At 69.7% G+C, this 55,105-nt stretch carries 58 protein-coding genes, 2 tRNA genes and 1 pseudogene (2 of these 61 cut by a window edge); 43 read left to right on the forward strand and 18 right to left on the reverse strand.

Going from position 1 to position 55,105, the window contains the following annotated elements; all coding sequences use genetic code 11:
* A protein-coding gene (locus tag CJ226_RS10780; protein WP_025103338.1) for a sugar-binding transcriptional regulator crosses the window boundary here: on the forward strand, positions 1 to 133 show its end. It extends 839 nt beyond the left edge of the window; only the last 133 of its 972 coding nucleotides appear in the window; its start codon lies beyond the left edge, outside the window; its stop codon occupies positions 131 to 133.
* A 12-nt stretch (positions 134 to 145) separates the two neighbouring features.
* On the opposite strand, the gene CJ226_RS10785 is transcribed toward CJ226_RS10780, so the two are convergent.
* Positions 146 to 1,297, reverse strand: coding sequence for a glutamate--cysteine ligase (locus CJ226_RS10785; RefSeq protein WP_102209173.1), 1,152 nt, complete (start codon positions 1,295 to 1,297; stop codon positions 146 to 148).
* Positions 1,298 to 1,505: 208 nt separating this feature from the next.
* Here CJ226_RS10785 and rpsP point away from each other — a divergent pair, with 208 nt between their 5' ends.
* From rpsP to CJ226_RS10815, 6 genes are read left to right on the forward strand one after another with little or no spacing between them, the layout of a single operon-like run.
* A complete protein-coding gene (gene rpsP / locus CJ226_RS10790) occupies positions 1,506 to 1,943 on the forward strand; it encodes a 30S ribosomal protein S16 (protein ID WP_025103340.1) in 438 nt (145 codons plus the stop codon).
* A gap of 6 nt (positions 1,944 to 1,949) precedes the next feature.
* Positions 1,950 to 2,180, forward strand: coding sequence for an RNA-binding protein (locus CJ226_RS10795; protein ID WP_025103341.1), 231 nt, complete (start codon positions 1,950 to 1,952; stop codon positions 2,178 to 2,180).
* A 1-nt stretch (position 2,181) separates the two neighbouring features.
* The gene (rimM, locus tag CJ226_RS10800; RefSeq protein ID WP_082802873.1) at positions 2,182 to 2,778 is read left to right on the forward strand and encodes a ribosome maturation factor RimM; all 597 of its coding nucleotides are present in this window, start codon (positions 2,182 to 2,184) and stop codon (positions 2,776 to 2,778) included.
* A gap of 19 nt (positions 2,779 to 2,797) precedes the next feature.
* A complete protein-coding gene (gene trmD, locus CJ226_RS10805) occupies positions 2,798 to 3,502 on the forward strand; it encodes a tRNA (guanosine(37)-N1)-methyltransferase TrmD (RefSeq protein WP_062634713.1) in 705 nt (234 codons plus the stop codon).
* A gap of 46 nt (positions 3,503 to 3,548) precedes the next feature.
* Positions 3,549 to 4,283 (forward strand): class I SAM-dependent methyltransferase, encoded by a 735-nt coding sequence (locus CJ226_RS10810; RefSeq protein WP_102209174.1) that lies wholly within the window; start codon positions 3,549 to 3,551, stop codon positions 4,281 to 4,283.
* Entirely contained in the window at positions 4,280 to 4,762 is a 483-nt protein-coding gene (locus CJ226_RS10815; RefSeq protein WP_062634709.1) for a pyrimidine dimer DNA glycosylase/endonuclease V, read from the forward strand. The genes CJ226_RS10810 and CJ226_RS10815 overlap by 4 nt, the downstream gene beginning before the upstream one ends.
* Here the strand turns inward: CJ226_RS10815 and map are convergent.
* Positions 4,725 to 5,507, reverse strand: a complete 783-nt coding sequence (gene map / locus CJ226_RS10820; RefSeq protein ID WP_102209175.1) for a type I methionyl aminopeptidase — start codon at positions 5,505 to 5,507, stop codon at positions 4,725 to 4,727. The two genes, CJ226_RS10815 and map, sit on opposite strands and share 38 nt — an antisense overlap.
* A 109-nt stretch (positions 5,508 to 5,616) precedes the next feature.
* Here map and CJ226_RS10825 point away from each other — a divergent pair, with 109 nt between their 5' ends.
* The 9 genes from CJ226_RS10825 (at position 5,617) to CJ226_RS10865 (ending at position 12,701) form a co-directional block, all read left to right on the forward strand.
* On the forward strand, positions 5,617 to 6,105 hold the full coding sequence (locus CJ226_RS10825) for a hypothetical protein (RefSeq protein WP_025103347.1): 489 nt from the start codon (positions 5,617 to 5,619) through the stop codon (positions 6,103 to 6,105).
* Positions 6,106 to 6,274: 169 nt separating this feature from the next.
* A complete protein-coding gene (gene rplS / locus CJ226_RS10830) occupies positions 6,275 to 6,625 on the forward strand; it encodes a 50S ribosomal protein L19 (RefSeq protein WP_025103348.1) in 351 nt (116 codons plus the stop codon).
* Positions 6,626 to 6,744: 119 nt separating this feature from the next.
* Positions 6,745 to 7,470: a signal peptidase I gene (gene lepB, locus CJ226_RS10835; RefSeq protein ID WP_025103349.1), complete on the forward strand. Its 726-nt coding sequence runs from the start codon at positions 6,745 to 6,747 to the stop codon at positions 7,468 to 7,470.
* Positions 7,467 to 8,126 carry a ribonuclease HII gene (locus CJ226_RS10840; protein WP_102209176.1) on the forward strand — a complete coding sequence of 220 codons (660 nt, stop codon included), beginning with the start codon at positions 7,467 to 7,469 and terminating at the stop codon, positions 8,124 to 8,126. Before lepB ends, CJ226_RS10840 begins: the two co-directional genes overlap by 4 nt.
* A gap of 56 nt (positions 8,127 to 8,182) precedes the next feature.
* Positions 8,183 to 8,509, forward strand: coding sequence for a DUF2469 family protein (locus CJ226_RS10845; RefSeq protein WP_017204525.1), 327 nt, complete (start codon positions 8,183 to 8,185; stop codon positions 8,507 to 8,509).
* A gap of 111 nt (positions 8,510 to 8,620) precedes the next feature.
* A complete protein-coding gene (locus tag CJ226_RS10850) occupies positions 8,621 to 8,983 on the forward strand; it encodes a YraN family protein (RefSeq protein WP_102209177.1) in 363 nt (120 codons plus the stop codon).
* The gene (locus CJ226_RS10855; RefSeq protein WP_062634700.1) at positions 8,980 to 10,509 is read left to right on the forward strand and encodes a YifB family Mg chelatase-like AAA ATPase; all 1,530 of its coding nucleotides are present in this window, start codon (positions 8,980 to 8,982) and stop codon (positions 10,507 to 10,509) included. Before CJ226_RS10850 ends, CJ226_RS10855 begins: the two co-directional genes overlap by 4 nt.
* Positions 10,506 to 11,690, forward strand: a complete 1,185-nt coding sequence (gene dprA, locus CJ226_RS10860) for a DNA-processing protein DprA (protein WP_062634698.1) — start codon at positions 10,506 to 10,508, stop codon at positions 11,688 to 11,690. The genes CJ226_RS10855 and dprA overlap by 4 nt, the downstream gene beginning before the upstream one ends.
* 108 nt (positions 11,691 to 11,798) lie before the next feature.
* Positions 11,799 to 12,701 carry a tyrosine-type recombinase/integrase gene (locus CJ226_RS10865; RefSeq protein ID WP_062634696.1) on the forward strand — a complete coding sequence of 301 codons (903 nt, stop codon included), beginning with the start codon at positions 11,799 to 11,801 and terminating at the stop codon, positions 12,699 to 12,701.
* A gap of 21 nt (positions 12,702 to 12,722) precedes the next feature.
* Here the strand turns inward: CJ226_RS10865 and CJ226_RS10870 are convergent, their stop codons facing one another.
* Positions 12,723 to 13,325 (reverse strand): murein hydrolase activator EnvC, encoded by a 603-nt coding sequence (locus CJ226_RS10870; RefSeq protein ID WP_102209178.1) that lies wholly within the window; start codon positions 13,323 to 13,325, stop codon positions 12,723 to 12,725.
* 306 nt (positions 13,326 to 13,631) lie between these two features.
* On the opposite strand from CJ226_RS10870, the gene rpsB reads away from it, so the two are divergent.
* From rpsB to CJ226_RS10915, 9 genes are all read left to right on the forward strand, one after another.
* Positions 13,632 to 14,573 (forward strand): 30S ribosomal protein S2, encoded by a 942-nt coding sequence (gene rpsB / locus CJ226_RS10875; RefSeq protein WP_062634694.1) that lies wholly within the window; start codon positions 13,632 to 13,634, stop codon positions 14,571 to 14,573.
* A 41-nt stretch (positions 14,574 to 14,614) separates the two neighbouring features.
* Positions 14,615 to 15,442, forward strand: coding sequence for a translation elongation factor Ts (gene tsf / locus CJ226_RS10880; RefSeq protein ID WP_025103357.1), 828 nt, complete (start codon positions 14,615 to 14,617; stop codon positions 15,440 to 15,442).
* An 89-nt stretch (positions 15,443 to 15,531) separates the two neighbouring features.
* A complete protein-coding gene (gene pyrH, locus CJ226_RS10885; protein ID WP_062634692.1) occupies positions 15,532 to 16,248 on the forward strand; it encodes a UMP kinase in 717 nt (238 codons plus the stop codon).
* Positions 16,249 to 16,315: 67 nt separating this feature from the next.
* Positions 16,316 to 16,870, forward strand: a complete 555-nt coding sequence (frr, locus tag CJ226_RS10890) for a ribosome recycling factor (protein WP_062634691.1) — start codon at positions 16,316 to 16,318, stop codon at positions 16,868 to 16,870.
* A gap of 194 nt (positions 16,871 to 17,064) precedes the next feature.
* Positions 17,065 to 18,021 carry a phosphatidate cytidylyltransferase gene (locus tag CJ226_RS10895; protein ID WP_308409687.1) on the forward strand — a complete coding sequence of 319 codons (957 nt, stop codon included), beginning with the start codon at positions 17,065 to 17,067 and terminating at the stop codon, positions 18,019 to 18,021.
* Between the two features lie 20 nt (positions 18,022 to 18,041).
* The gene (locus tag CJ226_RS10900) at positions 18,042 to 18,623 is read left to right on the forward strand and encodes a DivIVA domain-containing protein (protein WP_062635209.1); all 582 of its coding nucleotides are present in this window, start codon (positions 18,042 to 18,044) and stop codon (positions 18,621 to 18,623) included.
* A gap of 208 nt (positions 18,624 to 18,831) precedes the next feature.
* Positions 18,832 to 19,380, forward strand: coding sequence for a transglycosylase SLT domain-containing protein (locus tag CJ226_RS10905; RefSeq protein WP_062634687.1), 549 nt, complete (start codon positions 18,832 to 18,834; stop codon positions 19,378 to 19,380).
* A 9-nt stretch (positions 19,381 to 19,389) separates the two neighbouring features.
* Positions 19,390 to 19,677: a hypothetical protein gene (locus CJ226_RS10910; protein ID WP_102209179.1), complete on the forward strand. Its 288-nt coding sequence runs from the start codon at positions 19,390 to 19,392 to the stop codon at positions 19,675 to 19,677.
* A gap of 2 nt (positions 19,678 to 19,679) precedes the next feature.
* Complete coding sequence (locus tag CJ226_RS10915; RefSeq protein WP_102209180.1) at positions 19,680 to 20,396, forward strand: alpha/beta hydrolase; 717 nt, start codon at positions 19,680 to 19,682, stop codon at positions 20,394 to 20,396.
* 18 nt (positions 20,397 to 20,414) lie between these two features.
* Here the strand turns inward: CJ226_RS10915 and CJ226_RS10920 are convergent, their stop codons facing one another.
* Positions 20,415 to 21,476: an AI-2E family transporter gene (locus CJ226_RS10920; protein ID WP_062634682.1), complete on the reverse strand. Its 1,062-nt coding sequence runs from the start codon at positions 21,474 to 21,476 to the stop codon at positions 20,415 to 20,417.
* A gap of 178 nt (positions 21,477 to 21,654) precedes the next feature.
* Between CJ226_RS10920 and CJ226_RS10925 the strand changes: the two genes are divergently transcribed.
* Entirely contained in the window at positions 21,655 to 23,598 is a 1,944-nt protein-coding gene (locus CJ226_RS10925; protein WP_062634680.1) for a hypothetical protein, read from the forward strand.
* The gene (locus CJ226_RS10930) at positions 23,595 to 24,533 is read left to right on the forward strand and encodes a tetratricopeptide repeat protein (protein ID WP_062634678.1); all 939 of its coding nucleotides are present in this window, start codon (positions 23,595 to 23,597) and stop codon (positions 24,531 to 24,533) included. The genes CJ226_RS10925 and CJ226_RS10930 overlap by 4 nt, the downstream gene beginning before the upstream one ends.
* Positions 24,534 to 24,573: 40 nt before the next feature.
* Here the strand turns inward: CJ226_RS10930 and glgB are convergent, their stop codons facing one another.
* The 3 genes from glgB to glgX form a co-directional block, all read right to left on the reverse strand.
* Positions 24,574 to 26,775: a 1,4-alpha-glucan branching protein GlgB gene (gene glgB, locus CJ226_RS10935; RefSeq protein WP_082802870.1), complete on the reverse strand. Its 2,202-nt coding sequence runs from the start codon at positions 26,773 to 26,775 to the stop codon at positions 24,574 to 24,576.
* Positions 26,772 to 28,841: an alpha-1,4-glucan--maltose-1-phosphate maltosyltransferase gene (locus tag CJ226_RS10940; protein WP_102209181.1), complete on the reverse strand. Its 2,070-nt coding sequence runs from the start codon at positions 28,839 to 28,841 to the stop codon at positions 26,772 to 26,774. The genes glgB and CJ226_RS10940 overlap by 4 nt, the downstream gene beginning before the upstream one ends.
* Before the next feature lie 64 nt (positions 28,842 to 28,905).
* Positions 28,906 to 30,978, reverse strand: a complete 2,073-nt coding sequence (gene glgX / locus CJ226_RS10945; RefSeq protein ID WP_102209182.1) for a glycogen debranching protein GlgX — start codon at positions 30,976 to 30,978, stop codon at positions 28,906 to 28,908.
* Between the two features lie 101 nt (positions 30,979 to 31,079).
* Between glgX and CJ226_RS10950 the strand changes: the two genes are divergently transcribed.
* From CJ226_RS10950 to ligA, 3 genes are read left to right on the forward strand one after another with little or no spacing between them, the layout of a single operon-like run.
* Positions 31,080 to 32,255 carry a cysteine desulfurase family protein gene (locus tag CJ226_RS10950; RefSeq protein WP_102209183.1) on the forward strand — a complete coding sequence of 392 codons (1,176 nt, stop codon included), beginning with the start codon at positions 31,080 to 31,082 and terminating at the stop codon, positions 32,253 to 32,255.
* Positions 32,256 to 32,264: 9 nt separating this feature from the next.
* Positions 32,265 to 33,362 (forward strand): tRNA 2-thiouridine(34) synthase MnmA, encoded by a 1,098-nt coding sequence (gene mnmA / locus CJ226_RS10955; RefSeq protein ID WP_102209184.1) that lies wholly within the window; start codon positions 32,265 to 32,267, stop codon positions 33,360 to 33,362.
* Between the two features lie 38 nt (positions 33,363 to 33,400).
* Positions 33,401 to 35,716 carry an NAD-dependent DNA ligase LigA gene (gene ligA, locus CJ226_RS10960; protein WP_102209185.1) on the forward strand — a complete coding sequence of 772 codons (2,316 nt, stop codon included), beginning with the start codon at positions 33,401 to 33,403 and terminating at the stop codon, positions 35,714 to 35,716.
* A gap of 3 nt (positions 35,717 to 35,719) precedes the next feature.
* Here ligA and CJ226_RS10965 read toward each other — a convergent pair whose 3' ends face one another.
* Genes CJ226_RS10965 through CJ226_RS10975 form a run of 3 tightly spaced genes read right to left on the reverse strand, consistent with a single transcriptional unit; the run spans position 35,720 to position 39,805 of the window.
* Positions 35,720 to 36,199 carry a GNAT family N-acetyltransferase gene (locus CJ226_RS10965; RefSeq protein WP_102209186.1) on the reverse strand — a complete coding sequence of 160 codons (480 nt, stop codon included), beginning with the start codon at positions 36,197 to 36,199 and terminating at the stop codon, positions 35,720 to 35,722.
* An 11-nt stretch (positions 36,200 to 36,210) separates the two neighbouring features.
* Positions 36,211 to 38,058 carry a DEAD/DEAH box helicase gene (locus CJ226_RS10970; protein WP_374754532.1) on the reverse strand — a complete coding sequence of 616 codons (1,848 nt, stop codon included), beginning with the start codon at positions 38,056 to 38,058 and terminating at the stop codon, positions 36,211 to 36,213.
* Between the two features lie 46 nt (positions 38,059 to 38,104).
* Entirely contained in the window at positions 38,105 to 39,805 is a 1,701-nt protein-coding gene (locus CJ226_RS10975) for a long-chain-fatty-acid--CoA ligase (protein WP_102209188.1), read from the reverse strand.
* 64 nt (positions 39,806 to 39,869) lie between these two features.
* Here CJ226_RS10975 and gatC point away from each other — a divergent pair, with 64 nt between their 5' ends.
* The 6 genes from gatC to CJ226_RS11005 are packed head-to-tail and all read left to right on the forward strand — an operon-like array spanning position 39,870 to position 45,422.
* Positions 39,870 to 40,169, forward strand: coding sequence for an Asp-tRNA(Asn)/Glu-tRNA(Gln) amidotransferase subunit GatC (gene gatC, locus CJ226_RS10980; protein WP_025103377.1), 300 nt, complete (start codon positions 39,870 to 39,872; stop codon positions 40,167 to 40,169).
* Positions 40,166 to 41,683 carry an Asp-tRNA(Asn)/Glu-tRNA(Gln) amidotransferase subunit GatA gene (gene gatA, locus CJ226_RS10985; RefSeq protein WP_025103378.1) on the forward strand — a complete coding sequence of 506 codons (1,518 nt, stop codon included), beginning with the start codon at positions 40,166 to 40,168 and terminating at the stop codon, positions 41,681 to 41,683. The genes gatC and gatA overlap by 4 nt, the downstream gene beginning before the upstream one ends.
* Positions 41,683 to 43,197 carry an Asp-tRNA(Asn)/Glu-tRNA(Gln) amidotransferase subunit GatB gene (gene gatB / locus CJ226_RS10990; RefSeq protein WP_102209189.1) on the forward strand — a complete coding sequence of 505 codons (1,515 nt, stop codon included), beginning with the start codon at positions 41,683 to 41,685 and terminating at the stop codon, positions 43,195 to 43,197. The genes gatA and gatB overlap by 1 nt, the downstream gene beginning before the upstream one ends.
* A gap of 48 nt (positions 43,198 to 43,245) precedes the next feature.
* Entirely contained in the window at positions 43,246 to 44,502 is a 1,257-nt protein-coding gene (locus CJ226_RS10995) for a DNA polymerase IV (RefSeq protein WP_102209190.1), read from the forward strand.
* A 37-nt stretch (positions 44,503 to 44,539) separates the two neighbouring features.
* Positions 44,540 to 44,857, forward strand: coding sequence for a hypothetical protein (locus CJ226_RS11000; RefSeq protein WP_062634659.1), 318 nt, complete (start codon positions 44,540 to 44,542; stop codon positions 44,855 to 44,857).
* Entirely contained in the window at positions 44,841 to 45,422 is a 582-nt protein-coding gene (locus CJ226_RS11005; protein WP_062634657.1) for an aminobenzoate synthetase, read from the forward strand. Before CJ226_RS11000 ends, CJ226_RS11005 begins: the two co-directional genes overlap by 17 nt.
* 6 nt (positions 45,423 to 45,428) lie before the next feature.
* Here CJ226_RS11005 and CJ226_RS11010 read toward each other — a convergent pair whose 3' ends face one another.
* The 6 genes from CJ226_RS11010 to orn all read right to left on the reverse strand — a co-directional run bounded on the left by CJ226_RS11010 (position 45,429) and on the right by orn (position 48,029).
* On the reverse strand, positions 45,429 to 45,926 hold the full coding sequence (locus CJ226_RS11010) for a DUF2017 family protein (RefSeq protein ID WP_102209191.1): 498 nt from the start codon (positions 45,924 to 45,926) through the stop codon (positions 45,429 to 45,431).
* Positions 45,923 to 46,210 carry an ATP-dependent Clp protease adapter ClpS gene (clpS, locus tag CJ226_RS11015; RefSeq protein WP_062635203.1) on the reverse strand — a complete coding sequence of 96 codons (288 nt, stop codon included), beginning with the start codon at positions 46,208 to 46,210 and terminating at the stop codon, positions 45,923 to 45,925. The genes CJ226_RS11010 and clpS overlap by 4 nt, the downstream gene beginning before the upstream one ends.
* Before the next feature lie 2 nt (positions 46,211 to 46,212).
* Positions 46,213 to 46,560 (reverse strand): metallopeptidase family protein, encoded by a 348-nt coding sequence (locus CJ226_RS11020; protein ID WP_062634653.1) that lies wholly within the window; start codon positions 46,558 to 46,560, stop codon positions 46,213 to 46,215.
* 33 nt (positions 46,561 to 46,593) lie between these two features.
* Positions 46,594 to 47,223 carry a LysE family transporter gene (locus CJ226_RS11025; protein WP_102209326.1) on the reverse strand — a complete coding sequence of 210 codons (630 nt, stop codon included), beginning with the start codon at positions 47,221 to 47,223 and terminating at the stop codon, positions 46,594 to 46,596.
* Between the two features lie 67 nt (positions 47,224 to 47,290).
* Positions 47,291 to 47,366, reverse strand: a tRNA-His gene (locus CJ226_RS11030).
* A 36-nt stretch (positions 47,367 to 47,402) separates the two neighbouring features.
* A complete protein-coding gene (orn, locus tag CJ226_RS11035; protein WP_062634652.1) occupies positions 47,403 to 48,029 on the reverse strand; it encodes an oligoribonuclease in 627 nt (208 codons plus the stop codon).
* 61 nt (positions 48,030 to 48,090) lie between these two features.
* On the opposite strand from orn, the gene CJ226_RS11040 reads away from it, so the two are divergent.
* A tRNA-Arg gene (locus CJ226_RS11040) sits at positions 48,091 to 48,166 on the forward strand.
* Between the two features lie 26 nt (positions 48,167 to 48,192).
* Here CJ226_RS11040 and CJ226_RS11045 read toward each other — a convergent pair.
* The gene (locus tag CJ226_RS11045; protein WP_102209192.1) at positions 48,193 to 48,465 is read right to left on the reverse strand and encodes a hypothetical protein; all 273 of its coding nucleotides are present in this window, start codon (positions 48,463 to 48,465) and stop codon (positions 48,193 to 48,195) included.
* Between the two features lie 206 nt (positions 48,466 to 48,671).
* On the opposite strand from CJ226_RS11045, the gene CJ226_RS11050 reads away from it, so the two are divergent.
* The 6 genes and pseudogenes from CJ226_RS11050 to CJ226_RS11070 all read left to right on the forward strand — a co-directional run bounded on the left by CJ226_RS11050 (position 48,672) and on the right by CJ226_RS11070 (position 54,344).
* Positions 48,672 to 49,127: a single-stranded DNA-binding protein gene (locus CJ226_RS11050; protein ID WP_062634648.1), complete on the forward strand. Its 456-nt coding sequence runs from the start codon at positions 48,672 to 48,674 to the stop codon at positions 49,125 to 49,127.
* A 9-nt stretch (positions 49,128 to 49,136) separates the two neighbouring features.
* Positions 49,137 to 49,622, forward strand: coding sequence for a hypothetical protein (locus CJ226_RS11055; protein ID WP_257996620.1), 486 nt, complete (start codon positions 49,137 to 49,139; stop codon positions 49,620 to 49,622).
* 80 nt (positions 49,623 to 49,702) lie between these two features.
* Entirely contained in the window at positions 49,703 to 51,382 is a 1,680-nt protein-coding gene (gene ettA / locus CJ226_RS11060) for an energy-dependent translational throttle protein EttA (protein ID WP_025103391.1), read from the forward strand.
* 7 nt (positions 51,383 to 51,389) lie between these two features.
* Complete coding sequence (locus tag CJ226_RS11065; protein WP_025103392.1) at positions 51,390 to 51,878, forward strand: thioesterase family protein; 489 nt, start codon at positions 51,390 to 51,392, stop codon at positions 51,876 to 51,878.
* Positions 51,879 to 51,980: 102 nt separating this feature from the next.
* Positions 51,981 to 52,070, forward strand: a pseudogene (locus CJ226_RS18480) (DUF2510 domain-containing protein); the annotation flags it as partial.
* Between the two features lie 60 nt (positions 52,071 to 52,130).
* Positions 52,131 to 54,344, forward strand: a complete 2,214-nt coding sequence (locus CJ226_RS11070; RefSeq protein ID WP_062634646.1) for a transglutaminase domain-containing protein — start codon at positions 52,131 to 52,133, stop codon at positions 54,342 to 54,344.
* A 67-nt stretch (positions 54,345 to 54,411) separates the two neighbouring features.
* Here the strand turns inward: CJ226_RS11070 and CJ226_RS11075 are convergent, their stop codons facing one another.
* A protein-coding gene (locus tag CJ226_RS11075) for an acyl-CoA thioesterase II (RefSeq protein ID WP_062634644.1) crosses the window boundary here: on the reverse strand, positions 54,412 to 55,105 show its 3' portion. It continues 194 nt past the right edge of the window; 694 of the gene's 888 nt are visible here — the last part of the coding sequence; its start codon lies beyond the right edge, outside the window; the stop codon is at positions 54,412 to 54,414.

Genomic DNA, 55,105 nt, shown 5'->3' on the forward strand with positions numbered 1-55,105 from the left:
GCGCGTGCCGAGGCGGGTCTGCGTCGTCTCCGGCGTGCCCAAGCTCGCGAGCCTGCGCGCGGCGATCGCCGCGGAGCTCATCACCGACGTGGTCCTGGACGAGGGACTCGCGCGCCGGCTCGTCGAGGACTGAGCGGCGTTCGCGTCACTCGCCTTCGATCGAGGACTGCGGTCCGGTCCGGAACTCCCGGATGAGGTGATGGACCACGGCGCGGAGGTCGCCGTCCGTGGCGTCGGCGACCGCGAGCTGACGGGCGTAGCTCGCTCCGCCGTCGAGGATCGTCGCGATGCTGCCGAACTCGCGCACGCACCCGAGCTCGACGGCGACCGGGGCCAGTTCCTCGATCTTCTCGGTCAGGTGCTCGCGCACGGGGCGCTGGGTGCCGATCGTGTCGACGATGACCCGGGCGTCCAGGCCGTATCGGGCCGCGCGCCACTTGTTCTCGCGGTGGAACCACGCGGGGAGGTCGGGCAGGGCGGCCCCTTCATCCAGGAGCCGGGAGAAGTGCTCGACGAGGACCTGCACGAGCGCGGCCACCGCGGCCATCTCGGAGAGCGTGGACAGGCCGTCGCACGCACGGACCTCGATCGTTCCCCAGCGCGGGGCGGGACGGATGTCCCAGCGCACTTCCGTGGCATCGGCCATGACACCGGTGCGGACCATGTCGTCCAGGTAGCGCTCGAACTCCGACCAGTCGCGCAGCGGCCAGGGAAGGCCCGCCGTGGGCAGCTGCTGGAAGACGAGGGCGCGATTGGAGGCGTACCCCGTGCGTTCCCCGGCCCAGAAGGGGCTGGACGCCGACAGCGCCTGCAGGTGGGGGAGGTAGGCCGACAGCGCGTTGATGATGGGGAAGACCTTGCGCTGCTCGTCCACGCCCACGTGCACGTGGATGCCCCAGATCATCATGTTGCGCCCCCACCACTGGGTGCGCTCGATGAGGCTGTGGTAGCGGGTCTTGTCGGTCACCGACTGGTCGTACCACTGGGCGAACGGGTGGCTTCCGGCGGAGAGCAGCTCGATCCCTGCCGGGTCGGTGGCCGACCGCACCGCCGCGATCGCGTTTGCGATGTCGTCGACGGCGTGGGCCACGGAGTCGCCGATCCCGCTGGTCACCTCGATGGTGTTGGTGAGGAGCTCGCCGGTGACGGTGTGGCGTTCGTCCTCGCTCTCCGCCTCCAGCGCGGCGAGGAGCTCCGGTGCGCGACCGACGAGATCACCGGTCTCGGGATCGGCGAGCATGATCTCCCACTCGAGACCGACGGTGGAGCGGGCCGAAGCGGCGAAGTCGAGCTGCACGGGGACAGTCTGACACGGGGCCGGGCCTGCTCCGCAACGCCGTGTCGCCGGGTTTCGCACCCGGCGCACGCATCTGGCAGAATAGAGGGTCGGACGACGTGCTCGACCCTCTATCCAGCGCTCGTCCTCCTCATTTGAGCTTCCGCCGGGTGTGCACCCCACGCTCCAGGCGACCGGTTCGTTTCCTTCCACACCATTCAGGAGAATCGTGGCTGTCAAGATTCGTCTCAAGCGCATGGGCAAGATCCGCGCGCCGTACTACCGCATCGTCGTCGCCGACTCGCGCACCAAGCGCGACGGTCGTGTGATCGAGGAGATCGGCAAGTACCACCCCACTGAGGAGCCCTCGTTCATCGAGGTCGACTCCGAGCGTGCGCAGTACTGGCTCTCCGTCGGCGCGCAGCCGACCGAGCAGGTCACCGCCATCCTCAAGATCACCGGCGACTGGGGCACCTTCAAGGGCGACAAGGACGCGAAGTCCACCCTCAAGGTCGCCGGCGAGAAGGCCGCGTTCGAGGCCGATGCCTCGAAGAAGTCGGTCATCAAGCCCAAGGCGGAGAAGAAGGAGGAGGCCCCCGCTGCGGAGGCCCCCGCCGCTGACGCCGACGCGGAGGCCGCTGAGGCTCCCGCCGCCGACGCCGAGTAATCCATCGTGCTCGCCGCCGCGCTCGAACACATCGTCAAGGGGATCGTCGATCACCCCGAAGATGTGCGCATCCACGAATCCTCGTCGCCCCGTGGCGACCTGCTCGAGGTGCGTGTGCACCCCGACGACCGTGGACGCGTGATCGGGCGCGGCGGCCGCACGGCCAAGGCCCTGCGCACTCTCGTGAGCGCCCTCGCCGACGGGCGCCGCGTCCGCGTCGACGTCGCGGACGACTGACGTGGTGTCGCAGGACCGCATCCAGGGCCGTAACCAGCTGCGCGTCGGGCGCCTGGTCAAGGCTCACGGGCTCAAGGGCGCCCTGAAGCTCGAGCTCTACACCGACAACCCGGAGCGGCGCTTCGTCCCCGGGGCCGCGTTCACGTTGCAGGTGCCCGAGGCATCTCCGTGGCACGGCAAGGAGATCGTCGTCCGCGAATACCGGGTGATGAACGGCAACCCCGTCGTCTTCTTCGAGGACGTGGACGACCGCAACGCGGCCGAGAGCCTCGTCCGCGCCATCCTCTGGATGGACCAGGACGAGGACGAGACCGAGGACAACGCCTGGTTCGACCACCAGCTCGTCGGTCTGGACGTGGTCCGCGACGAGACCGTCGTCGGCCGTGTGGTGCGCGTCGAGCACCTGCCGGCGCAGGACCTCCTGATCGTGAAGCCGTCGACCGGCGGCGCGGACGAGGTGATGGTCCCCTTCGTCGAGGCCATCGTCCCCACCGTCGACGTGGCGGCCGGCCGCGTCATCGTGACCCCGCCGGCCGGGCTCTTCGAGGAGCTTCCCGAGTCGGAGGACGGGACCGCCGCCTCCGACGGCGCCGAGTGACCGCTGATACGGTTCCCCCGTGCGCATCGACGTCGTCTCCATCTTCCCCTCGTACTTCGACGGACTGACGCTCTCCCTGCTCGGCAAGGCGCGAGGCTCGGGTCTGCTCGACCTCCAGGTGCACGATCTGCGCGACTGGACCCACGACCGCCACCGCACCGTCGACGACACCCCGTACGGCGGGGGAGCCGGCATGGTCATGAAGCCGGAGCCCTGGGGCCTCGCCCTCGATGAGCTCACGGCGGACGTCACCCCTGCGCCGACCATCATCTTCCCGTCGCCGGCCGGGGAGGTCTTCACCCAGGCGACCGCGCGGGACCTCGCGGGACGCGAGCACCTCGTGTTCGGTTGCGGGCGCTACGAGGGCATCGACGAACGCGTCTTCGAGTACGCCGCCGAGCGTGGCGAGGTGCGGCTGCTGAGCCTCGGAGACTACGTGCTCAACGGCGGCGAGGTGGCGACGATGGCGATGATCGAGGCCATCGGTCGGCTGATCCCGGGTGTCGTCGGCAATCCGGAGAGCCTGGTGGAGGAGTCGCACGAGGACGGCCTCCTCGAGTACCCGTCCTACACGAAGCCGTCGGTGTGGCGCGAGCGCGCCGTCCCCGACGTGCTCCTCAGCGGCAACCACGGCGCGATCGCGGCATGGCGCCGCGAGCAGCAGCTGGTCCGCACCCGCCTGCGACGCCCTGACCTGCTCCCGGACGCGCCGACCGACGGCTGACCCGTCCGCGGCCATCCGCCGCGACGACTGCTGTTAGCGTCGAGTCATGGTGGATGTGACACGCGCGCGATCGTTCGAGAGCATCGGCGAGGAGTACGACCGCTACCGGCCGGGGTTCCCGGAGCGCGCGGCCGACATCATCGTTCCGGACCGCGTGGCGACGGCGCTCGACCTCGGCGCCGGCACCGGGAAGTTCACGGGCCTGCTCGTCGCGCGGGCGACGCGGGTGATCGCGATCGAGCCGTCCGCGCCGATGCTCGCCGTGCTCGCGCGGACGCTCCCGACGGTCGACGCGCTGCTGGGGACCGCGGAGAGCATCCCCGTGCCGGACGGCTCCGTCGATGCCGTCAGCGTCGCGCAGGCGTTCCACTGGTTCGATCGGGACACGGCGGCGGCTCAGATCGCCCGCACGCTCGTCCCTCACGGCACGCTCGGGCTGCTGTGGAATCGCGCCGACCCCGCCTGTGCGTGGGATCTCGCGTGCCACCGGGTGGCGCATCCTGCGGTCGGCGCGGACGACGACACCTCCGCGTCGGCGACGGACCTTCCCGGTTTCGTCCTGGAGATCCACGAGGAGGTGCGCTGGACCGAGCGGATCACCCGCGAGGACTACCTCCGACGGTGGGGCACGGTGAGCAGCTTCCTCGTGGCGGACGAGGCACAGCGCACGGCGATGGTGGCGGCCCTGGAAGCGGTGCTGGACGGCACGGACGAGACGCGGGGGAAGGCGGAGTTCGATCTGCCGCACCTCACCGACGTGTTCCGTTATCGCCGCGCATGAGGATCTGGTCGCTGCATCCGGAGTACCTCGACCGTCAGGGGCTCGTCGCCTGCTGGCGGGAGACGCTCCTCGCTCAGGCGGTGCTCGCCGACGCCACGAAGGGATATCAGCGACACCCGCAGCTCGAGCGCTTCCGGGCGACGGCCGATCCCGTGGCCACGGTGGGCGCCTACCTGGTGGGCGTCGCCGATGAGGCGGACGAGCGCGGCTACCGTTTCGACCGCACGCGTATCCGGCGAGCGGAGTCGGCGGTGCCGTCGATCCCGGTCACCACGGGTCAGCTGGCACGCGAGTGGGAGCATCTGCAGGCGAAGCTCGCCGAGCGCAGCCCGGAGGTGCTCAGCCGACACGGGTCTGTGGAGCTCCCGAAGGCGCACCCGTTGTTCGTCGTCGTGCCGGGGCCGGTCGCGCCCTGGGAGCGCGCCGACCCCGCGACCGGAGTCAGTCGACGCCGAGGAACGAGTGATCCGTCAGGATGATCGGTCCGTCATCGGTGATGGCGATGGTGTGCTCGGAGTGCGCGCCGCGGGAGCCGTCCGCGCTCCGCAGCGTCCAGCCGTCGGGGTCGGTGATCAGCTCGTCCGTCGTCGCGAGGAACCAGGGCTCCAGGGCGAGCACGAGGCCCGCGCGGAGCGGGAAACCGCGGCCTGCGCGGCCGTCGTTCGCCACATGAGGGTCGCCGTGCATCGTGCGGCCGACGCCATGGCCCCCGAAGTCGGTGTTGATGGAGTAGCCCTCGCCGTGCGCGACGTCGGCGATCGCGGCGGAGATGTCGCCGATGCGCTTGCCGACCACCGAGGTCTCGATCGCGGCGGCCAGCGCGCGTTCCGTGGTGTCGATGAGACGGAGGTCCTCGTCCCGCGGCGTACCCACGACGAAGGAGACCGCGGAGTCGGCGACCCAGCCGTCGACCGAGACGGCGAAGTCCAGGGTGACGAGGTCGCCGTCCCGGAGCGCGTAGTCATGCGGGAGGCCGTGCAGCACGGCGTCGTTCACCGAGGTGCAGATGACCTTGCCGAAGGGGCTCGCCCCGAAGGACGGGTGGTAGTCGATGTAGCAGGACTCGGCGCCGGCCTTGCGGATCATGTCATGGGCCCGGCGGTCGATCGCCAGGAGGTTGGTGCCGACCTTCGTCTCGTCGCGCAGGGTCGCCAGCGTCTCGGCGACGAACCGGCCTGCCGCGCGCATCTCATCGATCTCGGCAGGGGTGCGCAGTTCGATCATCAGTGTCCTCTCGTCGTCTCCATTCTCCCTGATCGGACGGGGTGCCCGGCGCCTGCCGCTCTCAGCGAACACCCGTGACGCGCAGGCGCGGTCGCCGTAGCATCGGAGCATGTGGATCCGACAGGCCTTCTTCCGCTGGCTGCTGCCGTCGGCGTTCCTCCTGCCGCTGTGGCTGCTCATCGGCTGGGCCGTCTTCCAGGGCGGCTGGTCGATCCTCTGGGTGCTGCTCATCGCGATGCCCTCGGTGTTCCTGGGGCAGCTCCTGCTCACGCTGCTGACGCGCTCCCGCCCGTCGGTCCGCGCCGAGCGTGCCGTCTCGTGGTGGGACGTCGCCGGGTTCGGACTCTGGCACGCGCTCACGATCGCGGTCGGCTTCTTCATCGACGGGGCCTTCGGCTGGCTCCTCGCGGCCGCCATCGTCGTGGGCATCGCCCTGGTCTGGCTGCAGCTGTGGCAGCTCTGGAACGAGGCGCGGGGGAGTGGGACGCGCATCCGCGAGACCATCTCCTGGTCGACGATGACGCCGCCGCGCACCGAGAGCCCGCAGACGAGCGTGCACGAGGTGATCGTGGTGCGGGAGACCGACGACCGGCTCTGACCCGCCGTTTTGGCCGGGCCTGTCATCCGTGGCAGAATGGTTGCTTGTGCCGTGACCGGCTCTGCCCCAGGGGAGCCCGCGGACGCGTCAGCGCCGTTCGGCACACTCCCATTCTTGTTCCTTCCTAATCCGTGCATCCGACCTGAGGCGAGTGCAGAGAGAGACGATCATGCAGATCCTCGACGCCGTCGACGCGGCTTCGCTCCGTTCCGACATCCCCGAGTTCTTCCCCGGTGACACCGTCAAGGTGCACGTCAACATCACCGAGGGCAACCGCTCCCGTATCCAGGTCTTCCAGGGCGTCGTCATCGGCCGCCAGGGTGACAGCGTCCGCGAGACCTTCACCGTCCGGAAGATCAGCTTCCAGGTGGGTGTCGAGCGTACCTTCCCCGTGCACTCCCCGGTGATCGACCACATCGAGGTCGTCACCCGCGGTGACGTGCGTCGCGCCAAGCTCTACTACCTGCGCGAGCTCCGCGGCAAGAAGGCGAAGATCAAGGAGAAGCGCGTCAACAACTGACGCGAAGCTTCTTCACAGCACCCCGGGACACGATGTCCCGGGGTGCTTTCGTTCTGTCCCCGGTGTGCGAACCTTGTTACTGCCGTGCGCTCACGGTGCACTCTTCGAGAAGGAACCAGATGACTGACTCTCCGTCCGCACGCCCGACACGACGGCGGCGCGGGTTCCTGGTCTTCCTCCGAGACGTGCTGGTCATCGTCGTCATCGCCGCGCTGGTGTCCTTCGTCATCAAGACGTTCGTCGTGCGCTCGTTCTACATCCCCTCGGCCTCCATGGAGCGGACGCTGCTGATCGACGACCGCATCCTCGTCGACGAGCTCACGCCGCGGTGGACCGGCTACGAGCGCGGCGACATCGTCGTCTTCAAGGATCCGGGCGGGTGGCTCGACCCGATGCCGCAGGCGCCGGCACAGCCGCCGCTGGTCAAGGCCGTCGACTGGGTTCTCACCTTCGTGGGCATCTCGGCGACCGACACCCAGGACCACCTCGTCAAGCGCGTGATCGGGGTCGAGGGCGACCACGTGGTGTGCTGCAACGCGCTGGGGCAGATCACGATCAACGGCGCCCCGATCGACGAGCTGAGCTACCTGAACCTCCCCGAGGGGGACACCGCGGCCTCCAACGAGCCGTTCGACGTCGTCGTGCCGGAGGACTCCGTATGGCTCCTCGGCGACAACCGGGACCGCTCCCGCGACGCCCGCGCACACCAGGAGCTTCCCAGCGGCGGTTTCGTCCCCGTCTCCAACATCGTGGGCAAGGCGTTCCTGACCACCTGGCCGCTCGACCGATTCGGACCGATCGACGGCCACCACGACATCTTCACCGGAGTGCCGGACCCCGAATGACCGTCATCACGCCTCGACTGACCCTGGAGCGGAAGCTCCTGGGGGAGTGCGACCTCATCATCGCTCTCGATGAGGTCGGTCGCGGCGCACTGGCGGGACCGGTGGCCGTCGGAGCAGCCGTGATGGACGCCACAGGCGCCCGCCGCCGGGTTCCGGAGGGCCTGCGCGACTCGAAGCTGGTCCCCGAGCGCCGGCGTCCCGACGTCGCCGCCCGGGCGGCCTCCTGGGTGCAGGCCTCGGCCGTCGGCTGGGCGACCGCGGCGGAGGTCGACGAGGTCGGGATCATGCGGGCGCTGGGGCTCGCCGCCTCGCGGGCCGTGGAGGCGGTCGTCGCACAGGGCGCGACGGTGGAGAACGCCCTGGTGCTCCTCGACGGCAATCACGACTACGTCTCGCGAGTGCATCCCGTGCCCCTGCGTGTGCGGCCTGTCATCAAGGCGGATCGCGACTGCGCCTCGGTGTCCGCGGCGTCGGTGATTGCGAAGGTCGCGAGAGACGGTCACATGGCGGAGCTGCACGAGGGCCACCGTGACTACCAGTGGGATCGCAACAAGGGGTACGCGAGCCCGGAGCACCGGGAGGCCATCCGCTCGTTCGGGCTCTCCCCGTTCCACCGGTCCTCGTGGGCGATCGCCGACGCGCCGACGCTGTTCTGAGCGGCCGCGCCCGGGATGCCGCGACCGGCGCCGGACGACCATAGGATGGACTCATCATGGATGAGGAAGCCTTCGACGACTACGACCGCGAGCTCGAGCTCGCGCTGTTCCGCGAGTACCGCGACGTCGTCTCTCAGTTCCAGTACGTCGTGGAGACCGAGCGTCGCTTCTACCTGGCCAACGAGGTCAACGTCGTGCGGCGGGACACCGAGCACGACTTCTACTTCGAGATCTCCATGAGCGACGTGTGGGTGTGGGACATCTACCGGGCGGACCGCTTCGTCAAGGCCGTCCGGGTGCTCACTTTCAAGGACGTGAACGTCGAGGAGCTCCAGCGCCGCGAGTTCGAACTGCCGCAGGAGCTCTCCCTCGACGGAGAGTGATGCGGCGCGCCGTTCCTGCACAGCGGCGACATTCTTCGCCGTTTCCACAGCCTCTGGACTGTTCGCGCGGGACCACGGCGGTGACGGGGTGCTGACATCCATCCTTTCGGGATGGCAGCGAAAGACGACCTCGGGCGAGCCGGGGAGCAGCAGGCAGCGGACTATCTGACGAAGCGCGGGTATCGGATCGTCGACCGCAATTGGCGTTGTCCCCAGGGCGAACTGGATCTCGTGGCGATCGTCGGGGCACACCTGTCCGTCATCGAGGTGAAGACGCGGCGGTCGACGGCGTTCGGGCACCCGTTCGACGCCATCGACGACCGGAAGCGTCGGCGGCTGTGGCGGCTCGCTCATGCGTGGCGGGCGGAGCATCCCGATCTGGCGCGCGGACGGGTCCTCCGGGTGGAAGCGATAGGTATCACCGGTGCATCCCCCGAGACAGCCACCGTCGAGCACCTCGAGGACATCGCATGAGCACCGCACGCACGTGGTCTGTGGCGCTCACGGGAGCGGACGGGCACGTGGTCGAGGTCGAGGCCGACCTCTCCCCGCAGACGCCGGAGTTCCGCATCATCGGGCTCCCGGACAAATCCCTCGGGGAGGCGGTCCAGCGCGTGCACAACGCCTGCGTGAACTCCGGCCTCCCGCTTCCGCGGCGGCGCCTGACGGTGAACCTCTCACCGGCGAGTCTGCCCAAGCACGGGGCCGCCTTCGACCTCGCGATCGCGGTGGCCTGCCTGGCCGCGAGCGATGTGATCGCTCGGCGCGCCGTCCGGCAGACCGTGCACCTGGGGGAGCTCGGGCTCGACGGGCGCCTGCGTCCCGTGCCGGGCGTGCTTCCCGCCGTCTTCGCCGCCGCCCGCGCGGGGTTCGAGCGTGTGATCGTGCCCCACGGCAACGCGACCGAGGCGGGTCTCGTCGCCGGCGTGGAGGTGCGTGCCGCCGCCTCGCTCGCGGAGGTCGCCGCCTGGCATGGCGCGGAGGTGGACGTGCCGGACGTCGAGCCGGTCCCGGGGCCGCAACCGCCGGAGGATGACCCCGATGAGCGCGATCTGAGCGATGTCCTGGGACAGGAGGAAGCCGTCGAGGCGCTCATCGTCGCGGCCGCCGGTGGCCACAACATGCTCCTGAGCGGTCCGCCGGGAGCGGGGAAGACGATGCTCGCAGGGCGTCTGCCCGGGATCATGCCGCCGCTGACCGAGCAGGAGGCCATCGAGGTGGCCTCGGTGCGCTCCCTCTGCGGTGAGGCCGTGACCGGGCTCGACCATCAGCCCCCGCTGGTTGCGCCGCACCACAGCGCCTCAGTGGCGGCGATGGTGGGAGGTGGATCGCGGACGGCGCGACCCGGAGCGGTGGCCCGTGCACACCGGGGCGTCCTCTTCCTCGACGAGGCGGCGGAGTTCCCGCGGGTGGTCCTGGACGCGCTCCGTCAGCCACTCGAGACCGGCTTCGTGGACGTGCATCGCTCGGGCTTCGTGGTGCGGTTCCCGGCGCGTTTCCAGCTGCTGCTGGCGATGAACCCATGTCCCTGCGGCAACCGGGGCGTGCGGGACGGCGACTGCATCTGTCCTCCGCAGGCGCTGCGACGCTATGCCACCCGGCTCTCCGGTCCGTTGCGTGACCGGCTCGACATCGATCTTCCGGTCACGCGCGTCGCGGCGTCGCGCTCGCTGGCGGGGGAGCGGGCGGGTGTCACGACCGTCGAGGCGCGGAACCGCGTCGGCGCCGCGCGCGCACGGGCCGAGCGGCGTTGGCGAGGCACGCCGTGGCGTCGCAATGCGGAGATCCCGGGCACGGTGCTTCGGCATGGCGGGTTCCGCCTCCCCGCGGAGGTTCGCGCGGGTCTCGATCGGGCGCTGGAACGCGGCGCGTTGACGCTCCGCGGCTACGACCGCGTCCTCCGGGTCGCCTGGACCATGGCCGATCTCTCCGCGCGGGACAGCCCCGGTTCGGACGAGGTCGGTCGCGCCCTGCTTCTGCGGACGGGGGCGGCGCGATGATCGACGGACTCTTCTCCCGCAAGGATGCGCTCGACGCGGCGCAGGGCGTGCGCGGAGCCGGGGAGGTGACGGAGACGCTGGCGCGGGTGGCCTGGTCGGTCGTCGCCGACCCCGGGGACGCCGTCGCCGCGACCCTTGTGCGCGAGTTCGGCCCGGCCGACGGGCTGCGCTTCGCGTTGGAAGGGTCCGGGGGATCCTGGCCGGTGGTCCGCGCCGTCGGCGCTCGTCGGGCTCTCGACGAGGCGCGCGCACGGTGGCGGCAGCGCGCCGACCCGGTGGCTGTGGTCGCGGCCCTCCGCGGCGCGCAGAAAGCGGGTGCGCAGCTGCTGCTCCCCGGAGACCCCGGCTGGCCGACGTCCGTCGACGATCTCGATGCGGAGGCGCCGATGGTGCTGTGGGTGCGCGGACGTGCCGAACTCCTGACGAGCGCCGCGCGTGTCGCCATCGTCGGTGCCAGAGCGGCCACCGCCTACGGCGAGCGGGTCGCCGCCGACATGGCCGGAGATCTGGCCGTGGGGGACACGGCTGTCGTGTCCGGCGGAGCCTACGGCATCGACGGCGCAGCACACCGCGCCGCGTTGACCGTCGGCGGGGGCACGATCGCGGTCCTCGCCGGGGGAGTCGACCGCCCGTACCCCGCCGGGCACCGTAACCTCCTGGCCCGGATCGCGGTCGACGGGGTCGTCGTCAGCGAGGTGCCGTGCGGCACGGCGCCGACGCGGTGGCGCTTCCTCGCGCGTAATCGACTGATCGCGGCGCTGGGGCAGGCCACGGTGGTCGTCGAGGCGGGCTGGCGTAGCGGCTCCCTCAACACGGCAGGTCACGCGGCGACGCTGGGCAGGCCGCTCGGCGCGGTACCCGGTCCGGTGACGTCTGCGTCCTCGGCCGGCTGCCACCGGCTGCTGCGCGAATACGACGCGGTGTGCGTCACCTCCGCGGCGGAGGTCGCCGAGATGCTCCCTGTCGGTGCCCGGTCGCCCCGGGGACGCGAAGCGACGGACGAGGGGCGGGTGGGGCTCCTCCGTGCGCTGAGCACGCGGACCGCTCGGACGGAGGCGGAGCTCGCACAGCGCGCGGGTCTCACCGTCGAGCGGACGAGGGCCCTGCTCGGTCTGCTCGACCTCGACGGGCTCGCTCGCCGCGACGGGGACGGCTGGCGCGGGAGGGGTACGGCGCCCTAGGGGGACGCGCCGACCGGGTACGCGCCGACGGGGGGCGGCACGCACGTCGTAGGCAGGCTCCCGGCGGGGCGCGTCGCTCTGAAGGCGGGGGAGCGGCAGGCTGGGGATATGGACTTCGCGGTCGCTGTCGAGGCGTTCGCCGACCACCTCGAGAAGGTACGTCGGCTCTCTCCGGCGACCGTGAAGGCGTACCGCTCCGATCTGCGAGACCTCGGGGCGAGCGTGGGGGGCGGCCCGGTCGACCGGATCGACCTGGAGATGCTGCGCGAATGGCTCTGGCAGGCGACCCAGCGTGGCGACGCCCGGGCGACGCTGGCCCGACGCGCAGCCACGGCGCGAGCGTTCTTCGGGTGGGCGCGCGAGCAGGACATCGTCCCCGTCGACCCCAGCCTGCGGCTCGTGGCACCGAAGCGCGCGAAGACGCTGCCGACGGTGGCATCGAAGGACGCGATGACGGAGCTGTTGGAACGACATCGGCAGGCGGCGGCCTCGGGTGATCCCACCGCCCTTCGCGACCATGCGGTGCTGGAGCTCCTCTACGGCGCCGCGGTCCGCGTCTCCGAACTCTGCGGCCTCGACATCGACGACCTGGATCTCGATCGGGGGACGGCCCGCGTGCGAGGCAAGGGCGACAAGGAGCGCGTCGTCCCGTTCGGCGCGCCGGCGCGGGATGCGCTCACCGCCTACCTGCGCCGCGCTCGACCGGCTCTGCTCGCGCGGTCCGGCGCCGCGTCGCCCGCCGTCTTCCTCGGCAGTCGCGGGGGACGTGTCGGTCCGCGGACGGTCTACGAGGTCGTCGCCCGCGCCCTCGCACCCGTCGTCGGCGCGGAGACCGTCGGGCCGCACGCCCTCCGCCACACGGCGGCGACCCATCTGCTGGACGGTGGTGCGGATCTCCGCGCGGTGCAGGAGATTCTGGGGCACGCGAGCCTGGGCACCACCCAGATCTACACGCATGTCTCGGCGGAGCGGCTGACGGCGACGTATCGCCTGGCACACCCTCGGGCCTGAGCGCGGAACCCGCGCGTCGGGTCATCCGTCGCAGCAGGGCAGGAGGCGCGCCCGCAGGAGTCCGCCGAACAGCACCATCGGGTTGAGGTACTCGCCGTCGCGTCGCACCCCGATGTGCAGCGCGTCCGGGGGAGTGTGACCGCCCGTGGCGACACGGCCGATGTCCTGGCCCCGGCGGACCGGGTCTCCCGCGCGCAGGGGCGACTCCACGGGCTCGAATGTGCTCACGAGACCGTCGGCGTGTCGGATCGTGAGCAGCGGGCGGTCGACGACGACGCCCTGGAACGCGACCACCCCCTCCGCCGGGGCGACGACGGTGCCGCCCGCGCTCGCGACGATATCCATACCGCGGTGCCCGGGACCGTAGGCGTGCACGGGCGCGCGGTAGGCGACGCTCACGCGGCGAGTCCCCTCGACGGGCCACCGCCAGGGAACGTCGGAGACGAACTCCTCGGGCACGGGTGCGAGGCCGTGCGGTGCCGACGCCGCTCGCGCGGCGGGAGGAGACGGGAACGGAGCACCGCCGCACAGGAGCACGACAGCGGCGAGCACGGTGGTGATCAGCACCCGGAGGAGCGAGGGGTGCGGGCGAGAGCGAGGGCGAGGAGGGGACGGAGGAGTCATCACGCGAGTGTGCGTGTTTGATGCGGGCTGGCGGAGCGGGCTCCCTCCGCCGGGGCCGGCGGCAGGGGAGAAGACCCGGAATCGCGCTGCTGGGGAGAACGAGCTGGCGTCGCATGATCCTGTATGCTGGACGAGCACCTCGATCTCGGGGTGACTACGCGTGCCCAGAGCGACTCCGTCGTGGCATCCACTCCCGCAGGTCCCGTTTCCGAACGGGTGGGCGTGAGCCGGGCACCAGGATGTCCGACCGTCCGGTCGGCATGACAACCTCAACGGCGCGTCCCGCGCCAGAATCAGGAGACGACCATGGCTGTGGTCACCATCCGCCAGCTGCTCGACAGCGGCGTGCACTTCGGACACCAGACTCGTCGGTGGAACCCGAAGGTGAAGCGCTTCATCCTCACCGAGCGCAGCGGCATCCACATCATCGACCTCCAGCAGTCGCTCGGCTACATCGACAAGGCCTACGACTTCGTCAAGGAGACCGTGGCGCACGGCGGCACGATCCTCTTCGTCGGCACCAAGAAGCAGGCGCAGGAGATCCTCGCGGAGCAGGCCACGCGCGTCGGCCAGCCCTACGTGAACCAGCGCTGGCTCGGCGGCCTCCTCACCAACTTCTCCACCATCGCGAAGCGTCTCGCCCGCATGAAGGAGCTCGAGGAGCTCGACTACGAGAACCCCTCCGCCTCCGGCTTCACGAAGAAGGAGCTGCTGCTCAAGAAGCGCGAGCTGGACAAGCTGCACAAGTCGCTGGGCGGTATCCGCAACCTCACCAAGACGCCGTCCGCCCTCTGGGTCGTCGACGCCAAGCGTGAGCACCTCGCCATCGACGAGGCCAAGAAGCTCGGCATCCCGGTGATCGGCATCCTCGACACCAACGCCGACCCGGACGACTTCCAGTACCCGATCCCCGGCAACGACGACGCCATTCGTTCGGTGTCGCTGCTGACGCGCATCATCGCCGACGCCGCCGCCGAGGGCCTGCAGCAGAAGCACAACCCGGAGTCGGGCGACGCGGAGCCGCTGGCCGAGTGGGAGAAGGAGCTTCTCGAGGCTCCCGTGCAGGAGTCCGCTGACGCCGCCGAGGTCGTGACCGCGGACGACCAGGCCGCCGTCGTCGAGACCCCGGCCGCCGACGCCACCGCCGCCGACGAGGCTGGTGCCCAGGCACACGACGAGGCGATCGCCGCCGCTTCCGGTGAGGAGACCGCCGAGGTCGCCGCCGCCGAGGCCGCTGACGCCAAGTAATCCCTCGTACACCCACACAACGAAGCAAGGAGCCACCACACATGGCCAACTTCACCATCGCCGACCTCAAGGCGCTGCGTGAGCAGCTCGGCACGGGAATGGTCGACACCAAGAAGGCGCTCGAGGAGGCTGACGGCGACGTCGAGAAGGCCACCGAGATCCTGCGCCTGAAGGGTGCGAAGGGCAACGCCAAGCGCGCCGACCGTTCGACCAGCGAGGGCCTCGTCGTCGCCCGCGAGCAGGACGGCGCCGTGACGCTCGTCGAGCTCGCCTGCGAGACCGACTTCGTCGCCAAGAACGAGCGCTTCATCGCGCTGGCCGACAAGGTCGCCGACGCCGTCGCCGCCGTGAAGGCCGACTCGGTCGAGGCCGCCCTGGCCGCTCCGGCGGGCGACAAGACCGTCGAGCAGCTCATCTCGGAAGAGGCCGCCATCATCGGCGAGAAGGTCGAGCTCCGTCGCGTGCGCACCGTCACCGGTGACAGCGTCGAGGTCTACCTGCACCGCACGAGCAAGGACCTGCCGCCGCAGATCGGCGTCGTCGTCGCCTACACGGGTGACGACGCCGCGACCGCGCGCAGCATCGCCCAGCACATCTCGTTCGCCAACCCGTCGTACCTGTCCCGCGAGGACGTTCCGGCGGACGCGGTCGAGAAGGAGCGCGAGATCGTCACCGAGATCTCCCGCAACGAGGGCAAGCCCGAGGCCGCCCTGCCGAAGATCGTCGAGGGCCGTGTCGCCGCGTTCATCAAGCAGGTCGCCCTGCTCGAGCAGGACTACGCGAAGGACAACAAGCTCTCCGTCGCCCAGGTGGCGAAGGACGCCGGTATCACCGTGACGGACTTCGCGCGCTTCAAGGTCGGCGCGTAGCACTGTCGAAGGGGTTCGGATCGTTCGATCCGAACCCCTTCTTCATGCCCACCAGGCACTATCTTGATTCGGGACGAGAGGACTTCCCCATGACTGAACGCACTGGACGCCGCCGCGTCCTCCTGAAGCTCTCCGGAGAGGCGTTCGGCGCCGGTCAGCTCGGCGTGAACCCTGACGTGGTCAGCCAGATGGCCCGGGAGATCGCCGCCGCGGTCGACCGCGTCGAGGTGGCCGTCGTCGTCGGCGGGGGCAACTTCTTCCGCGGCGCGGAGCTCAGCCAGCGGGGCATGGACCGCGGACGAGCGGACTACATGGGCATGCTCGGCACCGTGATGAACGCCCTCGCGCTGCAGGACTTCCTGGAGCAGGCGGGCGCCGCGACCCGCGTGCAGTCGGCGATCGCGATGACCCAGGTCGCCGAGCCCTACATCCCGCGTCGCGCGGAGCGCCACATGGAGAAGGGTCGCGTCGTGATCTTCGGCGCCGGCGCAGGGTTGCCGTACTTCTCCACCGACACCGTGGCCGCGCAGCGCGCCCTCGAGATCGGCGCGAAGGAGGTGCTCGTCGCCAAGAACGGCGTGGACGCCATCTACACCGCCGACCCGAACAAGCACGCCGATGCGGAGCGCATCGAGCGCGTGACCTACCGCGACGCGCTGCAGCAGGGCCTCAAGGTCGTCGACTCCACGGCGTTCAGCCTGTGCATGGACAACAACATGGACATGCGCGTCTTCGGGATGGAGCCGGCGGGCAACGTGACCCGCGCCCTCCTGGGCGAGCCCATCGGCACGCTCGTCACGGCCTGAGCGCCTGCACGGGACGGGAGCCCGCTCCCGATAGAATTTCCAGAACACCCCGACGATAGGAGCCACCGTGATCGCGGACGTCCTCGCTGAAACCACCACCCGCATGTCCCGGGCCGTCGAGGCTGCCAAGGAGGACTTCTCCACGGTGCGCACCGGTCGTGCGAACCCGCAGCTCTTCCAGAAGGTGATGGTCGACTACTACGGCACGCCGACGCCGCTCGCGCAGCTCGCCTCCCTCGCCAACCAGGAAGCGCGCACTCTCATCATCACGCCGTACGACAAGTCGGCGCTCAAGGCGATCGAGCAGGCGATCCGCGACATGCCGAACCTCGGAGCGAACCCCACGAACGACGGCAACCTCGTGCGCGTCACGATGCCCGAGCTCACGGCCGATCGTCGCAAGGAGTACGTGAAGCTCGTGAAGTCGAAGGCCGAGGACGCCAAGGTCCACGTCCGCGGCATCCGTCGGAAGGCCAAGGACGAGCTGGACGGGCTGAAGAGCGAGCTGGGTGAGGACGAGATCGCCCGCGGGGAGAAGGAGTTGGACGCGCTGACCCGTCAGCACGTCGACCTCATCGACGACGCGCTCAAGCGCAAAGAGGCCGAACTCCTCGAGGTGTAGCTCGTATGTCCGATGAATCGCGAGGCGCCGAGGAGGGTACACCGGCGACCCGTCGGGTGACGCGGTCCGAGGCGGGTCCCGAGGCCGGCGTTCCGCTCGGGGACGCGGCCTTCCCCGCGTTCGATGCCGACCGAGTCCCACCCCGTCCGCCGCTTCCCGCTACTCCGCCCACGGTGTCCGCCGGAGCGCATCGGTTGGACACCGCGGATCACAGTGCGATCCGGGACCAGTGGCGCCAGGCGCGGGACGACTTCGGCACCCACGTGTCGCACGCCCGCGATCAGCTCGATCAGGCGAACGAGCGCATCAAGCAGCGCACCGGTCGAGACCTCGTGCTTGCGATCCTCATCGGGCTCGCGTTCGGTGCGGCGCTCCTGGGGTCTTTGTTGTTCGTCAAGGCACTGTTCGTGCCGTTCGCACTCGCAGCGGCGCTTCTGGGTGTCTACGAGCTGTCTCGAGCACTGCGGGCCGCCGGCCGCCGCGTCGATGTGATCCCCCAGCTCGTCGCGGCCGCCTTCCTGGTCCTGTCGGCGTACTTCGCCGAGCCGTGGTTGAGCTGGGTCATGCTCTTCGTCTCGGTGGCGTTCGTCATCGTCTGGCGCCTGCTCGCGCAGATGGTCGCAAAAGACGGCCGCACGTACGGTGACGTGCTCACCGACGCCGTGATCGGCGGGTTCGTGCAGGTGTACGTCCCGTTCCTCGCCGGCGTCGCACTCATCCTGCTCGAGCAGGAGGGCGGGCAGTGGTGGGTGCTCAGCTTCATCGCGATCGCCGTGGCGGCCGACACCGGCGCCTACGCCGCGGGACTCGCGTTCGGGCGGCACCCGATGGCTCCGCGGATCAGCCCCAAGAAGACCTGGGAGGGCTTCGGGGGCGCCGTGGTCGCCGCGTTGGTGGTCGGCGTGCTCCTGGCCCTGTTCCTGCTCGATCTGCCGTGGTGGGGCGGAGTCATCTTCGGGGCGGCGATCCTGCTGTCCGCGACGCTCGGCGATCTCGGCGAGTCCATGCTGAAGCGGGACCTGGGGATCAAAGACATGAGCTCCTGGCTCCCGGGCCACGGCGGGCTCCTGGACCGGCTGGACAGCATCCTGCTGTCGACGGTACCGGCCCTGTGCCTGTACTTCCTCCTCTCTCCCTGGCTGGTGCTGTGATGAACGACGGTGGTGCTGTGATGAACGACGACCGGACGGAACCCGCCTCGCGGAGAGCGGCGAGGCCTGCGTTCTCGGTGACGAGCGGGCGCACGAAGGGCTACCACCGGGCGGCGGTCGACAACTTCCTCGCCTCCGCCCGACAGGCGTTCGAGAGCGGCGTCGACGGTCTCACGTCCGAGGATGTGCGCACCGCCTCGTTCCCGCTCGTCAAAGAGGGCTACGCGGTCGCGGAGGTCGACGCCGCCCTCGGCCGAGTCGAGGACGCCTTCGCCGCACGGGAGCGCGAGCGTGCCGTCCGGGCGCAGGGTGCGGGAGCGTGGGTGGACCGGGCGAGGGCCGATGCGCAGGTGATCCTCGACCACTTGGCGCGGCCGCGCCGCCAGAGGTTCGCGCGGACCGGACTGCTCACCTTCGGATATCGGGTCGACGAGGTCGATCACGTGAGCTCCCGGATCGTCCGGTATCTGCGCGATGGCGAGGCGCTGACCGCCGAGCAGCTGAGGTCCGCAGCGTTCCGCATGCAGCGCGGCGGCTATCGGGAGGAGCAGGTTGATGCGCTGCTCGATGCCACGATCGACGTGATCCTGGCGGTGCGCTGAGCCTGCCTGATGGCCTGTTCAGGCAGGTATGCGTAGACTGTCCTCCATCGTGAACTCCCGAAACGACATGATTCCCGAACGAAGCGACGCCGCGCTGGCACCCGCAGCGACGGTCACCTCTCGCTCCCGTGGCACTCGACGCTGGTCGCGTCGCCGGGGCGTCGCCGCTGTCTTCAGTTCTCTCGCGGTCGTCGGATTCGCTGCCGCGATGGTCGCGCCGACCGGCGTCGCGCTCGCGCAGCCGGTCGCCACGGAAGCTCCGGATTCCGTCTACGCGGCGGCTCTCGCGGACACGCAGAACCTCACCGTCACTGTGGAAGGCGCCGCGATCACCCCGGTCGAGCGTGGCTCTTTCGAGGTGTATGTGAAGCCGAAGCCGAAGCCGCAGCCCGCGCCAACCACCGCGACATCGTCCGGCTCGAAGAGCTCGTCGTCGGGAAGCAAGTCGTCGGGTGGGGGTCTGCCGCCGTACAGCGGCGGTGGCGCGCCGGCGGAGTGGATGGCTGCTGCCGGCATCGCGCAGGGTGACTGGCAGTACGTCGACTACATCGTCTCGCGGGAGAGCGGGTGGAACCCGAACGCCACCAACTCCTCGTCCGGCGCCTGTGGCCTCGTCCAGGCGCTGCCCTGCAGCAAGGTGCCGGGCAACGGCTACAACCCGGTGGACAATCTCCGCTGGGCGACGGGTTACGCCACCGGTCGGTACGGCAGCTGGGCCGGCGCGTACAACTTCTGGGTCACCAACCACTGGTGGTGAGCCGGCACCATGCCCCGCTCACGTCGTCGTCCTTCCGCGCGCCCTGAGGGCGAGGACTCGTTCGATCGCCTGCTCGCCGGGTGGAAGCGCACGGAGGTGCGTCGCGGCGTCGAGTGGACCGTGCAGCCGGTCTCCGCCGTCCAGGCGCAGAAGGCCTACGTCTGCCCGGGCTGCGGCCGGTCCGTGGAACCCGGAACAGCGCATCTCGTCGCCTGGCGGGCGGATGGCATCCTCGGCGAGGCGGCGGCGCTGGCCGACCGCAGACACTGGCACACCCCCTGTTGGAGGATCGCATGACCATGGAGATCCGCGGACCGCTCGAGCTCCCCGCGACGCGTGAGGACATCGAGCTGCACACCGCAGACGGGCTCACGCTGGTGGGCGAGCTGGCGGTGCCCGAGACGGCCGCCCCGGTGGCCACGCTGGTGACGCTGCATCCGCTGCCGACGGCGGGCGGCTTCATGGACTCGCACATCATCCGCAAGGCGTCCGCACGCCTGCCTGCCCTGGCCGGTCTCGCCGTCCTGCGGTTCAACACGCGCGGCACGACGTCGCCGCGCGGCACGAGCGAGGGCGCATTCGACGGTGGAGCTGCGGAGCAGTTCGACGTCGCCGCCGCCATGGACTTCGTGCGCGACCGTGGACTGCCTCGCCCCTGGCTCGTCGGCTGGTCGTTCGGAACGGAACTCGCGCTGAAGTACGGCGCCGACCACGACATCGAGGGCATCATCCTGCTCTCGCCGCCGCTGCACCGCGCGACGGCCGAGGAGGTCGCCACCTGGGGGACGACCGACCACCGCGTCGTCATCCTCGTGCCCGAGCTGGACGACTACCTGCGCCCCGCCGAAGCCCGGGAACGGTTCGCGAGCATTCCGCATGCGCAGCTGATCGCGGTCGACGGCGGGAAGCATCTGTGGGTGGGGGAGACCCAGACGCGGCGCGTGCTCACCGAGATCGTCGCCGCCGTCAACCCGTCGGCCCTGCCGCTGCCGACGCACTGGCCCGCTGAGGAGTGACGCGGAGCGACCGTACGGTCACCGCTCGTTCATGCGGGGGATCAGCACCTGCCGGTAGAGGATGAGGATGCTGGCGGCCACCGGGATCGCGATGAGCGCGCCGAGCAGGCCGAGCAGGCTTCCTCCGGCGAGGGCGGCCACGACCACGACGGCGCCGGGCACCGACACGGCGCGGCTCATGATCCGCGGCGAGATCACGTACGCCTCGATCTGCATGTAGACGAGATAATAGATCGCGGCGGCGAGAGCCGTGCCGGGAGAGCCGAGACCCGGGATCAGGCAGACGAGGACGATGATCGTCGAGCCGGTCAACGTGCCGACGAGCGGGATGAGCGAGAAGAAGAAGGCGACGACGGCGAGGACCGCGGGGAACGGCGCGTCGATGATCGTGAGGTAGATGGCGCTGAGGATGCCGTTGATGACCCCCTGGCTGACCTGTCCCATGACGTAGTAGCCGACGGAGTCGGTGATCTGCTCGGAGAGATCGATGAAGCGGTCCCGCTTGGACGCCGGCACCAGCTGGTAGACCGCGCGCTTGAGCGAGGGGGTGGAGGCCGTGAGGTAGATGGTCAGGATGAGCACGATGAAGGCGCCGAACACGCCGCTCAGCACCGCCCCGCTGGCGACGAGCACCCCTTGACCGATCGATCCGCCGATCTCGGCGAGGTTCGTCGCCAGCCAGTCCTCGACATAGGCGAACACGTCGTCGACGCGGAGATTGGGGAACGTCTCCTGGATCCACGTGCGCAGGTCTTCGATGGCCGTTCCCCGCTGCACGATGGCCGTGATCTGGGCGATCAGCTGGGAGATCTGGTCGACCAGAACCGGGAGGACGATGAGCACGATGCCGCTGAAGACCGCCAGGACGGCGACGATCGTGACGAGGACCGCGAGCCAGCGGGGCAGGCGCCGTCGTTCGAGGAACGTGACGAGGGGATCGAGCCCGAGGCTGAGGAAGAGAGCGGTGCCGATGTAGAGCAGCACCGTCGACAGCGTCTGCACGCTGCTGATCAGCACGATGCCGAGTCCCACGCCGAGTGTCGCCACGAGGGCGGTGCGGAACGGGTTGTGGATCTTCATGCAGACTCCTCGGAACGGCTGCAGCAAGGCTACCCATGACCGGCCACGGCGCGTCGCCGACGTGCCGCAGCGTCGCCAGGGGAGGGGCCTCGTGGTCAACACACAGGTGACTTCGCTAGTCTGAAATGTCGAGTGTGGCGTCACGGGCGGGAAGCCGTGGTGCGTGAGGAGACTATTCGTGCGTTTCGTATGGGCCGTCGTGGCCTTCGTGCTGGCTGCCGTGCTGATCGGTGCGGGGATCGCCCAACGCACCGTCTTCGTCGGTCCTTCGTCGCAGGAGGCCCGCGTCGACATCGAGGAGCCCGCTCCGTACGTGCTGATGGACGGCGATGTGCTCCGGATGAACCCGGGCGCACAGAAGGTGCTGATCCGCGGCGAGGGCGAGATCTTCGCGAGCTACGGCCGGACCGCCGATATGGAGGCCTGGCTCTCCGACTCCGAGTACAACCACGTCACGGTCGGCGATGAGGACGAGCTTCTCGTCGAGCACGTCGCGGCTCCAGCGCCGGAGGAGTCGAACGAGACCCCCGCTCCGGACGCCGAGGCTCCCGCACCGGAGGACGAGGAGTCGGCGGAGCCCGCCGGACGCAACCCTGCGGGGTCCGACCTGTGGCTCGACTCCTTCAGCGAAGAGAACTTCCTCTCGACCGACAACATGCAGCTCCCCGAGGGGACGAGCGTGCTGATCGCGTACGACGGCACGAAGGATGCGCCGGATGACATCGTCGTCTCCTGGCCCCTGGACACACGGACGCCGCTCGCGGGTCCGCTGATGGTCGCGGGTGGCATCGTGCTGTTGGTGGGGCTCGTGCTCTACGTGCTCGCGATCCGCCATCAGCGCCGCGGCCGCGGCCCGCGCCGGAAGGGACCGGGGCCGCTGCCCACGACCCAGCCGATCGACGTGGCGGCGCTTCCGCCGTCCGAACGTGAGGCGCTCGAGGCCGCAGACGGCGCGGAGCCGAAGACACCGGAGCGCACAGACGACGTGGAGGACGCGGAGATCGTCGACGAGAAGCCCACGGAGGGGAAGAACGCCATGCAGGGTGTGCATCCGCGCCGACGGCGGCGTCTGCTCGTCGTGCCGGCACTCGGTCTGACCGCAGTGCTGGCCGCCGGATGCAGTGCGGAATCGTGGCCGGAGTTCGGGGATGCGTCTCCGTCGCCGTCGCCCAGCCCCACGGTGATCGCACCGGACAACCAGAAGCCGCCGGCGGTCACCGAGACGCAGGCCGATCGCATCCTCGCGGAGGTCTCGCAGACACTGGTGAAGGCGGACGAGGCCAGGGACCTTGATCTCGCGGCCACCCGCCTGGACGGGGCTGCGCTGGCGACCCGCACCACCGACTACGCACTGCGGGAGAAGCTGCCCGATCGCCCCGCACCGGCGGCGATCCCGACCGACGACGTGGAGGTCGTTCTCCCTGAGGCGACCGACCGCTGGCCGCGCACCGTCCTGATGCTCTCGAAGAGCACGGGCGACGACACCGTGCCGCCCGTCGTCCTCACCATGACGCAGGCCGACCCCTGGTCCAACTACAAGGTCACGAACATGGCCGAGATGTCCGCCGACGCCGTCTTCCCCGAGGTGGCGGCCAGCTGGCTGGGGACCTCTTTGGTCCCCGCGGACTCCGCGTTCCTGTCCGTACCCCCGAACGAGGTGGCCGCCGCCTTCGCGGACGTCGTCGACAACGGGGAGAAGAGCGCGTCATACGGGCAGTTCGACGAGCTGGCGCTGAACCTCGCGAAGTCGATCACCGACAGCCGCCAGAGCCTCGTGCAGGGGCTGGCCGACGCCGGTGCCGCCGAGACCTCGACGGCCGCCTTCGACATGACGCCGACGGAGGAGGCCCCGGTCTCCCTGACGACCCTGGACAGCGGTGCCATCGTCGCCGTCTCTGTGCTCGACGTCGAGACGATCACGCCCACCTCCTCCGATGTGGTGATCCGCTTCGGCGACAACGAGGAGGCCAAGGCGCTCACCGGAGCCAACGAGTCCGCCAAGGGTGCCGAGACGACCTATGAGTTCCAGCTGTTCTTCGCCGTCCCCTCGCAGGGGTCGAGCGAGCCGATCCGGCTCCTGGCGTCGCGCCAGGACCTCGTGTCCGTGAAGGTGATCAAGTGAGCGAGATCTCTCCCGCCGCCCTGCGCGGTGCCGTCGACCTGTCCAGCCTGCGCAATCGCCCCTCCGCCCCGGCGGGCGGCTCGGCGACCGCCCCTGCCGGATCTCCGGTCACGGATGTCGTCGTCGACGCCACCGATGAGAACTTCGGCCAGGTGCTCGAGCTCTCCCGCACGGTGCCGGTCGTCGTCGACCTCTGGGCCGAGTGGTGCGGGCCGTGCAAGCAGCTGAGTCCGATCATCGAAAAGGTCACCCGTGAACTCGGCGGTCGTGTCCTCCTCGCCAAGGTCGATGTGGACGCCAACCCGCAGCTCGCGCAGAGCTTCCGCGCGCAGTCGATCCCGATGGTCGTCGCGCTCATCGCCGGTCAGCCGGTCCCCATGTTCACGGGCGCGGTTCCGGAGCAGCAGGTCCGCGAGGTGTTCGCGCAGCTGCTGCAGGTGGCGGCGCAGAACGGTGTGTCGGGATCGCTGCCCGTCGGTGACGGCGAGGCGACCGAGGTCGCCGCCCCTGCCGAGCCCGAGCTGCCGCCGCTGCACGCGGAGGCCTTCGCCGCGATCGAGCGCGGGGACTACCGTGCCGCCATCACCGCCTACGAGAAGGCCCTCGCGGAGAACCCGCGCGATGAGGACGCGATCGCCGGTCTCGGTCAGGTCCGCCTGCTCGACCGCGTGCAGGGGCTCGACCTCCAGGCCGCGCGCGCAGCGGCCGCCGCCGCGCCGCAGGACGTGCAGGCGCAGTTCGACGTCGCCGATCTGGACCTCGCCGGCGGGCACGTCGACGACGCGTTCGGCCGACTGCTCGACCTGTTCGCGCAGCTGCCGTCGGATCAGCGGACGCCTGTGCGCGAGCGCCTCGTCGAGCTCTTCGGTCTCATCGGAGCCGGGGACCCGCGCGTGATCGCGGCCCGCAACCGGCTCTCCTCGCTGCTCTTCTGAGCGGTCCGCGCGGGGGGAACACCCCCGCGCAGACACCTCGTCAGCCGTTGTTCACGGTGGGGACGTGGGGCTCCGGCTGATAGCGGAGCCACAGCGTCGACAGGGCCGGCAGCGTGATCGAGGCCGTCGCCGCGCCCCCGTCTCCGGGTTCGGCGACCACCATCCCGAGGTTGCCGGAACCGCGTCCGCCGTAGACGTCGGCATCGGAGTTCAGGATCTCCTGCCAGACGCCGGGGCGCGGCAATCCCAGGCGGTACCCGGTGCGCTCCACGCCGGCGAAGTTGCTGACCACGACCAGACGGCCGCCGTGCGCGTCCCGCCGTTCGAAGGCGATCACGGAGGGGTCCCAACTCGGTGCCCCGAGCCGCGTGAACCCCGAGCCGTCGCTGTCCCGCTCCCAGAGCGGTGCCTGCGCCCGGTACACCCCGTTCATCGCGGCGACGAAGTCCTGGAGCTGGGCGTGCGAGGGCTGGTCGCGGAGCCACCAGTCCAGCTCGCGCCCCTCCGACCACTCGGCGAGCTGTCCGAACTCCTGGCCCATGAACAGCAGCTTCTTGCCCGGATGCCCCCACATGTACGCGAGGTAGGCGCGGACGTTCGCGAGCTTGTGCCAGTGGTCGCCGGGCATCTTCGACAGCAGGCTGCCCTTGCCGTGCACGACCTCGTCGTGACTGATCGGCAGCACGTAGTTCTCGCCGAACGCGTAGACGAACGAGAACGTCATCTCGCCCTCGTGGTGCGCCCGGTACATCGGGTCTCTGCCGATGTACTGCAGCGAGTCGTTCATCCACCCCATGTTCCACTTGAACCCGAACCCGAGGCCGGCGTGATCCGTCGGCGCGGTGACACCGGGGAAGCTCGTGGACTCCTCGGCGATCATGAGGATCCCGGGGTGCAGGCGGTAGGCGGTGGCGTTGACCTCCTGGAGGAAGCGGATCGCCTCCAGGTTCTCGCGTCCGCCGTGGATGTTCGGCTCCCACTCACCCTCGCGACGCGAGTAGTCGAGGTAGAGCATCGAGGCGACGGCGTCGACGCGCAGACCGTCGACGTGGAACTCCTCGAGCCAGTACAGCGCGTTCGCGACGAGGAAGCCGCGGACCTCGGGACGACCGTAGTCGAAGATGAGCGTGCCCCAGTCCTGGTGCTCTCCGCGCCGGGGGTCGGGGTGCTCGTACAGGGGCTGACCGTCGAAGCGGGCCAGGGCGAAGTCGTCCTTGGGGAAGTGGCCCGGCACCCAGTCCATGATGACGCCGATGCCGGCCTGGTGCAGGCGGTCGATGAGGTAGCGCAGGTCGTCGGGGGAGCCGTACCGGCTCGTCGGCGCGTAGTAGCCGCTGACCTGGTACCCCCAGGATCCGCCGAACGGATGCTCGGCGAGCGGCATGAACTCGACGTGCGTGAACCCCGTCTCCTGCACGTGCGCGATCAGCGGATCCGCCATATCGCGGTATCCCAGGCCGTCGCGCCAGGAGCCGACGTGCACCTCGTACACGGACAGCGGCTGCGCGACCGCATGAGTCGCGGCGCGACGGGTCATCCACGCGCCGTCCTCCCAGACGTAGGACGACGCGGTGACGACCGACGCGGTCTCCGGCGGCACCTGCGCCGCCAACGCCATCGGGTCGGCCTTGAGGATCCAGCTGCCGCTCCGCGTCCGGATCTGGAACTTGTAGCGGGTCCCGACGGGGAGGTCGGGGATGAAGAGCTCCCAGACGCCGCTCGCGCCGAGCGAGCGCATGGCGTGGCTCTCACCGTTCCAACCGTTGTGATCGCCCACCACGCGGACCGCGGTCGCGTCGGGTGCCCAGACCGCGAACGACACGCCCTGCTCGTCTCCCTGCGTGCGGGGATGGGCTCCCAGCGCCTCCCACAGCCTTTCGTGACGGCCTTCGGCGATCAGATGAAGGTCCAGGTCGCCGAGGGTCGGCGCGTGACGGTACGGGTCGCCTGCGACGCTCTCCTCCTCGCCGCGGTAGCGCGTCGCGAGACGGTAGGGGAGCGGCGGTCCGGGGTGCGTGCCCTCCCACACCCCGTGTGCGACGTGTGTGAGCGTCAGGCGACTCCCGTCGCCGAACACCGCCTCCACCGACTCGGCGAGCGGACGGCGAGCCCGGATGACGGTGACGGTCCGATCCGCCGCATCCTTCCCGGGGTGGGCGCCGAGCACGGCGTGCGGGGCGTGGTGCCGCCCTTCCGCCACGGCCTCCCAGTCGGCGTTCGCGGTGTCGTCGATGCCGCTCATGCGCGCTCCTTCACCTTCAGGATGTGGACCGGCTCGGCGAAGGCGTCGAGCCGGACGTAGTTGTGATCGGTCCAGGTCCAGACGCTGCCCGTGAGCAGGTCCTCCACCTCGTAGCTCTCACCCAGGGGCACGCCCCAGCGTGTGGTGTCGAGATGGACCGTCGTCTCGCGCACCGAGTGCGGGTCGACGTTCGCGACGACGATGAGCGTGTCCGGCCGCCCGGTTCCGGTGAAGGCGGCGTCGAGATGCTTGCTGAACACGAGGATGGCGTCATCGTCGCTCCAGTGCAGCTCGAGGTTGCGCAGCTGCCGCAGCGCCGGATGCGCCGCGCGGATCTCGTTCAGCTGCCGCAGGAGCGGAGCCAGCGACTCCCCGCGCTCCTCGGCGCCCGCCCAGTCGCGGAACTTGTACTCGTACTTCTCGTTGTCGATGTTCTCCTCGGAACCCGGGCGGGCCACGTTCTCGATGAGTTCGTATCCCGCATACACGCCGTACACCGGACCCGCGGTGGCGGCGATGCAGGCGCGGATGCGGTAGGCCGCGCGTCCGCCGAACTGGAGGTACTCGGTGAGGATGTCGTGCGTGTTGACGAAGAGGTTCGGGCGCATGTAGTCGGCCGTCTCGTGGGAGATCGTCGTGAGGAACTCCTCGAGCTCCGCCTTGGTGTTGCGCCATGTGAAGTAGCTGTAGCTCTGTTGGAAGCCCACCGCGGCGAGCGCGCGCATCACCGCCGGTCGGGTGAACGCCTCGGCCAGGAAGATCACGTCGGGATCCGTCTCGTTCACCGTCGCGATCAACCACTCCCAGAACCGGAGCGGCTTGGTGTGCGGGTTGTCCACGCGGAAGATCCGTACACCCTCCGCCACCCAGTGCCGGACGATCCGGAGCATCTCGGCGGCGATCCCCTCCGGGTCGTTGTCGAAGTTCAGCGGGTAGATGTCCTGGTACTTCTTCGGCGGGTTCTCGGCGTACGCGATCGTGCCGTCGGGGAGGGTGGTGAACCACTCCGGGTGGTCGCGCACCCAGGGGTGGTCGGGGGAGGCCTGCAGCGCGAGGTCGAGGGCGACCTCCAGTCCCTCCTTCCGCGCGGCCCGCACGAAGGCGCGGAAGTCCTGCGGAGTGCCGAGGTCAGGGTGGATCGCATCGTGCCCGCCCTCCGCCGCTCCGATGGCGTACGGCGAGCCCGGGTCCCCGGCCTCGGCGACGAGGGTGTTGTTGCGACCCTTGCGGTTGGTCGTGCCGATGGGATGCACGGGGACGAGGTAGATCACGTCGAAGCCCATCCTGGCGACCTCGGGCAGGCGCTTCGCTGCAGTACGGAACGTGCCGCTGCGGACCGTTCCGTCCTTGAGGCGGCGGGCTCCCTCCGACCGGGGGAAGAACTCGTACCAGGCGCCGACTCCGGCACGGGTGCGCTCTACACGGAGGAGCTGCTCCGCGGAGGCCGAACGGAGCGTCGTGACGGGACGGTCGCGGAAGATCGCCGTGAGATCGGGGTCCACGGCCCGTGCGGCGGCGACGACGGGGTCGCCGGACCGGAGTTCCTCCGCCCAGGCCCTGAGGCGCGTGCGCTGCGCTGCGGGGCGGTCCTTCTCGGCAGCCGCCCGCTGCAGGAGCTCGGCTCCGAGGGCGGCCATCACCGGCACGTCCACACCGGCGGCGATCTTCACGTGCGCGGCGTGCGCCCAGGTGGCGAAGTCGTCGGAGAACGCCTCGAAGCGATATCGCCAGAGGCCCTCCGCATCGAGGGCGATCTCCGCCTCCCAGCGATCGGTGCCGTCGGCGAGCGCCGTCAGCCGGTGCAGACTCTCTTCGCCGGTCGGTGAGGTCAGCCGCACGTGCACGCCGATGAGGTCGTGCCCTTCCCGGAAGGCCACGACGCGGAAGGGGACGACCTCGCCCGCGAACGCCTTGGCGGGGAAGCCTCCCGGAACCACCGGCGTGCCGTCCAGCAGCGGGATCCGGGTGGTCCGCAGAGCTCCGGGCTGGTCGGCGTCGACGGCGCGCGTCGGGATCTGAACGGGGCTCCGCAGAGCCGTGGGTCGGGTTCCAGCACGAGCAGTCACATGCCGAATCTACCGCTCGGCCCTGTCGGAACCTACCGCTCGACCCCGGCGCCGAACCGTGCTATCACTCCACCCGGAACAGGCGCATGGATGTGCCGGGGATCGGCAGCACGTCACCCGGAGCGTACGTCTCCTCGGCCTCCGACGGGCGCTCGTCGGCGCTCGACCAGAGGGAGACGAATCGGCTGGCGCCCTCGATCTCCTCCGGAAGCCGCACGTCGATCGGCGCCTCCGTCCCGTGCACGATCAGGAGGATGCGGTTGGCGGGTTCCTTGTCCGGTGTGGAGGCGGCGACGTACTGCAGCGTGCGATTGCCGGGATCGGTCCACTGCCCCGGTTCCATCGTCGCGCCGTTCTGGTCGTACCAGTCCATGACCGAGGCGTTCGGGATGTGCTCGCCGAGGCGCGCATACCGACTCGGCCGCAGCGCCGGATTCTCCTCGCGCAATCGGGCGAGGCGCGCGACGTGGGCCCGGAGGTCGTCCTGCCAGGGCTCGAACTCCCAGGACAGCCACGACAGCGGCGAGTCCTGCGCGTAGGCGTTGTTGTTGCCGCGCTGGGACCGCCCCACCTCGTCTCCGGCGGTGAGCATCGGGATGCCGGCCGAGAGGAGAAGGGTGCCGAGCAGGTTGCGCATGGCCTTGCGTCGGGCGGTGAGGATCGCGGGATCGTCCGTCGGTCCCTCGACGCCGTGGTTGAACGAGCGGTTCAGGTCGGCGCCGTCGCGGTTGTGCTCACCGTTGGCCTCGTTGTGCTTCACGTCGTACGAGACGAGGTCGTGCAGCGTGAACCCGTCGTGCGCCGTGACGAAGTTGATGCTCGCGAGGGGGCCGCGGTCCTCGCTGAAGGTGTTGGACGATCCGGCGAGCCGGGTGGCGAAGCCGCCGATGCCGACCGGCGCCGAGGCCCGTCGTGCGTAGTCGATATCGCTCAGCCAGAAGTTGCGCACGCGGTCGCGGTACCGGTCGTTCCACTCGTGCCACCCCGCAGGGAAGTTGCCCGTCTGCCAGCCGCCCAGTCCGACGTCCCAGGGCTCCGCGATGAGCTTGGTCTTCGCGAGGACGGGGTCGGCGGCGATCGCCTGCAGCAGCGGATGATCCGGAGTGTAGGCGTGAGCGCCGTCGCGCGCGATCGCCGTCGCCAGGTCGAAGCGGAAGCCGTCGATCTGCATCTCCTCGGCCCAGTACCGGAGCGAGTCCAGCACCAGTCGTGCGCCCGCGTCGGTGGCCGTGTTGAGTGTGTTGCCGCATCCCGTGGTGTCGATGTAGACGCCCGCGTCGTCCTGTCGGTAGTACCGCGCGTTGTCGATACCGCGGAGACTGGAGCGCGGCCCGCCGATGCCCTCCTCCGACGTGTGGTTGTACACGACGTCGAGGATCACCTCGAGGCCGGCCTCGTGCAGCAGACGCACCATGCCCTTGAACTCGGCGATGATCGCCTCTGGACCCCGTTTCCTGGCGTCTTCCGTCGCGTAGGCGGCGTGGGGCGTGAAGAAGTTCAGGGTGTTGTACCCCCAGTAGTTCGTCAGCCCGCGCTCCAGCAGCCGCGGCTCCGGGACGAAGGCGTGGACGGGGAGCAGCTCCACCGACGTCACCCCGAGCGTGCGGAGGTACGCGATCATGGCCGGATGTGCGAGGCCCGCGTAGGTGCCGTGCAGCGCGGGCGGGATGTCGGGGTGCCGCTTGGTCAGTCCCTTCAAGTGGCCCTCGTAGATCAGCGTCCGGTCGGCGGGGATCCGCGGCTTCGTGGAACCGCCCCAGTCGAAGCCGTCCTCGATGACCACGGCTCGCCATTCCTGGTAGCCGTGTCCCTGGGCGAGGCCCCGCGCATACGGGTCGAGGAGCAGCGTCTCCGGGTTGAACGTGTTGCCGGGCCCGTGCGGACCCTCGACGCGGAGCGCGTAGCGGACTCCGGGCTGCAGCAACGGCGTCGTGACCTCCCAGACGCCTCCGGGCCGCCGTTCGAGCGGCGCCTGGTCAACGACCCAGTCGAGGTCCGTCGCGTCGAAGACGACGAGCTCGACGGCGGAGGCGTTCTGCGACCAGACCCGCAGCGTCCCGACGCCGTCGTGCAGCCGGACGCCGAGGTTGTCGAGGATCGCCCCACCGGGCACGACGGAGTCGGGGGACGAAGACATGGATACACCCTAAACGTGTTGCATTTCAGTCTCATGACAGGACGCACCCGGTCTCACGCGCAGACGGTCCGTCCAGGGCGCCGATCGGGGAGAATCGAAGCATGCGGCACTATCTCGACCACGCGGCGACGACCCCGCTGCGCCCGGAGGCCAGGGACGCGTGGCTGGAGGCGTCGGTCATCATCGGCAACGCGTCGTCGACGCATGGAGCCGGGCAGGACGCGCGCCGGGTGCTGGAGGAGTCACGGGAGCGGATCGCCGCGGTCCTCGGGGCCGATCCGATCGAGGTCGTGCTGACCTCCGGTGGGACGGAATCCATCAACCTCGCCCTCCAGGGACTGTGGCACTCGCGTCGTCCGGAGACGACCGCTGTCGTGGTGCCGGACGGCGAGCATCACGCGACGATGGACACGGTCGCAGCCCTGGTGGCCGACGGTGCCGCGGTGCGGGCCGTGCCCGTGTCGGCCCACGCGCGCATCGACGAGGACCGCTTCGCCGCGGCCCTGCCGGGGGCCGCGTTCGCGACCGCGCTCGTCGCGAACAACGAGACCGGGACGATCAACGGTGCGCCCGCGCTGGCGGCGGCCACGGCCGACGCCGGTGTACCCCTGCACCTCGACGCCGTCGCCGCTCTCGGGCATCTGCCGCTGTCCTTCCGGTACCTCCGGGGCCGCGCCGACGACGGCGTGGGCCTCGTGGCGCTCAGCGTCGCCGGACACAAGGTCGGCGCACCGGTCGGCGTCGGCGCGCTGGTGGTGGCCCGGTCCGCCCGGCTGACCCCGCTCCTGCGGGGCGGAGGCCAGCAGCGGGGTCTGCGTGCGGGCACGCAAGACGTGCCGGGAGCGGCGGCGCTGGCGACGGCGCTCGAACTCGCCGAGCGTGAGCGGGCCGCCGAGAGCGTCCGCGTGGGCGGTCTGCGCGACCGCCTGGTCGAGGGCATCCGTGCGCGGGTGCCGGCGGCCGAGCTCCTGGGCGACCCCGATCACCGTCTTCCGGGTACCGCCCATCTGCTCTTCCCCGGTGCGGTGGGGGAGAGCCTCCTGTTCCTGCTGGACGTGGCCGGCGTCTCGGCCTCCACGGGCTCCGCGTGTCAGGCGGGGGTGGCCGAGCCCTCGCACGTCGTGATGGCGATGGGGCGCAGTGAGGCGGACGCCCGGAGCGTGCTGCGCTTCTCCCTCGGGCGCACGTCGACCGATGCCGATGTGGATGCGGTGCTGGCGGTGATCGGAGAAGCCTACGCACGGGCATCCGGGGCCCGTGCAGCCGAGCGCTCGTAGACTGGACCCATGCGAATCCTTGCGGCCATGAGCGGTGGTGTGGACTCCGCCGTCGCGGCCGCCCGGGCCGTCGAGGCGGGGCACGATGTGGTCGGCGTGCACCTCGCGCTCTCCCGCGCCGGGGGGACCCTGCGCACCGGCAGCCGCGGCTGCTGCACGATCGAGGACGCCCTCGACGCGCGTCGCGCCGCCGACCTCCTCGGCATCCCCTTCTATGTGTGGGACTTCTCGGAGCGGTTCCGCGACGACGTGATCGACGACTTCATCGCCGAGTACCGTGCGGGTCGGACGCCGAACCCGTGCATGCGGTGCAACGAGAAGATCAAGTTCGCCGCCCTGCTGGAGCGCGCCCTGGAGCTCGGTTTCGACGCCGTGTGCACCGGGCACTACGCGACCCTCGTCGACGGCCCGGCGGGACTCGAGCTGCACCGGGCCTCGGACAACGCGAAGGACCAGTCCTACGTGCTCGGCGTCCTCACGGCCGACCAGCTCGCGCACACCTACTTCCCCCTGGGCACCACGCCGTCGAAGGCGCTCGTGCGGGCGGAGGCGGAGCAGCGTGGTCTCAGCGTCGCCCAGAAGCCGGACAGCCACGACATCTGCTTCATCCCGGACGGCGACACCCGCGGCTGGCTGGCCGAGAAGGTGGGCACGGCCAGCGGCGAGATCGTCGACCGCTCCGGTGCCGTCGTCGGCGCGCATGAGGGCGCCCATGCGTTCACGGTGGGTCAGCGGCGCGGACTCAAGCTCGGCGTCCCGGCGGCGGACGGCAAGCCGCGCTTCGTGCTCGAGGTGCGCCCCGTATCGAACACGGTGGTCGTCGGCCCGAAGGAGGCCCTGGCGATCGCCGAGATCGCGGGGGAGCGGTTCAGCTGGGCCGGCGCCGCGCCGACCGCGTCGGTTTTCGCGTGCGACGTGCAGATCCGCGCGCATGCCGAGCCGGTACCCGCCACGGCCACCGTGACGACGGAAGGCGTCCGCGTCGTGCCCGATTCTCCGCTTGACGGTGTCGCCCCCGGGCAGACCGCCGTGCTCTACACCGGCACGCGCGTTCTCGGGCAGTTCACGATCGATTCCACCGTGTCCGCGGTACCCGTCGGCGTCTGATCCGGGCGGATGTCGGTCGCCGCTCCTAGACTGACGGAGTGCCGGAGAACATCTCACTGGAAGACGCCCGCAGCGAGGCGGAGGAGCTGACGACCCGCATCCTCGAGGCGAAGGACGCGTATTACGGGCGTGACACGTCGCTCGTCGACGATGCCACGTACGACGGCTGGATGCGGCGCCTGGAAGAGCTCGAGCGCCTGCACCCCGAGCTGCAGGGACAGGACTCGCCGACGCAGATGGTCGGCGCGGCCGAGGCGACGGGGCTCGCGACCATCGAGCACGCCGAGCGCATGCTCAGCCTCGACAACGTCTTCTCGATCGAGGAGCTGCGCGAGTGGGCGCAGAAGACGCGGGCCGCCGCCGGGCGGGACGTCGACTGGTTGACCGAGCTCAAGATCGACGGCCTCGCGATCAACCTGCGGTACGAGGACGGCGTGCTGACGTCGGCCGCGACCCGTGGCGACGGGCGCGTCGGCGAGATCGTCACCGAGAACGCGCTCCGACTCCCCGAGATCCCGGAACGGCTCGCCGGGGAGGGGCACCCTCCGATCGTCGAGGTGCGCGGAGAGGTCTTCATCCCCGTCGCCGCGTTCGAGCGGCTGAACGCGGCGCAGGCGGCGTTCCGAGACCGCGCGTACGCGGACGCCCTCGCGCGCTGGGAGGCCAGGGGCGGCGCGAAGAAGCCGTTCGACGAGGAGAAGGCGCGCACCGCGGCGGCACGGCGTTTCCCGGCTTTCGCGAATCCCCGCAACGCGGCCAGTGGCGGCCTGCGTCAGCAGATCGACAAGAAGGACGGCCTGGAGCTGGAAGCGGGTCTGCTGCGCATCGAGTCGCTCGCGCTGTACGTGCACGGCATCGGTGCCTGGACGAACCCGCCGGTCGCGGCCCAGAGCCAGGTCTACGAGCTGCTAGCCGCCTGGGGGCTGCCGACGAGTCCGCACACGAAGGTGTGCCGCAGCATCGACGACGTGGTCGCCTTCGTCGAGCACTACGGCGAGCATCGGCACGACATCGAGCACGAGCTCGACGGCATCGTGGTCAAGGTCGACGAGCTCGACCTGCATGACGAGCTGGGAGCGACGAGCCGGGCGCCCCGCTGGGCGATCGCCTACAAGTACCCGCCGGAGGAGGTGCAGACCAAGCTGCTCGACATCGTCGTCTCCGTCGGTCGCACCGGTCGCGCGACGCCCTTCGCGGTTATGGCGCCGGCTCACGTCGCCGGATCCGTGGTCCGTCAGGCCACGCTCCACAACAAGGACGTGGTGAAGGCCAAGGGCGTTCTCATCGGCGACACCGTGGTGCTGCGCAAGGCGGGCGACGTGATCCCCGAGGTCCTCGGCCCGGTGGTCGAGAAGAGGGACGGGACCGAGCGGGAGTTCGTCATGCCCGCCGACTGCCCCGAGTGCGGCACCCCCTTGCGCGCCATGAAGGAGGGGGACATCGACCTCCGCTGCCCGAACGCCCGGTCGTGCCCCGCCCAGGTGCGCGGACGCGTCGAGCACATCGGCTCGCGGGGAGCCCTCGATGTCGAGGCCCTGGGCGAGGTGACGGCGGCGGCGCTGACCCAGCCCACGAGTCCGGCGGAGCCTCCCCTGGTGACGGAGGCGGGGCTGTTCGCCCTGACCCTGGAGCAGCTCGTGCCGATCGAGGTCGTCGTGCGCGATGCGGAGACGGGTCTGCCCCGCGAGGACGAGGACGGCCTCGTGAAGACCCGCGCGCCGTTCCGACGCAACCCGACCGCAGCCGAGAAGAAGTCGGGTCTCGAAGGTCCGCAGCCGTCTTCCCAGGCGCTGACCCTGCTCGCGGAGCTGGAGAAGGCGAAGACGAAAGACCTCTGGCGGCTCCTCGTCGCGCTCAACATCCGGCACGTCGGACCGGTCGCGGCGCGGGCGCTCGCGCAGTGGTTCGGGTCGCTCGACGCGATCCGGGAGGCTTCGCGGGAAGAGCTCGCCGCGGTCGAGGGCGTGGGCGGCATCATCGCGGACTCCTTGCTCGCGTGGTTCGACGTCGACTGGCACCAGGACATCGTCCGCCAGTGGGCCGACGCGGGCGTGCAGTGGGCGACGCCGGGTCACCCCGGCCCGGGAGCGGCGGTCGCGGCCGGGGGAGTGCTGGAGGGACTCACCGTGGTGGCGACGGGATCTCTCGACGGGTACACCCGCGAGGGGGCGCAGGAGGCGATCATCAAGGCCGGCGGAAAGGCGGCCTCGAGCGTGTCCAAGAAGACGGACTTCGTGGCCGCGGGGCCGGGAGCCGGCTCCAAGCTCGCGAAGGCGGAGGAGCTCGGCATCCGCATCCTCGACGCCGCGCAGTTCCACGTCCTGGTCACCGAGGGGCCCGCGGCGCTGGACTGAGGATCAGGTGCTCTCCGGCGCTGCCGTGGTGGGAGCGAGGAACTGCCGCAGCCGTGGGGAGTCCGCGAACCCCAGCTCCTGATAGAGCCCGACGGCTGCCTCGCTCGAGTGCACGGTGATCCGTTCGGCGCCGGCGGAGACCGCATGGGCGCAGGCCGCGGCGACGAGACCGCGGCCCGCTCGTCGTCCTCGATGCTCGGGAAGGACGAAGACGCTCTGGACGTCCGCGGAGAGGCGGTGCGGAGCGCCCGGCCGCGGCACGCGGGGCACGAGGGCGACCCACGCCGCGCCGACGATGCGGTCGTCATCATCGCCCCGCGCGACGAAGGCCACGTGGGTGCGGTCGTGGGCCCGCCACCAGTCGCCCAGCTCGGCGGTGAAGGCGTCGAGCGATCGACCGGCCGTCAGGTCCGCGGGCACGTCCTCCCACTTGAGCTGGGCGAGCGCGGCGAGATCCTCCCTGCCGGCGCGGTCGATGCGCATCGTCGGTCCGCTCAGGCCTTGTGGCGGGGCTTCCGGAAGGGCTTCTCCTCGCGGTCACGGTGCGGCGGGCGCGCGTCTCGGTCGCGGCGGTCGGTCCGGTCGTAGCGGACCGGCCGGCCGCGGCCGTCGCCGTCGCGCGAGGACGAGCCCCGCCGTGCGCCGGGACCGCGGTCAGGAGCGATCTCGATCAGCCGTCCGGAGATGCGCGTATCGCGGAGCTTGTCGAGGACGGCGGGGTCGAGGTTCGCCGGGAGCTCGACGATCGAGAAGTCGGGACGGATGTTGATCGCGCCGAAGTCGTCGCGGCCCAGACCGCCCTCGTTCGCGAGCGCGCCCACGATCTGCCGTGGCTCGACGCGGTGCCGCCGACCCACCTCGATGCGGTACGGGGTGTAGTCGCCCCGGCTGCGACGCTCCCGGGGTTCCCGGGGCTCCCGCGTCTGCCGCTCGCGCTGCGGGCGGTTGTCGGCGGCGACCGCCTGCGACAGGGCGTCGTCTGCGGGGTCGAGGAGCAGCGGCGTCGAGCCCTGGGCGACCACGGCGAGAGCGGCCGCGACGTCGCCCTCCGGCACGTCGTGATGCCGGACGTAGTGGGCGATGATGTCGCGGAACGCGTCGATGCGTGACGTCTCCGACAGTGCGGTCGTGATGGCGTCGTCGAAGCGGGCGAGCCGCGTCGTGTTCACGTCCTCGGTGCTCGGCAGCTGCATCTGCGTGGGCTGCTGCCGCGTCGCCTTCTCGATGTGCTTGAGCAGGTAGCGCTCACGCGGGGTGATGAAGCTGATCGCGTCGCCCGTCCGCCCGGCCCGCCCGGTCCGTCCGATGCGGTGCACGTACGACTCGGTGTCGGTGGGGATGTCGAAGTTGACGACGTGACTGATGCGCTCGACGTCGAGTCCGCGGGCGGCGACGTCCGTCGCGACGAGGATGTCGAGCTTCCCGTCCTTGAGCTGATTGACGCTGCGCTCGCGCTGCACCTGCGGCACGTCGCCGTTGATCGCGGCGGCGGAGTACCCGCGGGCGCGGAGCTTCTCGGCCAGGGTCTCGGTCTCGTTCTTCGTGCGGACGAAGACGATCATCCCGTCGAAGTTCTCCACCTCGAGGATGCGGGTCAGGGCATCCACCTTCTGGGCGTAGGAGACGACGAGGTAGCGCTGGGTGATGTTCGTGTTGGTCGCGGTCTTGGACTTGACCGTGATCTCCTCCGGGTCGCGGAGGTACTGCTGCGCGAGGCGGCGGATCTGCGCGGGCATCGTGGCGGAGAACAGGGCGACCTGCTTCTCCTCGGGGGTCTGAGCGAGGATCTGCTCGACGTCCTCCGCGAAGCCCATCTTCAGCATCTCGTCGGCCTCGTCCAGCACGAGGTACTGGAGCTCGGAGAGGTCGAGCGTGCCCTTGGCCAGGTGGTCCATGATGCGGCCGGGGGTGCCGACCACGACGTGCACGCCGCGGCGGAGCGCGGAGAGCTGCACACCGTAACCCTGACCGCCGTAGACGGGCAGCACGTGCACGCCCTTCATGCGGGAGGCGTACGACTCGAACGCCTCGCAGACCTGCAGCGCGAGCTCACGGGTCGGGGCGAGGACGAGGGCCTGCGGCGTCTTCTGCGCGACGTCGAGCCGCTCCAGCACGGGCAGGGCGAAGGCGGCGGTCTTGCCGGTTCCGGTCTGCGCCATGCCGACGACATCGCGGCCGGCGAGGAGGGTGGGAATGGTCGCGGCCTGGATGGGCGACGGGGTCTCGTAGCCGAGATCCTTGATGGCCTTGAGGACCGGCCCGGTGATGCCGAGGTCCTCGAATCCGGGGGTGGCAGGGGACTCGTCGGGGGCGTCGGCGGGGGTCACTTCTTCAGGGGTCACTTCCCAAGGGTAGCGCGCCTGGCCCCCCGCTTCCTGTGGGGCCGGCTCAGACCCCCGACGTGAGGGCGAACAGCTTCTCCTTCACCTGCCGGCGGAGCACCTTCCCGATCAGCGACTTCGGCAGCTCGTCGACGACGAAGACGCGGCGCGGCACCTTGTACGGGGTGAGGATGCTCCGCGCGTACTCGCGGATCGCCTCGACGTCGACATCGGCTCCGGGGTCGACGACGATCGCCGCGACGACCTCCTCGCCCGAGTGGTCGCTGGGCAGTCCGACGACCGCGGCGTCCGCCACCGACGGATGCTGGCGCAGCGCGTTCTCCACCTCGGTCGGGGCGACGTTGAAGCCGCCGGTGATGATGAGCTCCTTGATGCGGTCGACGATGCGGACGAAGCCGGCGTCATCGATCGTGACGATGTCGCCGGTCCGGTACCAGCCGTCGACGAACACGGCCTCGGTCTCCTCGGGCTTGCCGTAGTACCCGGAGAAGACCTGAGGACCCCGCACGATGAGCTCCCCGGCGGAGCCCTCCGGCACATCCTCGGTGGGATTCTCCGGATCCACGACGCGGCACTCCGTGCCGGGGAGAGGGAGTCCCACGGTGCCGGGAACGCGGTTGTCGGCGACCGGGTTCGCCATGAGGACGGGCGAGCACTCGCTCAGTCCGTAGCCCTCGACGAGGTAGCCGTGCGTAGCGGCCTCGAATGGGACGACGAGCTCATGCGGCAGGGCCATGGCACCGGAGATCGCGACCTCGATGCCGTCGAGGGACACACCCTTGGCGTTCGCGGCTGCGAGAAGCCGGTCGGCGATGGGCGGGACGAGCGGGAGGAACGTCGCCGGATGCTTCTTGACGACGTCGAGCACGAGGTCCGGGTCGAACTTCGGGAACAGCACGAGACGCGCGCCCATCGACATCGCGAAGGTGAGGCAGAGCGTCAGGCCGTAGGCATGGAACATCGGCAGCACGGCGTACACGACGCAGCCCTTGCCGCGCTGGATCGACGGCACCCAGGCCTGGGACTGGGCGGCATTGGCGAGGAGGTTGCGGTGCGTGAGGGCGGCGCCCTTCGGTGTGCCGGTCGTGCCGGACGTGTACTGGATGATCGCCAGGTCGTCGGTGTCGGGCTGAGGATGCGAGGCGGGGATCGGGGTGCTGGCCACCACCGACTCCCACAGCACGGTGCCGCGGACGCGCTCGGTCAGCGCCGCCCGCGACTCTCTCGCCTTCGCGACCGGCAGCCGGAGGGCGAAGCGGGTGAGGGCCGGCATCGCCCGCGTCACGTCGACCGAGATGAGAGTCGAGACGGCGAGGTCGCTCGGGAACTCCTGCACCGTCGCGACGACCTTGTTCCAGACGATCGCGTGCTTGGCGCCGTGGTCCTCGAACTGCTTGCGCAGCTCGCGAGGGGTGTAGAGCGGGTTGTGCTCGACCACCACGGCACCGAGCCGCAGCACGGCGTAGAACGCGATGATGTGCTGCGGGCAGTTCGGCAGGACGATCGCGACGGGGTCGCCCGCGCGGACGCCGAGATCCCGGAGCCCCGCCGCGGCGCGATCGATCGCCTCCTGCAGCTGTGCGTAGGTCGTCTCCCTGCCGAAGAACTGCAGAGCCGGTGCGTCGGGATAGTCGCGGGCCGAGGCGGCGACGATGTCCACGAGGGAGCCGCTGACGGGGGCGAGGTCCTCCGGAACGCCGTCGGCGTAGCTGGCGATCCACGGGCGAGGGGGCTGGAACGTGCTCACGCGCCCAGCTTAGGCGGGCCGCGCCGCGCCGAGCGGCGGGCGGCTCGCCAACTAGACTGGGGGCGTGTCTGAAATCACCCCTGATCTTGTGCGCCATCTCGGCGTGCTCGCGCGCATCCAGCTGAACGACGACGAGGTGACGCGGCTCACGGGCCAGCTCGACGCCATCGTCGACAACATCGCCAAGGTGTCCGAGGTCGCGACCGCCGACGTCGCCGCGACGAGCCACCCGATCCCGCTGAGCAACGTGTTCCGTCCCGACGTGGTCGGCGAGACGCTCACGCACGAGCAGGTGCTGCAGAACGCCCCGGATCAGGCCGACGGCCGGTTCCGTGTCACCGCGATCCTGGGAGAAGAGCAGTGAGCGACATCATCCGGCTGACCGCGGCGGAGCTCGCCGACAAGCTCGCGACGCGGGAGGTCTCCAGCGTCGAGGCCACGCAGGCGCACCTCGACCGCATCGCCCAGGTCGACGGCGACGTCCATGCGTTCCTGCACGTCAACGAGCACGCGCTCGACGCGGCGGCCGAGATCGACGCCCGTCGCGCCGCGGGGGAGGACCTCGGGCCGATCGCCGGTGTCCCGCTCGCGATCAAGGACGTGCTCGTCACGACGGATCAGCCGACCACGAGTGGCTCGCGGATCCTCGAGGGGTACCGCTCGCCGTACGACGCGACGGTCGTGGCCCGCTCCCGTGCCGCCGGACTCATCCCGCTCGGCAAGACGAACATGGACGAGTTCGCGATGGGCTCCTCGACGGAGCACTCCGCCTACGGCCCGACCCGCAACCCCTGGGATCTCGACCGGATCCCCGGCGGCTCGGGTGGGGGCTCCGCCGCGGCCGTCGCCGCTTTCGAGGCCCCGCTCGCCCTCGGCTCCGACACCGGCGGATCGATCCGTCAGCCGGCGCACGTGACCGGCACGGTCGGCGTGAAGCCGACCTACGGCGGCGTCAGCCGCTACGGCGCGATCGCACTGGCGTCGAGCCTCGACCAGGTCGGCCCGGTCACCCGCACGGTGCTCGATGCCGGTCTGCTGCACGATGCGATCGGCGGCCACGACCCGAAGGACTCCACGTCGCTCGACGAGCAGTGGCCGTCCTTCGCCGCGGCCGCACGCGAGGGTGCGCGCGGGGACGGCCTCAAGGGCCTCCGTGTCGGCGTCATCCGCGAGCTTCCCGACAGCGGCTTCCAGCCGGGGGTTGCCGCCTCCTTCCGCAGCGCCCTGGCCCTGCTGGAAGCGCAGGGTGCAGAGATCGTCGAGATCGGTGCACCGCACTTCGAGTACGGCGTCGCCGCCTACTACCTGATCCTCCCGGCCGAGGCCTCGAGCAACCTGGCCAAGTTCGACTCGGTCCGCTTCGGTCTCCGGGTCACCCCGGCGGGCAACCCCACGGTGGAGGACGTGATGTCCGCCACGCGCGACGCCGGTTTCGGCGACGAGGTCAAGCGCCGCATCATCCTCGGCACCTACGCGCTATCGGCGGGATACTACGACGCGTACTACGGCAGCGCGCAGAAGGTCCGCACGCTCATCCAGCAGGACTTCGCCGCGGCCTTCGCCGATGTCGACGTCATCGCCACGCCGTCGGCCCCGACCACGGCCTTCAAGCTCGGCGAGAAGATCGACGACCCGCTGCAGATGTACCTGAACGACATCACGACGATCCCGGCGAACCTCGCCGGCGTCCCCGGCATCTCGATCCCCAGCGGTCTCTCGGACGACGACGGGCTGCCCGTCGGCATTCAGTTCCTCGCTCCGGCGCGGGAGGACGCCCGCCTCTACCGGGTGGGTGCCGCCCTCGAGACGCTGCTCGTGGACTCCTGGGGCGCGCCGCTGCTGTCCCGTGCCCCCCAGCTGGAAGGAGGCGCGCGCTGATGGCCGCCGCCACGCTCATGGACTTCGACAAGGCGCTCGAGCTGTTCGAGCCCGTCCTCGGTTTCGAGGTGCACGTCGAGCTCAACACGAACACGAAGATGTTCTCCGACGCTCCCAACCCCGCGAACGAGGCGTACCACGCGGCGGAGCCGAACACCCTGATCGCCCCGGTCGACCTGGGGCTGCCCGGCGCGCTGCCGGTCGTCAACGAGACGGCCATCCGCTCGTCGATCAGCCTCGGTCTCGCGCTCGGCTGCTCGATCGCGGAGTCCAGCCGCTTCGCCCGGAAGAACTACTTCTACCCGGACCTCGGCAAGAACTACCAGATCTCCCAGTACGACGAGCCGATCGCGTTCGAGGGGTCGGTCGAGGTGGAGCTCGAGGACGGCACCATGGTGACGATCCCGATCGAGCGCGCGCACATGGAGGAGGACGCCGGCAAGCTCACGCACATGGGCGGCTCGACCGGCCGGATCCAGGGCGCCGAGTACTCGCTCGTCGACTACAACCGTGCCGGCGTCCCGCTCGTCGAGATCGTGACGAAGACGATCTTCGGCACCGATCACCGGGCTCCCGAGGTCGCCAAGGCGTACGTCGCCGCGATCCGCGACATCGTCCGGGCACTCGGCATCTCCGAGGCTCGGCTGGAGCGCGGCAACCTGCGGTGCGACGCCAACGTCTCGCTCCGTCGTCGGGGTGAGGAGAAGCTCGGCACGCGCACGGAGACGAAGAACGTCAACTCCATGCGATCGGTGGAGCGCGCGGTGCGGTACGAGATCCAGCGGCAGGCTCAGATCCTCGCCGACGGCGGCACCATCATCCAGGAGACGCGGCACTGGCACGAGGACACCGGGACGACCTCTCCCGGACGTCCGAAGTCGGACGCCGACGACTACCGGTACTTCCCGGAGCCCGACCTGCTTCCGGTGCAGCCGCCGCGCGAGCTGATCGAGGAGCTGCGTGCCGCCCTGCCCGAGCAGCCCGTCGCCCGTCGGCGCCGGCTCATGGACGAGTGGGGCTTCACCCCGCTGGAGTTCCAGGACGTGCGCAACGGCGGTCTGCTCGACGTCGTCGAGGCCACGATCGCCGCCGGGGCCACGCCGGCCGCGGCACGGAAGTGGTGGACGGGGGAGATCACCCGCCTCGCCAATGCGCAGGAGAAGGACGCGGTCGACCTCGTCAGCCCGGAGAACGTCGCGGCGCTGCAGCAGCTCGTCGACGCCGGGACGCTGACCGACAAGCTCGCCCGCCAGGTGCTGGAGGGCGTGATCGCCGGGGAGGGCACGCCGCAGGAGGTCGTCGACGCGCGCGGTCTCGCCGTGGTCTCGGACGACGGTGCGCTCATCGCGGCGATCGACGAGGCCCTCGCCGCACAGCCCGATGTGATGGCCAAGATCCAGGACGGTAAGGTCCAGGCTGCCGGTGCCATCATCGGGGCGGTCATGAAGGCCATGAAGGGCCAGGCCGACGCCGCCCGTGTCCGCGAACTCATCCTCGAGCGCGCCGCGCAGTGATTCGTCCCCCTGGGCCTCGATGTCGGAGGCCCAGGGGACAATGGGTTCATGGGACACGGTGATGGCAGAGGCCGCATGGTGTCCTCGGCCGATGCCGATGACTCCGGCACGCGCATCCTCCACGTCGACATGGACGCGTTCTATGCGGCCGTCGAAGTGCTGGATGATCCGAGTCTCCGCGGCCTGCCCCTGATCATCGGGGCTCCCGATGGGCGCTCCGTGGTCTCCAGCGCCTCCTACGAGGCACGGCGCTACGGCGTGCGCTCGGCGATGCCCGTGTCGCAGGCCGTGCGGCTGTGCCCGACGGCACGTATCGTCCCGCCGCACTTCCACCGGTACCAAGAGGTGTCGCGGCAGGTGATGGCGATCTTCGAGTCGTTCACGCCGCTCGTGGAGCCGCTGTCGGTGGACGAGGCGTTCCTCGACGTGCAGGGTGTGCGCCGGCTCTGGGGGAACCCCGCCCGGATCGCGGCCCAGATCCGTGAGCGCGTCCTCGCCGAGGTCGGGATCACCTGCAGCGTCGGCGTGGCCGCGACCAAGCACGTGGCGAAGATGGCGTCGACCATGGCCAAGCCGGACGGGATGCTCGTGGTCGCGGAACACGACACTCTCGCCTTCCTCGCGCCGCGCCCCGTGCGAGCGCTGTGGGGCGTGGGGCCGAAGGCCGCGGAGGCCCTGGAGGCCCGCGGTCTGCGCTCGATCGGCGACCTCCGCACGGCGCCGCCGGAGGTGCTGGACCGCGCCGTGGGGCCGGCGCTGAGTGCTCGCCTGGCGCAGCTGGCGCGGGGGGAGGACGCGCGCCCGGTCGACACCGAGCGCGTCGAGAAGAGTATCGGACACGAGGAGACCTTCGACCACGACGTCACGGATCGAGCCTTCCTCCGCGCGGAGCTGCTGCGGCTGGCCGATCGCGTGGGCGCGCGCCTGCGCCGGGCCGGGTGGGAGACCTCCACGGTCGCGATCAAGATCCGCTTCGACGACTTCCGGACCGTCACCCGCTCGCAGACGTTGGCGGAGCCGACCGCGGTCGGCCAGCGCATCGGCGAGGCGGCCCAGAGCCTGTTCGCGCTCATCGAGCGTCGAGACCCGGTCCGCCTCGTGGGCGTCCGGGCGGAGAACCTCCGGCCCGCGGGAGCCGGTGCGCTGGCCCTGTGGGACGAGGACGAGGGGTGGCGGAAGGTCGAAGGGGCCGTCGACGAGGCCATGGCCCGGTTCGGAGCGGCCACCATCAGCAGGGCGCGCCACATCGGACGCGGTGAAGGACGGGGCGCCGCGCGGCATCCGAAGGACCACGGCGTCGATTGACCGCGCGCCGCAGGCCGCCGTCGGCTACCGTGGGAACATGCCGAACATTGCACTGGAACTCGGGAATCAGGTCGCGTCCTTCGGCGTGAAGAGCGCGTACGGAGAACCGCAGGAGATCGACGGCGTCACCGTCACTCCGGTGGCGTTCACCTACGCGGGCTTCGGCGGAGCCAGCGGGGAGGGCGGAGAAGGCGGCGGAGGTGGCGGCGTCTCGGTGCCGGTGGGCGTCTACGTCCGTCGTGAGGAGGGCCTGCGCTTCGAGCCGAACATCGTGACGCTCCTCGTCGTGGCCGTGCCCTTCGTCTGGGTCACCGGTCGGGCCCTCACGCGCATCATCCGTGCCCTCAAGAAGTGACGACGCGGTCGCAGCGGCGCTCTCGCACGCGGCGACGCTGATCGCGGAAGACGTCCGCGCACTCGCGGCCTCCAACCCCGTCGTGCTGATCGACGGGGGGAGCGGCGCAGGCAAGACCTCTCTGGCCGCGCGCGTGGCGCGAGCCTGGCCGGTCACCGGACGCGTGCAGGTCATCGCCTTGGACTCCCTCTATCCCGGCTGGGACGGACTCGACGACGGGGCGGAGCGCGCGCTCGAGGGCATCCTCCGTCCCCACGGACGCGGGCTTCTCGGGGCCTGGCGTCGCTGGGACTGGGAACACGGCGAGGAGGCGGAGACCCACGCCGTCGATCCGGCCCTCGGCGTCATCGTCGAGGGCAGCGGGATCCTGCGACCCTCGACCGCACGCCTGGCCGACATCCGGATCTGGGTGGAGTCCGGCGAATCATCGCGGAAGGCCCGTGCGCTGGCGCGGGATGGAGACACCTACCGCCCGCACTGGGACCGGTGGGCGGCGCAGGAGCGCCGTCACCTCGAGCGAGACCGTCCGAGGGAACTCGCCACTCGGGTGATCGAGGTCCCCTGATTCCGCTCAGCGGAGGGCGTCGGCGTCGCTCTCATCCACGGCTTCGATGAGGAGTTCGAGACGGTATCCCAGCCAGTCGTACACCGCCTGGCCGTCGCCGCCGACGTCGGGTTCGTCGTCGGTGATCCCGAGCCGTGTGGCGATGACGAGCCGGATAGCGGTGAGGGTGCGGAGCCACGCGTCCACGTCCTCGCGGCGTACGACGACGTCGCGGGGAACGCGGGCGCCCTCATCGGTCACCTCGGCGTCGGGGTCGAACACCTGCAGCGCCGTGCGCATGACCCGCGCGTCGTGCAGCCGTCGGTCCAGGAGGTCCGCGCGGGTGGCCGAGGCGAACGCCGCCGCGGCGTCGTCGTCGTCCGGATAGGCGTTCGGCGTCAACCGGGCCACGCCAGGGTCGCCGCCGTCGGAATCCCGGAGCAGGTCCATGAAGTCATCGACGAGCCGGGCCAGGTGCATGCCCTCGATCGTGGCGACCGAGACGGTGATCGGTGGGGTGTTCATGCGGCCTTCCTGACGGTGGCCCAGAGCCCGTAGTCGTGCATCGCCTGTGCGTGCACCTCCATGGTCTCGCGGGGTCCGGTGGCGACGATCGCGTGTCCGTCGTGGTGGACGGCGAGCATGAGACGGGTGGCATGCTCGCGGGTGTAGCCGAAGTAGGTGCGGAAGACGCGGACGACGTAGCTCATCAGATTCACCGGATCGTTCCACACGACGACCTCCCAGGGCTCCAAGGGTGCAGCGGAGAGATCGGTGGCCTCATCGATCTCGGGAAGAGCAGTCGACATGGTCAGGCCCACCCGAGCTCGTGCAGGTGGGCGTCGTCGATGCCATGGAAGTGCGCGATCTCGTGGACGAGGGTGGTGTGGATCTCGTCGCGGAGTTCGTTGATGTCCTCACACTGCGCGAGGTGCGGTTCCCGGTAGACGATGATGCGATCGGGCAGCTCACCCATCCCGTACTGCGTGCGCTCCGGCAACGCGAGGCCGTCGTACAGGCCGAGCAGATCGAGGCTGCCGTCCTCGGGACGATCCTCCACGACGAAGACGACGTTCTCGAGCTGCTCGACCATCTCGTCTGGCAGCTGGTCGAGTTCGTCGATCACGAGGGCCTCGAAGGCCGCGGCGTCCATGTCCATCCCCTCCAGCCTACGGGGACGACGGCGGGTTCCTCAGTGCAGGAGGACGAGCAACGCCGCGACGCCGATGAAGAGGCTTCCGAACACCGTGTTGAGGATCCGCTGGCCGTGCGGGGAGCGGGTGAGGCGCCGGAAGGGGCGTGCAGCCGTGGCGAAGAATCCCCACATGACGAGGACGTCGACGACCACGACGGTCGCGATGAGGGCCAGATACTGGGGGAGCGGAGGCTGGTCCAGCCGGATGAACTGGGGAATGAAGGCGAGGAAGAAGACGATCGCCTTGGGATTCAGCAGGTTGACCCAGAAGCCACGGCGCATCATCGACCAGTGGCTCTCCCGGGCATCCACGGGATCCGGCGCGTCATCGAGCGCGGGAGCGGGGCGGGTCAGGATCAACCGGATGCCGAGGTACACCAGGTAGGCGGCGCCGGCGTATCGGATGAGGTTGAACAGGACATCCGAGCGCGAGACGAGAAGCCCGACGCCGGCAGCCACGATCACGACATGCACGATGAGCGCGATCTGCTGGCCGATGATTCCCCAGATCGAGCGCTTCCAGCCCTGCGTGAGGGAGTTGGACATCGTGTTGATCGCGCCGGCCCCTGGAGTGAAGCTGATCACCACGGATGCGGTGAGAAGAGAGAACCAGACCGCCAACGACACCAGCACAGTCTAGGGCCGGGTGAGAGGCGAAGAGGCTCGGACCGAACCGGTCCGAGCCTCTTCGAGCTGGGGTGAGTAACGGGGCTTGAACCCGCGACCTCCTGGACCACAACCAGGCGCTCTACCAACTGAGCTATACCCACCATGCGCCCGCCGAAACAGGCAACCCCACGAGTCTATTACATGTTCGGGGCGAACTCTGACACCGTCCGAGCGGCGATCTCCTTGGCGTCGTCGCTGGAAGGGCCCGGCTCGTCCACGAACACGGCCTCCCGGTAGTAGCGGAGCTCGCGGATGGACTCCAGGATGTCGGCCAGCGCGCGGTGACCGCCGTCCTTCGCCGGAGCCTGGAAGAACACGCGGGGGTACCAGCGGCGGGAGAGCTCCTTGATGCTGGAGACGTCGACATTCCGGTAGTGGAGCCACTGGTCGACCTGCGGCATGTACTTCGCGAGGAACATCCGGTCGGTGCCGATCGTGTTGCCGGCGAGAGGCGCGCGGCGCTCGAGGGGGACGAAGCGGCGGATGTACGCCAGCGTCTGCTCCTCCGCCTCCTCGAGAGTGACCCCGTGCGGGATCTCGTCGATGAGCCCCGAGGTCTCGTGCATGGCGGTGACGAAGTCGTTCATGTGCGCGAGCGCGTCCGCGCTCGGACGGATGACGACCTGGAATCCGGGGTCGAGCGGACGGAGCTCGAAGTCGGTGACCACCACCGCGATCTCGACGAGCTCGTCGACGGCGAGATCGAGACCCGTCATCTCGCAGTCGATCCAGACGAGGCGGTCGTTCTCCGAAGCAGTCACCATGTCGCCATCCTATCGACGGCCCCGACATCGACCCGCGGGGCGCGGTACGGTAGAGACGTCCGCCTCCGTAGCTCAGGGGATAGAGCAGGAGCCTTCTAATCTCTTGGTCGCAGGTTCGAATCCTGCCGGGGGCGCCACTGATCGTCCGTCAGATCGACGGGTCTCAGCAGTGCCGCAGCGCGTCGACCGCGTCGTCTGCGCGCCAGAACTCGCCGATCAGCCGGAAGCCGCCCGTCGCCAGATGGAGCCGCTCGGCACGGTAGCGGACGCCGAGGGGATCGGCCACCGCGCGGAGGTGACCGAGGACATGCTCGCGGCTGTCCTGGACACGCCACAGGTGATCGGCGGCACGGACGAGGTGCTCTCGACGGGACGCGAGCGGCGGGGCTGCGAGCGGGACTCCGGGAGCGGGGGTCGAGGTGCTGGTGGCGGTCATGGTCTCTCCTTCCATGGTTCGAACGTACGACCGGCCACCGACATTCGTCCGGGCGTCGATATCCAGCGGTGACCGGGCCTCTTCTGCACGGAGCCCCTTCGCTCTCGACCTTCCACAGAACGCGCGATCGCGGCCCTGCGCACCCGTCCGCCCGGTGCACGCTGGAGGGCATCCGGCCGCCGTGCCGGCACCGAGAGGATGAACACATGATCGACACCGTGACCATCGTGGGCAGAGTCGCGACGGAGCCCACGCCCGGGCGGACGACCGCGGGAGTGCCCGTCACGAACTTCCGGCTGGCGAGCACGCACCGGCGCTTCGACCCCGCGAGCGGGACCTGGGTGGATGCGGGGACCAACTGGTTCTCCATCGCCGCCTTCCGACAGCTGGCGGAGCATGCGCGGGCATCGTTGAGGGTGGGCGACAGCGTCATCGTCACCGGGCGACTCCGCGTGCGCCCCTGGGAGAGCAACGGCAAGCAGGGGACGAGCGTCGACATCGACGCGGATACGATCGGGCACGATCTCCGGTGGGGAACCACCGCATATCGGCCGAGCGCCCGGCCCTCATCCGGGGAGGGAGGGGAGAGCGCTGATCCCTCGGCGGCGGATGACGGTGATCGCGACGCGTGGGATCAGCCTGCGCAGACCGAGGCGGCCTAGACTCTGCTCGTGCTCCGATCGGTCCTCCCGTCCCGCGCTGCGGCGCTCGTGCTCTTCGCCGGTGTCTCGGCAGCCTTCCTCGCCGGATGCGCACCGGAGCCCACGGCGACGCCGACTCCCACGGTGACGGCCACCGCTGCTCCGACACCGCCCGCCCCTCCTGCTCTGGTGCCGGACGGGAGCGCCGGGGACAACCTCCCCGTCTTCACGGCGGTCGCAGAGCAGGTCTGGGGGACGGAGCAACGCGGGGAGGGGCGCGCGTACGTCGACGGTCTCGTCGCGGCGGGATTCGATCGGGACGCCATGCAGCTCACACCGGATCAATCCACGGTCGGGAACCCGGCGGAGAGTATCCAGTTCTCGGTCCGCTGGGGTGAGGAGGAGTGCCTGATCGGACAGGTTGGTCCCTCCACCGGTGCCGTCGTGACCACGGTCATGCCCCAACTCGCCGGCGGACGGTGCCTGGTGGGCGCGACGCGGCCGATCGACTGGTGACTCGCGTACACAGATAAGCCCACTCGCGGCCGGTAGGCTGGAGTGTCGATCTTCGACGCCAACAGAAGGAGCGGTTTTCGGTGGCTGAGTACATCTACTCCATGGTTCGTGCCCGCAAGGCGGTGGGTGAGAAGCTCATCCTGGACGACGTCACGATGGCGTTCCTGCCGGGCGCGAAGATCGGCATGGTCGGCCCCAACGGCGCCGGAAAGTCGACGATCCTGAAGATCATGGCCGGGCTCGACACCCCGTCCAACGGAGAGGCCAAGCTCTCGCCGGGGTACTCCGTCGGCATCCTCATGCAGGAGCCGGAGCTCGACGAGTCGAAGACGGTCCTCGAGAACATCCAGGACGGCATCGCCATCAAGGCCAAGGTCGACCGGTTCAACGAGATCTCTGCGCTGATGGCCGATCCGGACGCCGACTTCGACGCGCTCCTCGCGGAGATGGGGACGCTGCAGGAGGAGATCGATGCGGCGGACGGCTGGGACCTCGATTCCCAGCTCGAGCAGGCGATGGACGCCCTCCGCACCCCGCCCGGCGACGCGGCCATCGCTCCGCTCTCCGGCGGCGAGAAGCGCCGCGTGGCGCTGGCCAAGCTGCTGCTGCAGAAGCCCGATCTGCTGCTCCTCGACGAGCCCACCAACCACCTCGACGCGGAGAGCGTGCTCTGGCTCGAGCAGCACCTCCAGTCGTACAAGGGCGCCGTGATCGCCATCACCCACGACCGGTACTTCCTCGACCACGTGGCCGAGTGGATCGCCGAGGTCGACCGCGGACGCCTCATCGGCTACGAGGGCAACTACTCCACGTACCTGGAGAAGAAGGCCGAGCGCCTCGACATCCAGGGCAAGAAGGACGCCAAGCTCGCCAAGCGCCTGAAGGACGAGCTGGACTGGGTCCGCTCCAGCGCGAAGGGCCGTCAGACGAAGTCGAAGGCGCGTCTGGCCCGGTACGAGGAGATGGCGGCCGAGGCGGAGCGGACGAGGAAGCTGGACTTCGAGGAGATCCAGATCCCCGCCGGTCCTCGACTCGGCAACGTCGTCATCGAGGCCAAGAACCTCAAGAAGGGCTTCGACGGCCGCTCGCTCATCGACGGCCTGAGCTTCAGCCTTCCGCCGAACGGCATCGTCGGCGTCATCGGCCCGAACGGCGTCGGAAAGACGACCCTGTTCAAGACCATCGTCGGGCTGGAGCCCCTGGACGGCGGCGATCTCAAGATCGGCGAGACCGTCAAGATCAGCTACGTCGACCAGTCGCGGTCGTCGATCGACCCGAACAAGACCCTGTGGGAGGTCGTCTCCGACGGTCTGGACTTCATCACGGTCGGCAAGACCGAGATCCCGTCGCGTGCCTACGTCTCGAAGTTCGGGTTCAAGGGCCCGGACCAGCAGAAGAAGGCCGGCGTGCTCTCCGGTGGTGAGCGCAACCGTCTGAACCTCGCGCTCACCCTCAAGGAGGGTGGCAACCTGCTCCTTCTCGACGAGCCCACCAACGATCTCGACGTCGAGACGCTGAGCTCCCTGGAGAACGCGCTGCTCGAGTTCCCCGGCTGTGCGGTGGTTATCACCCACGACCGGTGGTTCCTCGACCGGATCGCGACGCACATCCTCGCCTACGAGGGCACGGACGAGAAGCCCGACCAGTGGTACTGGTTCGAGGGCAACTTCGAGGCCTACGAGCAGAACAAGATCGAGCGTCTCGGCCCGGATGCGGCGAAGCCCCACCGGTCGACGCACCGCAAGCTCACCCGCGACTGAGGTGGCCATGAGCACCGACTCGCCGGGTTCCCGCCTGCACATCCCGATCCACCTCCGTTGGGGCGATCTGGATGCGTTCAACCACGTCAACAACACCTCGATGCTCAAGCTGCTCGAGGAGGCGCGCGTCCGCGCGTTCTGGCGTGCGGGGCCCGGCGAGGAGGCGCCGTCCACCGCCGTCCTCGACTCCGGGATCGAGGAGGGGATCCTGACGCTCATCGCGCGGCAGGAGATCGAGTACCTCGCTCCGGTTCCGTACCAGCGGCGCCCGCTCGAGGTGCAGATGTGGTTCGGCAAGCTCGGCGGCTCCAGCGTCGAGGTCTGCTACGAGGTGCACAACGACCCCGCCGCCGAGCCGCGTGAGCTGTACGCGCGTTCCACGGCCATCATCGTGCTCGTCGATGCGGGCACCGGGCGGCCGACGCGTCTGACGGCCGAGATGCGTGAGGCGTGGGAGCCGTACGTCGGCCCCTCCATCGAGTACGCCCACCGCTGAGCGATCGGCACGACACCGTCGCCGGTCGCTCCTGCGCGCGTCGAATAGTCTCAAGGGAGACGTTTATCGACTTGCGCATCGGAGGGCAGCAACTTGAGCACTGTGGCACCGGGATGGTATCCGGACCCGGAGGACTCGCGGTTTCACCGGTGGTGGGATGGGTATCGGTGGACCGCGCACACCAATCGCCCTGAAACGCCGAACCAGGAACTCCCAGGGCAGCACGAGCATCGGACCGCCGAGCAGCCCGCCATGCCGGAGCACTCGCCGGACGACCTTCCCGAACAGAACAAGAAGGGGAAGGGCAGGAAAGTTGTTCTCTCCGTTCTCGGTGGGGTCGCCGCGGTCGCTCTCGTGGCGGGTGGCATCGTGGTGGTCAACAACCTCACCGGAGGAAGCGGGCTCGGTGGATCGAGTGAGCCGGTCGAGGCTGGCGGGTACCTCTGGGAGCCGGTCACCTATCTGCAGCCGGATGAGCCCCTGGAGATTCCCTTCGAGGTCGATCCGGAGACCCTCGCTCCTGCGAACGAGGAGGGCAAGCTCGCCCATGGTGTCATCGACGTGTACCTCAACGACGAGCTGACCATCATGCCCGAGTTCTCCTCGGTGTTCTGGTTCGACGGAGATCGCACCGCAGAGGTCAGCGTTCTCGATAACTCCACGTACAAATGGTCTTTCGACTCCGAGAAGGCGCTGTCCAGCGACCTCGGTCTTCCCGAGGATCTCAGGGTGAGTTGGAATGAGGCGGAGACGGCGACCATGTGGACCGAGATGGCTCGGTACTACGTCGTCCAGCGGTTCGACAAGGATGGCAAGAAGCTCGACATTCCCATCGTGCACACGATCGAGGCCGCTGATGAAGAGGACGTCCTCCACGACCCCATCGAGTTGAGAACCTCCGTCGGCGAGGCGCCCGGCTCCGTCAAGCTGTCCTGGGACGAGCCGAAGGGAATGAGCGAGGACTTCACGTACTACCTCATCAAGACGCGTGCCTCCGACTATCTGGTCGACGGCGAGTACACCGGAGAGAAGACCGTCTGGCCCGAGGTCATCGCAGAGACCACAGAAACCTCCTGGGAGTCCAAGGCAGTGCTGGACTACGAGGAGAAATCAGTCGCGAACCGTGAGTTGGCCCTGTATACCTACGACTCGGCCGATGAGCTCAACTTCGGGTCCGCGTCCGGTCTCGAGGTCGTGCGCTCCAAGGCTGACCTCGCTGTCATCGCCGTCTCCGACGACCTTTCGGAACGAACGCGCATGTCTCTCAAGGAGGTGAAGGACGAAATCGGAAGCTTCCCGTACGAGAAGGCATACTGGCAGGCTCGCGACCTCTTCCCGGTCGATGCCGGTGACCTCACGACGCTGCCGACCTGGTACCCGGTCACCACTCTCAACGGGGACACGGCCAAGATGGGCGTGCGGATCGACGTCGATGCGATCGAGGTCAAGTACGAGGACTTCTGGTACCTAGACGGCCGAGGCGCCTGGTACGCCAGTATGCCCTTCAGCGTTCTCGGCACCAAGATGCGTGACAACATCACCGCGGTCATGCCGGATGGCGTCTCGCAGGAGGAGTGGCTCGCGCAGTCCATCGCGAACGCCCAGGCGTACAACCACCGTGCTGAGACCGAGGTCCTTCCCACCGGCGACGACACCATCGCGCAGGACCCCACGATGTCCCTCGACGCCTTCGCGGAGATGAAGCCGGTCGCAGAGGTTCCGGACTCTGAATACGACGTGTACGGGAGCAACGAGTTCAGCACCTTCCTCGCCGGCCACATGGTCGCGGGCACACGCCTCATCGACATGACGAAGTTCGTGGAGACCCCTGGATATCCCTCGCCGGACGAGGCCATCTACGAGGCGATTCGGCAGAACCCGATGGTGCGGGTCTCCGTCGACGATTACCGGCTCTCCGGGAACAACCTCTACGTGAACTACCGCTCCACCGCGAAGGAGGATCAGTCCCAGGTCAACGATCTGGCTGACGAGGCGATCTCGGCCGCGATCGCGGAGGGAATGAGCGACACGGAGAAGGTGACCGCGATCAACAAGTGGATCGTGGAGAACATGGAGTACGACTACGAGGCACTCGCGGGGATCGAGAGCACCTTCGGTCGTCTCATCGAGGACAACCAGCGGTACTCCGACGCCCGCGGGGGACTCATCGACAAGCGGGTGATCTGCGGCGGATACGCCGATACCTTCAACCTCCTCGCCCGCAAGGCAGGCCTCGAGTCCATCTACGTCAGCGGGATCATCGCAGACTCGGGATCGGGCCATGCGTGGAACCACGTCAAGGTGGATGGCGTGTGGAAGGCCGTCGACACCACCTGGAACGACACCGACGACATCACGAAGTACCTGCTGATCAACGAGGCGGACTTCACCGGTGTCGCCGAGCGGTCGACGAAGGACAGTGGATGGATCGTCCCGATGTACCAGGGCGCTTACACGACGCCCTAGTCCGCATCGACGTCCCGGGGGAAGCCGTCAGAGCGACGCTGACGGCTTCCTCCGGTGCGACGTTGCTTCAGCGACCCTCGGGGACCCGGATCATGATCTCCTGCGCGACGCTCGCCACCAGCGTGCCCTCTCGGGTGTACACGCGCCCCGTCGCGAGTCCGCGACCTCCGCGGGCGCTTGGCGACTCCTGCACGTAGAGGAGCCATTCGTCCACGCGCGCCGGGCGATGCCACCACATCGCGTGGTCCAGACTCGCGACCTTCAGCCCGGGGAGTGACCAGGAGACCCCGTGCGCGCGCAGGATCGACTCCTGGATCGTCATGTCGCTGAGGTAGGCCAGCGCAGCCCGATGCAGTCGCTGGTCGTCCGGGAGCGGTGCCCGCAATCGCATCCACACCGACTGCCGCGGAACCCTCTCGTCATCGTTCGGCAGATAGAGGGGGGAGTCGACGTGACGGATGTCGGCGGCCCGCTCGCTCAGCATGCGTCGTGCGCCTCCGGCGAGTCCGGGTACGCGGTCCTCGTCAGGGGCGAGGTCCTCCGGGAGCGGCACTCCTGCGGGCATGGGCTCGGCGTGCTCCACCCCGGGGTCGGCATCCTGGAACGAGGCGATCATCGAGAAGATCGGCACTCCGTTCTGGTACGCCTGGGTGCGGCGGGTGGAGAAGGAGCGGCCGTCGTGGATCCGGTCGACGGCGATGGTGATGCCCTGGCTCGCATCGCCGGGACGAAGGAAGTAGCCGTGCATCGAGTGGACGGCG

The organism is Microbacterium sp. UMB0228 (assembly GCF_002871415.1).
Lineage (GTDB): Bacteria > Actinomycetota > Actinomycetes > Actinomycetales > Microbacteriaceae > Microbacterium.

What these genes read in the sequence shown, in the direction of transcription:
- CJ226_RS10915 (WP_102209180.1), top strand. Translation starts at nt 19,680, where the DNA reads ATGGAGATCCGCGGACCGCTCGAGCTCCCCGCGACGCGTGAGGACATC.
- glgX (WP_102209182.1), bottom strand. Translation starts at nt 30,978, where the DNA reads ATGTCTTCGTCCCCCGACTCCGTCGTGCCCGGTGGGGCGATCCTCGAC.
- CJ226_RS11045 (WP_102209192.1), bottom strand. Translation starts at nt 48,465, where the DNA reads ATGACCGCCACCAGCACCTCGACCCCCGCTCCCGGAGTCCCGCTCGCA.
- CJ226_RS11065 (WP_025103392.1), top strand. Translation starts at nt 51,390, where the DNA reads ATGAGCACCGACTCGCCGGGTTCCCGCCTGCACATCCCGATCCACCTC.
- CJ226_RS10840 (WP_102209176.1), top strand. Translation starts at nt 7,467, where the DNA reads ATGACCGTCATCACGCCTCGACTGACCCTGGAGCGGAAGCTCCTGGGG.
- CJ226_RS11000 (WP_062634659.1), top strand. Translation starts at nt 44,540, where the DNA reads ATGCCGAACATTGCACTGGAACTCGGGAATCAGGTCGCGTCCTTCGGC.
- CJ226_RS10950 (WP_102209183.1), top strand. Translation starts at nt 31,080, where the DNA reads ATGCGGCACTATCTCGACCACGCGGCGACGACCCCGCTGCGCCCGGAG.
- CJ226_RS10870 (WP_102209178.1), bottom strand. Translation starts at nt 13,325, where the DNA reads ATGACTCCTCCGTCCCCTCCTCGCCCTCGCTCTCGCCCGCACCCCTCG.
- lepB (WP_025103349.1), top strand. Translation starts at nt 6,745, where the DNA reads ATGACTGACTCTCCGTCCGCACGCCCGACACGACGGCGGCGCGGGTTC.
- CJ226_RS11010 (WP_102209191.1), bottom strand. Translation starts at nt 45,926, where the DNA reads ATGAACACCCCACCGATCACCGTCTCGGTCGCCACGATCGAGGGCATG.
- CJ226_RS10865 (WP_062634696.1), top strand. Translation starts at nt 11,799, where the DNA reads ATGGACTTCGCGGTCGCTGTCGAGGCGTTCGCCGACCACCTCGAGAAG.
- clpS (WP_062635203.1), bottom strand. Translation starts at nt 46,210, where the DNA reads ATGTCGACTGCTCTTCCCGAGATCGATGAGGCCACCGATCTCTCCGCT.
- CJ226_RS10905 (WP_062634687.1), top strand. Translation starts at nt 18,832, where the DNA reads ATGGTCGCGCCGACCGGCGTCGCGCTCGCGCAGCCGGTCGCCACGGAA.
- CJ226_RS10815 (WP_062634709.1), top strand. Translation starts at nt 4,280, where the DNA reads ATGAGGATCTGGTCGCTGCATCCGGAGTACCTCGACCGTCAGGGGCTC.
- orn (WP_062634652.1), bottom strand. Translation starts at nt 48,029, where the DNA reads ATGGTGACTGCTTCGGAGAACGACCGCCTCGTCTGGATCGACTGCGAG.
- gatB (WP_102209189.1), top strand. Translation starts at nt 41,683, where the DNA reads ATGGCCGCCGCCACGCTCATGGACTTCGACAAGGCGCTCGAGCTGTTC.
- CJ226_RS10920 (WP_062634682.1), bottom strand. Translation starts at nt 21,476, where the DNA reads ATGAAGATCCACAACCCGTTCCGCACCGCCCTCGTGGCGACACTCGGC.
- CJ226_RS11070 (WP_062634646.1), top strand. Translation starts at nt 52,131, where the DNA reads ATGCCGGAGCACTCGCCGGACGACCTTCCCGAACAGAACAAGAAGGGG.
- CJ226_RS10850 (WP_102209177.1), top strand. Translation starts at nt 8,621, where the DNA reads ATGGCAGCGAAAGACGACCTCGGGCGAGCCGGGGAGCAGCAGGCAGCG.
- CJ226_RS11020 (WP_062634653.1), bottom strand. Translation starts at nt 46,560, where the DNA reads ATGGACATGGACGCCGCGGCCTTCGAGGCCCTCGTGATCGACGAACTC.
- rpsB (WP_062634694.1), top strand. Translation starts at nt 13,632, where the DNA reads ATGGCTGTGGTCACCATCCGCCAGCTGCTCGACAGCGGCGTGCACTTC.
- CJ226_RS10825 (WP_025103347.1), top strand. Translation starts at nt 5,617, where the DNA reads ATGTGGATCCGACAGGCCTTCTTCCGCTGGCTGCTGCCGTCGGCGTTC.
- glgB (WP_082802870.1), bottom strand. Translation starts at nt 26,775, where the DNA reads ATGAGCGGCATCGACGACACCGCGAACGCCGACTGGGAGGCCGTGGCG.
- CJ226_RS10855 (WP_062634700.1), top strand. Translation starts at nt 8,980, where the DNA reads ATGAGCACCGCACGCACGTGGTCTGTGGCGCTCACGGGAGCGGACGGG.
- CJ226_RS10910 (WP_102209179.1), top strand. Translation starts at nt 19,390, where the DNA reads ATGCCCCGCTCACGTCGTCGTCCTTCCGCGCGCCCTGAGGGCGAGGAC.
- CJ226_RS10995 (WP_102209190.1), top strand. Translation starts at nt 43,246, where the DNA reads ATGGGACACGGTGATGGCAGAGGCCGCATGGTGTCCTCGGCCGATGCC.
- tsf (WP_025103357.1), top strand. Translation starts at nt 14,615, where the DNA reads ATGGCCAACTTCACCATCGCCGACCTCAAGGCGCTGCGTGAGCAGCTC.
- CJ226_RS10845 (WP_017204525.1), top strand. Translation starts at nt 8,183, where the DNA reads ATGGATGAGGAAGCCTTCGACGACTACGACCGCGAGCTCGAGCTCGCG.
- CJ226_RS10965 (WP_102209186.1), bottom strand. Translation starts at nt 36,199, where the DNA reads ATGCGCATCGACCGCGCCGGCAGGGAGGATCTCGCCGCGCTCGCCCAG.
- CJ226_RS10810 (WP_102209174.1), top strand. Translation starts at nt 3,549, where the DNA reads ATGGTGGATGTGACACGCGCGCGATCGTTCGAGAGCATCGGCGAGGAG.
- dprA (WP_062634698.1), top strand. Translation starts at nt 10,506, where the DNA reads ATGATCGACGGACTCTTCTCCCGCAAGGATGCGCTCGACGCGGCGCAG.
- mnmA (WP_102209184.1), top strand. Translation starts at nt 32,265, where the DNA reads ATGCGAATCCTTGCGGCCATGAGCGGTGGTGTGGACTCCGCCGTCGCG.
- map (WP_102209175.1), bottom strand. Translation starts at nt 5,507, where the DNA reads ATGATCGAACTGCGCACCCCTGCCGAGATCGATGAGATGCGCGCGGCA.
- CJ226_RS11050 (WP_062634648.1), top strand. Translation starts at nt 48,672, where the DNA reads ATGATCGACACCGTGACCATCGTGGGCAGAGTCGCGACGGAGCCCACG.
- CJ226_RS10900 (WP_062635209.1), top strand. Translation starts at nt 18,042, where the DNA reads ATGAACGACGACCGGACGGAACCCGCCTCGCGGAGAGCGGCGAGGCCT.
- pyrH (WP_062634692.1), top strand. Translation starts at nt 15,532, where the DNA reads ATGACTGAACGCACTGGACGCCGCCGCGTCCTCCTGAAGCTCTCCGGA.
- rplS (WP_025103348.1), top strand. Translation starts at nt 6,275, where the DNA reads ATGCAGATCCTCGACGCCGTCGACGCGGCTTCGCTCCGTTCCGACATC.